Here is a 57,051-nt window from a genome sequence, read left to right as displayed (position 1 = left end):
CGGACGCTGCCGATGGTGATCGGGCTGCTCATCGCTTCGCTGTTCAGCGGCAACTTCGTCAGCAAGACCGGGCGCTACCGGATCTTCCCCATCGCCGGGTCCATCGTCATGGGCACAGGTCTCTTCCTGCTGTCCCGGCTGTCCGTCGGCAGCAGCGCGTGGGAGCAGTCGCTGTACATGTTCGTGCTCGGCGCCGGCATCGGCCTCTCCATGCAGGTGCTCACCATCGTCGTGCAGAACACCGCCGACTACGCCGACCTCGGCACCGCCACCTCCGGCGTGACCTTCTTCCGTACGCTCGGCAGCGCCTTCGGCACCGCGGTCTTCGGCACGATCTATGCCAACACCCTCGCGCCCAAACTGCGTTCAGGGGTAGGCGCCGCCGCGCAGGCCGGCGGCGACCCCGAGACGCTCGCCAAGGCGGCGCAGAGCCCGAAGTCGCTGCACGCGCTCCCCACGCAGCAGGCGGCGCCCCTCATCAAGGCATACGCGGACGCCCTGCACACCGTCTTCCTCTGGACGGTGCCGGTCGCCGCGATCGGCCTGCTGGTGGCGCTGTTCCTGAAGCAGGTGCAGCTGCGCGACTCCGCCCGCGCCGTCTCCACCGACATGGGGGAGGGCTTCGCCGCCCCCACCGACGGCGACCCGCAGAAGCTCCTGGAGCTGGCCGTGGGCAACATCCTCGGCCGTACCGGGACCGACACCAAGCGCGCCATCATCGCCGCCTCGGGCACCAGTCTGGACTTCGGCGGCGCCTGGGCGGTGATGCGCGTGAATCAGTTCACGCGCCTGGTCGGGCATGCGCGGCTCGGCCTGATCGCGGACAGCTGCCACCTGCCGCCCGAGGTCCTGGAGCCGGTCTTCGACCGGGCCGTGGCCGACGGCTATCTCAGCCGCGAGGGCAGCTTCTACGCGCTCACCGGCGCCGGCGAGCGAGAGGCCACGAAGATCATCCAGTCCTGGACCGGCTGGCTCAACGAGGAGCTGGACCGCGACAAGGGCGCCCCCCGCAGCCCCGACGTCCGCGCCGCCGCCGACGCCATCGCCAAACGCGCCCTCGCCGAGGACCTGGCCCACGTCCCGCCCGAGCCGCCGAAGCTCAGCTCAGCCAGCGCCAGTCGGTGACCTCCGGCATATCGACGCCGTGCTCCCGGATCCAGGAGTGGTGGCGTGTACGGACATCCTCCATCGCCTGCCGCACCCCGGCCGACCGCACCGCCAGACCCGGCACGCGATCGATGACGTCCATCACCAGGCGATAGCGGTCGAGGTCGTTGCGCAGCACCATGTCGAACGGCGTCGTCGTGGTCCCGATCTCCTTGTAGCCGCGGACGTGCAGATGCTGGTGGCCATTGCGGCGGTACGCGAGGCGGTGGATCAGCCAGGGATAGCCGTGGTACGCGAAGATCACCGGCTTGTCGCGGGTGAACAGCGCGTCGTACTCGGCCGCGGTCATGCCATGCGGATGCTCGTCGTTCGGCAGCAGCCGCGCGAGATCCACGACGTTGACGACGCGCACCGCCAGCTCCGGCAGGTACTCCCGCAGCAGCTGCGCGGCCGCGAGCGTCTCCAGCGTCGGTACGTCCCCGGCGCAGGCGAGGACCACATCCGGCTCGCGGCTGCCGTCCTCTGTGCCCGCCCAGGTCCACACGCCGGCGCCGCGGGCGCAGTGCGTACGGGCCTCGTCCAGGGTGAGCCAGCCGAAGGTGGGCTGCTTGCCGGCGACGATGACGTTGACGTAATCGCGGCTGGCCAGGCTGTGCTCGGCGGCGGAGAGGAGGGTGTTGGCGTCCGGCGGCAGGTAGACCCGTACCACCTCGGGGGCCTTGTTGAGGACGTGGTCGATGAAGCCGGGGTCCTGGTGCGAGAAGCCGTTGTGGTCCTGGCGCCAGACGTGCGAGGTGAGCAGGTAGTTGAGGGAAGCGATGGGGCGGCGCCAGTCGAGGGTGCGGGTGGTGCGCAGCCATTTGATGTGCTGGTTGACCATCGAGTCGACGATGTGCACGAAGGCCTCGTAGCAGGAGAAGAGGCCGTGCCGGCCGGTGAGGAGATAGCCCTCCAGCCACCCCTGGCAGGTGTGTTCGGAGAGGATCTCCAGCACCCGGCCGTGCGGGTCGAGGTGCTCGTCCACGTCGAGCGTCTCCGCCTGCCAGGCCTTGCCGCTGGCGCCGTAGACGGCGTCGAGGCGGTTGGAGGCGGTCTCGTCCGGGCCGACGAGGCGGAAGTCGCGGCGGTCCGCCGTCGCCGCCATCAGCTCCTCCAAGTAGCGGCCGAGGACCCGCGTCGGCTCGTTCTGCTCCGCGCCCGGCCGCTCCACGGCCACCGCGTGCCGCTCCAGCGCAGGCAGCGGCAGCTCGCGCAGCAGCAGCCCGCCGTTGGCGTACGGGGTGGCGCCCAGGCGCAGGTTGTCCGCCGGGATGAACTCCAGCACCTGCTCGACCGGGCCGCCGGAGGCGTCGAAGAGCTCCTCGGGGCGGTACGAGCGCAGCCACGCCTCCAGCTGCGCCAGATGGTCGGGGTTGGTGCGGACTTCGGGCAGCGGCACCTGATGGGCCCGCCACGTGTTCTCGACCGGCACCCCGTCGACCTCGGCCGGCCCGGTCCAGCCCTTGGGCGTACGGAGCACGATCACCGGCCAGCGCGGCCGTTCGGTGGCGCCGCCCTGGCGGGCCGCACGCTGGAAGGCGTGGATGCGGTCGAGGGCGGCGTCCAGGGTGGCGGCCATCTCGCGGTGGACCGCCATCGGTTCGTCGCCGCTGACGTGGACCGGGTCGTATCCGTAGCCGCGCAGCAGCTCGTCCAGCTCCGCATCACCCAAACGGGCGAGCACCGCCGGATTGGCGATCTTGTAGCCGTTGAGGTGCAGGATCGGCAGCACCGCGCCGTCGTGCACCGGGTCGAGGAACTTGTTCGCGTGCCACGACGTCGCCAGCGGCCCCGTCTCCGCCTCCCCGTCGCCGATCACGCAGGCGACGACCAGATCCGGATTGTCCAGCGCGGCCCCGTACGCATGCGACAGCGAATAGCCCAGCTCGCCGCCCTCGTGGATCGACCCCGGCGTCTCCGGCGCGACATGGCTGGGCACCCCGCCGGGGAAGGAGAACTGCTTGAACAGCCGCCCCATCCCGGCCGTGTCCCGGCCGACATCCGGATAGATCTCGCTGTACGTGCCCTCCAGCCACGAGTTCGCCAGCACCGCCGGGCCGCCGTGGCCGGGACCCCAGATGGCGAGTGTGTCCTGGCCGCGGTCCGCGATCACGCGGTTGAGGTGCGTATAGATGAGATTGAGGCCCGGGGACGTGCCCCAGTGCCCCAGCAGCCGTGGCTTGACGTGTTCGGGCTTCAGCGGCTCCGTCAGCAGCGGATTGGCCATCAGATAGATCTGCCCGGCGGCCAGAAAATTGGCGGCGCGCCAGTGGGCGTCGAGGGACGAGAGCACGGATTCCGGGACATCGGCCATGCCCTCTTCTCTACCGCTCGCGGCGGGGGAGCGCACCTGGACATGCACGCGGGTGGCGCCGGTGCTGTAGTGGACAGCGTGATCACTCGGGGGGAGCTGCCGTTGAAAGGACGAGGCCGTGGCCCTCCACCAGACCGACGAGGCGAGCCCGCGGCTCTCCGACGACCTCTACGCGATGCCGGTCAGCGAGCGCGAGCTGGCGAAGTACCGGATGCCGGAGACGCTCTCCGATCCGCGGGCGGTCAAGGCGCTCATCCGCGACGAGCTGGACCTCGACGGCAACGCCGCGCAGAACCTCGCCACCTTCTGCACCACTTGGTCGGAGCCCGAGGTGCACGTCCTGATGGACGAGTGCCTCGACAAGAACATGATCGACAAGGACGAGTACCCGCAGACCGCGGAGATCGAGTCCCGCTGCGTGCACATCCTCGCCGACCTGTGGAACTCGCCCGCCGACGAGACCACCATGGGCTGCTCCACCACCGGCTCCTCCGAGGCCGCGATGCTCGGCGGCCTGGCCCTCAAGTGGCGCTGGCGGCAGGCCAGGGAGGCGGCGGGCAAGCCGGCCGACAAGCCCAACATCGTCACCGGGCCGGTGCAGATCTGCTGGAAGAAGTTCGCTCGCTACTTCGACGTCGAGCTGCGCGAGGTGCCGCTGGAGCCGGACGCCACCGGGCTGCGCCCGCACCAGCTGCGCGAGTACGTCGATGAGAACACCATCGGCGTCGTCGCCATCCTCGGCGTCACCTTCACCTGCGACTACGAGCCGGTGAAGGAGATCGCCGCCGAGCTGGACGCGATCCAGGCCGACACCGGGCTCGACATCCCCGTGCACGTGGACGCGGCCAGCGGCGGCTTCATCGCCCCCTTCCTCCAGCCCGACCTGGAGTGGGACTTCCGGCTGCCCCGGGTGTCGTCCATCAACGCCTCCGGCCACAAATACGGCATGGCCCCCCTCGGCGTCGGCTGGGCGATCTGGCGCACCCCCGACCTGCTGCCCGAGGACCTGATCTTCCGGGTCAACTACCTCGGCGGCGACATGGCCACCTTCGCCCTCAACTTCTCCCGCCCGGGCGGCGAGATCGTCGCCCAGTACTACAACCTGCTGCGCCTCGGCCGCGAGGGATACCGCCGCATCTATCGGGCGGCCTCCGACACCGCCCAGGCGCTCGGTGACGAGATCTCGAAGATGGGCCCGTTCACGCTGCTGTACGACGGCCGCGGCGCACTGCCGGCCGTCTCGTACAAGCTCACCGACCCGGCCACCGCGGGCTTCACCCTCTACGACCTCACCGACCAGCTGCGCCGCCGCGGCTGGCAGGTGCCCGCGTACCCGCTGCCCGCGCACCGCGACGACACCATCATCCAGCGAGTGCTGATCCGGCACGGCATCAGCCGCGACAAGATCGCGCTGCTGGCCGACGACATCCGTACGGCGGTGGAACGGCTCACCGCGGGCGTCGGCACGGGCACGCCCGAGCAGCCCGGCTTCCACCACTGAAGGGCGCGCCATGGACTTCCAGGCAGTGGTGGACCAGGTCCACAAAGAGGTCACCCCGCACATCGGGGCCGGCAAGGTCGCCGACTACATCCCGGAGCTGGCCACCGTCGATCCGAAGCAGTTCGGCTTCGCGGTGGCCACGGTGGACGGCGATGTCCACAGCGCGGGCGACGCACACACCCCCTTTGCCATCGAGTCCATCTCGAAGGTGTTCGCGCTCGCCCTGGTGCTCGGCAAGAAGGACTCCGGCATCTGGACCCGGGTGCACCGGGAGCCCTCCGGCACCCCCTTCAACTCCCTTATCCAGCTGGAGCTGGAGCAGGGCATCCCGCGCAACCCGTACATCAACCCGGGCGCGATCGTGGTCACCGACCAGCTGCTGTCGGACAGCGGCGATGCCCTGGAGGCGATCCGCTCGCTGCTGCGGGCCGAGACCGGGGACGCGGAGCTGAGCGTCGACAGCGTCACCGCCGCCTCCGAGGCCCGCACCGGCGACCGCAACCGGGCGCTGGCGTATCTGATGGCGTCCTTCGGGAACATGAAGAACCGCGTCGACGACTCCCTCGACCACTACTTCCGGCAGTGCTCCCTGGACATCACCTGCGAGCAACTGGCGAAGGCCGGACTGCTGGTGGCCCGGCACGGCGAGCGCGCCGACGGCAGCCGGCTGATGGAGCGGGAGGACGCGCGGCACATCATCGCGCTGATGACCACCTGCGGTACGTACGACGCCGCCGGCGAGTTCGCGTATCGCATCGGCCTGCCCTGCAAGTCGGGCGTCGGCGGCGGCATTCTCGCCGTCATGCCCGGCCAGTGCGCGATCGCCGCCTGGGGGCCCGGCCTCGATCCGCACGGCAACTCCGTGACCGGCGCGATGGCGCTGGAAACCTTCGTCCGCGCCACCGGCGACTCCGTCTTCTGACGGCCGCACCCAGCAAGGGATCCCATCGTGTCCAGCACCGCCACCCGGCCGCCCCGGCCCGACGCCACCCCCGGCACCGCACCCAAGTATCTGAAGGCGTCCACGCTCGGCCTGACCACCGCCGCCTCCATCATCACCAGCCTGCGCGGCCTGCCGATGATGGCCAAGGAAGAGATGACGATGTTCGCGTACATCCTCTTCTCGGTCGTGCTCTTCCTCATCCCCGCCGGGCTGGTCGCCGCCGAGCTCGGCAGCGCGTTCGGCAAGAAGGCGGGCGGTCTGTACGCGTGGATCACCGCGGCCTTCGGGAAGAAGATCGGCTTCGGCGCCATCTTCCTGTCCTGGATCCAGGTGCTGGTCTTCTACCCGACCGGGCTGAGCTTCGCCGCCGTGGGCGCCGCCTTCGCGATCGGCAAGCCGGAACTGGCCACCAACCACGTCTACGTCGGCATCTTCGCCATCATCGCCTTCTGGCTGTGCACCCTCGCCGCGCTGGTCAGCAACCAGTTCGCGGCCAAGGTCACCCAGGCGGGCTTCATGCTCGGGACCGTCGTCCCCGGCCTGGTCCTGATCGTCGGCGCCATCTGGTGGGCCACCTCGGGCCACGACCTCGGCTGGAACCACGCCGACAACGACGCGGTGTCCTTCCTGTCGGACGGGCATGAGCAACCGCGCTGGTTCCCGCACATCGTCGGCCTGTCCGGCATCGCCTTCCTCGCCGGCATCCTGCTGAACTTCGCGGGCATCGAGTCGCAGGCGGTGCACGCCTCCGAGCTGAAGAACCCGGGCCGCGAGTACCCCATTGTGATCGCCATCGCCGCGGTGATGTCCTTCGCCATCTTCACCCTCGGCGCGCTGGCCGTGGCCGGGATCCTCCCGTACAAGGACATCGACCTGACGACGGGCGTCTTCGACGCCTTCAACCGGCTGTTCGACGCGATGATGGGCTCCACCTGGCCGGTGTACGTGCTGGGTGTGCTGATCACCTACGGCGCGCTGGCCGGCATCCTCGCCTGGATCACCGGGCCGAGCCGCGGCCTGCTGGCCACCGCGCACGACGGGCTGCTGCCGCCGTTCATGCAGAAGGTGAACGCGCGCGGTGTGCAGTCCAACATCCTCATCATCCAGGCTTGCCTGGTCACGCTGCTGTGCTGCATCTACTTCGTGGTGAAGGACGTCTCCACCGCCTTCTTCCTGATCTCGGCGATGGCGGTCAGCCTGTACCTGATCATCTACATGGTCATGTACGCGGCCGCCATCCACCTCCGCCGCACCCAGCCCGACCTGCCGCGCCCCTTCGAAATCCCCGGCGGCCGCGCAGGCATGGGCGCCTTCGCCGGCATCGGCTTCGCCGCCTGCCTCTTCGCCTTCGTGCTGGCTTTCGTCCCGCCCTCACAGCTCCCGATCGGCAGCCCAGCGATGTACGTCCTGATGGTCGCCGGCGGCGCCATCATCTTCTCGGCGATCCCCTTCATCGTGGAACGCTTCAAGAAGCCCTCCTGGCTCCCACCCGAGGACGTAAAGAAGGCCTCCCTCGGCCCGAGCGGCGAACACCTGCCGCACCCCAACCCGGAACCTCGGTGACCGGGCCGGAAATCAAGTGCGCGGGTGGGGCAGAGGAGTTGTACTGCCTTCATGGTCGACTTCCGGCAGCAGCACAGCACCGACTGGATCCGGCACTTCGCGCGGCGGGGCCACGGCGGCGCCCGCTTCCTGGCCGCGGGTGTCGAGGGCGCTGTCTACCGGCTGGAGGACGGCCTCGTCGCCAAGGTGTGGAGCGGCCGGCCACCGGGTGAACTCGATGTCATGCGGCAGGTGTACGCGGACATCGCCCGCCACCGCTTGTCATTCGCCACGCCGGAGATCCTCGAGGCCGAGGAGCAGGCGGGCGTCATCATCACCTACGAGCGCGAGCTGCGCGGCCGCCCGCTGGGCCCGGACTCCGGGGTGAAGCCGCCGACGCGCGCCGTGCCCTCAGGCCAGGCAGCCGCACTGCTGACCGTCCTCCGAGAGCTGGCGACCGTCCCCGGCACCGAGGCCATGCGGCGCCTGACGATCCAAGGCGACGACCGGCCGCTGTGGCAGGGCCACAGCCGATTCCCCGACGCGCTGGCCGCTCTCGTCGTACGGGCCACGCGGCGCCACGGCGGGCTGCTCGCCGCCCATGTGCCCGGGCTCGTAGGCGTCATCGAGGGGGTCATCGCGCGTCTGCGGGCGCTGCCCGACGTCCCCGCGACGGCCATCCACGGGGATCTGGTGCCGCCCAACATCCACGTCGACGACGACGGCCGTCCCGTCGCCGTCCTCGACTTCGGCTTCTTCACCACGGCCGGCGACCCCGCCTTCGAGGCCGCCGTCACCGCTGCCGTATGGGATATGTACGGTCCTTACGCCGAGGAACACACGGCGACGCTCACCCACCGATTCGCCGCGGAGCTCGACCACGCGCCGGAAACCCTGGCGGTCTATCAGGCGGCTTACGCGCTGACGACCTACGATCTCTTCGCTTCGGACGGCAGCGACGGCCATTTCCGCTGGTGTGCCGCGCTCCTCAACCGTGGTGCGACCTGACCCGCGGATCCGGTAAGCCCCTCAGGCGGGCGGCGGCACCGCCGGCGCGCTCAGGTCCTCCGCCCGTACGAGCCGCAGGAACGCCTTCACGCCGCTGATGATCTCCTCATTGGAGGTGAGGCGGTTGACCGTGGCCTCGAACTCGCGGCCCAGGGCGGCGATCTTGCGGTCGGCGGTGTCGGCGCGGTGGTACAAGGAGCTGGACAGCGCGTTGACGGTCTTGTGCAGCGCTTCGAGCGCGCGGTAGTGCTCCTCCGTCTTCTCATCCAGCACCTGTGCGCCCCGTACGACCCGGTCCACCTCTGCCTTGAGCTCGGCGACGTCGTCGCGCGGGTACTTCACGTCGCGCAGCAGCCTCCGCAGCCGCCCGCGCACCTCCGAGAACCAGGCGCCCGCGGGGCGGAAGGCGGTGCTGAGCAGGAAGAACCCGGCGAACCAATAGCCGAGCCGCAGCCCCGTCGAGGCCGCCACCGCCAGCACGACGCCGGCGGTGACGATATGGCCCGCCACCGCCGTACGCAGCATGATCCGCGCGATCCGCCCGGCCTCCGTGCCGCGTGCTTGCGGCACGACGAGGCCCTTCTCCTTGCTGACCGCCATCTCGGTCAGCACCGCATGCGCCCGGAAGTACAGATTCCACGGCACGGTCAGCAGCACCAGCAGCCAGAGCAGCGCGAGTACGGCCGCGGCCACCCCCAGCACGGCTTCCAGCGGCGCACCCACGGCGTACGCGAGCACCAGCGCCGCGACGGTGACGGCGACCGCGATCGCGCCACCCACGAATTTGCCCATGTCGACCCCCAGTCCTAGACCTCGCTAGACCTTCAGGTCCTTCATGCTCCGGCGGAATGGGAGGCTCGGCATGAGTACGCGTACTCAGGCTAGTTGCGGCCGTAGTAGAGCTTGCGGGTGCTCGTGCTGACCAGATACAGCACATCGTCGCCGCTCGCATTGCGGCGGACCGCGAGCCGGTCGACGGGGAGGCCGGGAGCGACCGTCCTGCTGGTCCACGCACCGCCCGACTCCGTCGCCGCGAAGGCGCGGTCGCTGCCCGCCTTGGTGGCGTAGTAGATCCGCTTGCCGTCCGTCTCGTCCCAGGTGATACCCAGCGCGGCGGTGGTCTCGGAAGCCGCGTAGGCGGTCTGCCGGGACCAGCCGGTGGCGCCGGGGTAGCCGTAGCGCACCTGGAAGGTGCCGCCCGCGGTGGGGCGGTAGCGGAAGGCGGTCTTCGGCGTGGTGCCGTCCAGGGTGAGCTTCGCGCTCTGCACCGCCGGTCCCGCGTCGCCGTCGGTGTCGTACGACTCGCCGGTGGCCAGTGGCTGGATGATGTCCGAGGTGGCGGGGGTGGCCGGCGCGGAGACGGCGGCGCCGCGGCTGTCGGTGAAGGTGCCGTCCGCCGGGCGGTACTTGAGGTAGCTGAGCTCGTGCCGGTACGCCGAGGACGGGAAGCGGCCCCATTCGTAGAGCAGGTGGACATTGCCGCTCGGGTCGACGCGGATGTCGTCCGGGTAGACGGCGTGGCCCTCGGCGCCGGCGAAGTCGGCCGCCTTGGACCACTTCGACGTGGCGTTGTCCCAGTGGTAGAGCCCGCCGGAGCGGCGGCTGCCGGAGGTGTCGACGCGGGCGATGAGCCAGAGGTCGCCGTCCGGGGCCGTGGTAACCGCCGGGTAGGTGATGCCCTTGCCCTGGTCGGGGAGGTCGGGGGAGTGGTTGACCGGGTTGCCGCCGGTGGTGTCGGAGCGGAAGTAGCGCCACGGGTTGTTGTGCATCGACGCGAAGACGTGCAGGCGGCCGCTGCCGTCGCGGGCGACCGAGGGCTGGTTGTGGCCGATGTCGTCGGTGTACTCGGCCTGCGTCGAGCCGTTGAGCACCGGCAGCTTCTTCCAGGCGCCCGCGGGGTCGCGGCGGGCGATGGCGACCTTGTGCGTGCTTTCCGATGAGCCTGGCTCGTTGTACGCGAAGTAGGTGTATTCGCCCGCGCCCTTGTACGTGTCCACCGGGGTCCACCAGGCCGCCTGGTTGGACGAGTCGATGGCGTACGGCACCGCGGATGGGGCGGCCGGGGTGGCGGCGGCGGGGGCAGTGAGGAGGACTGCCGCTACAAGAGTGAATGCTATTCCCATAATGTGGGAGCGTTGCGCGCATGTTGCATAGTCGTCAAGGGTGCGTGCCGCAGTCGTGCAGTTGGACTTACGGGTGCGGGGGATTGGACCTTTGGCGGCAGGCGTTGCCCCGGTGATCCCCGCTCGGCTAGTCATGGACACGCCCCCGTCCCACCGGAAGCAGGGAGCCGCATGTCCAGCCACCCCCGCCGCCGCAGGCTCCTCGGCAGCGCCGCCATCGCCTTCGCGCTCGCCCTCGGCCTGGCGCCCGCGCCCGCCGCCCATGCCGCGCCGGAACCCGCTCCCGCGTCCGGCACCGTGGACATCCGCTCCGCCGAGCTGTCGGTCACCGTCGCCGACGACTTTCCGCGCGTGCTCACCTACACCGACCGCTCAAGCGGCGCGACCATGGGCGGCAGCAGCGCCCCGGTCACGGCGGTCACCCTCAACGGCAAGGACCACGCCGTTACCGCCGACCTCAGGGCCGCCGACGCGCGGACCGCCCGCTACACCCTCACCTTCGCCGACCTCCCCGCCGTCGAGATCGACGCCAGCCTCTCCGTCACCGGCCGCGTCACCACCTTCAAGGTCGACGCGGTCCGCGACACCGACGCCTTCCGCGTCGGGACCATCGACATCCCCGGCCACGACCTGATCTCCGTCGGCAGCGACGACGAGGGCGCGGCCACCGCGTTCACCAAGCTCGACCCTGACTCCACCAGGACGGCGGACCAGTTCGCGAAGGTCACCGCGGACACCGCGGCCCAGGACAAGCCGGCCGGCGCCACGTACGCCATCGTCAATACGGGCAAGCTGGCCGCCGCGATCGAGTCCAACTCCTCGTACGACAAGCCCGCGGGTGCCACCGGCGGCGACGACGCCCGTTTCTGGCACCAGGCCCGCAAGAGCGGGGACGGCGTCCGCGTCGGCGTGTGGAGCGGGCAGTGGACCTACCGCGGTGACGGCGCGCCCGAGCCGGAGAAGGAGCTGCCCTGGGCGAAGGTCGTCGTCACCCCGGACGCCAACGCCGACAAGACGGTCGACTGGCAGGACGGCGCCGTCGCCTTCCGCGCCATCGGCACCAAGACCAAGGGCGGCGCCAAGACCCCGGACCGCGTGATCACCCACATCCCGTACAACTTCGCCAGCCAGGCCACCCACCCGTTCCTGCGCACCCTCGACGACGTCAAGCGGATCTCGCTCGCCACCGACGGGCTCGGGCAGATGGGCCTGCTCAAGGGCTTCGCCTCCGAGGGCCACGACTCCGCCCACCCCGACTACGGCGGGAACGTCAACAAGCGGGCCGGCGGTCTTACGGACCTCAACAAGCTGCTGAAAGGCGGCAAGAAATGGGGGGCCACCTTCGGCGTGCATGTGAACGCCACCGAGGCCTATCCGGTCGCGAACGCCTTCAACGAAGACCTCGCCGACAAGGCCAAGCCCGGCTGGAACTGGCTCGACCAGTCTTACTACATCAACCAGCGCCACGACGTGAACAGCGGCGTCCTCGCCAAGCGCTTCCAGCAGCTGCGCGCCGAGACCGATCCGAACCTCTCCCTCGTCTACCTCGACGTCTACTACACCCACGGCTGGATCGCCGACCGCACCCTGACCGAACTGCAGAAGCAGGGCTGGGACATGTCGTCCGAGTGGGCCGACAAGTTCGAGCGCGGCTCGCTGTGGTCGCACTGGGCGAACGACCTCGACTACGGCCCGAAGACCAACAAGGGCCTCAACTCGCGGATCATCCGCTTCATCCGCAACGGCGAGAAGGACGTCTGGAACGACGACCCGATCCTCGGCCAGACCGCCCTCGCCGACTTCGAGGGCTGGACCGGCGGCAACGACTACAAGGCCTTCACCGAGAACGTCTGGAAGCGCAACCTCCCGGCGAAATACCTCCAGCACTTCGCCATCACCGACTGGGAGAAGGACAAGATCACCTTCACCGGCGGCGTCCGCGGCAGCTCCGCGAACGGGAAGCGGGAGGTGTACGCGGGCGACGCCAAGGTGATCGACGGCGATGCGTACCTGCTGCCGTGGAAGTCGCAGGGCAGCAAGCGGCAGGACAAGCTCTACCACTGGTCGGAAAAGGGCGGCAGCAGCACCTGGCAGCTGACGGACGCCTTCGCGGACACCGGCAAGTTCACCGTATACAAGCTCACCGACAACGGGCGGGTGGCCGCCGCGACCGTACGGCCGAAGGACGGCAAGGTGACGCTGAAGGCCGCCGCGGGGCAGGCCTACGCGCTCTACCCCGACAAGGCGCCTGCGCAGGCGGACCCCGAGTGGGGCGAGGGGACGCCGGTCAAGGACCCCGGCTTCAACGACGCCTCGCTCGACGCCTGGGACACCACGGGCGCGGTCAGCAGCGACGCGAACGCGCAGGGACTGCGCGGCATCACCCTCGGCGGCACCAAGCAGGCCGCCGTAGAGCAGCGGATCAGCGGCCTCACCCCGGGCGCGCGCTACAGCGCCTCCGCGTACGTCCAGGTGGAGCCCGGCAAGACGCGCCGTACGACGATCGCGGCGGGTGGCGAGTCCGTGGCCGTGGAGCGCTCGACCGCGAAGAACTATGTGGCGGGCGACGAACGCCACGACAGCTACTACCAGCGCGCCAAGGTGCACTTCACCGCCCCGCCCGGCGGCCGCACCACGCTCCGTATCGCGGCGGCGGGCGGCAGCGCGGCGAAGGTCGGCGTCGATGACGTACGGGTGGTGAGGAACGACCCCGCCGCGAAGGGCGGCGCGCTCGTGCACGAGGACTTCGAGGCCGTCGACCAGGGCTGGGGGCCGTTCGTGAAGGGCGACGCGGGCGACGCCAACGACCCGCGCACGCACATCGCGCAGAAGCACGCCCCGTACACGCAGGCCGGCTGGAACGACAAGCTCATCGATGACGTGATCGGCGGCGGCGAGTCGCTGAAGGCGCACGAGGAGAACACCGGGCAGGTGTACCGGACGGCGCCGTGGACGGTGCCGTTCGAGAAGGGGCGGGCGTACAAGGTCGAGTTCGACTACCAGAACAGCCACTCCGGCGCGTACGAATGGACCACCGGATACGACACCGTGGCGGGCGGCGAGCCGTCCGGGGTGACCACCCGCAAGACGCCGCTGACGCAGCAGCGCGGCACCAACGGGCACTTCAGCGAGCGGGTCGTCGGCGGCTGCGGCGACGTCTGGACCGGGCTGCGGAAGCTCGGCGGCGCGCCGGAGGGGGCGGACTTCGTCCTGGACGACTTCACGGTCACCGACCTCGGGCCCACCGACGAGCGGATGGCCTGCGCCACCCTCGGCGTGAAGTCCGGGAACGGGGCGCTGGAGCCGGGCAAGGCGAACAAGGTCAGCGCCACCTTCGCCAACCACGAGGCGACGGTGGCGAAGGACGTCGCCACCACCCTCGATGTGCCGGCGGGCTGGAAGGCGGAGCCCACCGGGGACACATCCTTCGCGACCGTCGACCCCGGTGCCAAGGCGACGGCCACCTGGAACGTCACCCCGCCCGCGGACGCCGAGTACAAGGCGTACACGCTCACCGCCAAGGCCGGCTACCAGGTGGACGGCGAAGCCCGCGCGGTCGCCGACTCGCTCTCCATCCGCACCCTCGCCCCGCCACCCACCACCGACACCTGGGTCAGCGACACCGACTGGGTGACCGCGGAGAACGGCTGGGGACCGCCGGAGAAGGACACCTCCAACGGCGAGGACGGCAGCGGCGACGGCACCCCGATCAGCATCGGCGGCACCGCGTACGAGAAGGGCCTCGGCACGCACGCGCCCGCCGACATCACGTACTACCTCGGCGGCAACTGCGAGAAGCTCACCGCCCAGGTCGGCGTGGACGACGCGCAGAAGACGGCCGGGTCGGTGCAGTTCAGCGTGCTCGCCGACGGCAAGAAGGTGGCCGAGAGCCCGGTGCTGAAGGCCGCCGACGCCGCCTACCAGCTGGACGCCGACATCACCGGCGCCACGTACGTCCGGCTGGTCGTCGGCGACGGCGGTGACGGGAACGGCAACGACCACGCCAGCTGGGGCGCGGCGAAGTGGATGTGCGGCTGAAGGGGCGATGTCACAAGCCGGGCGGCGTCATCCGTCGTAGGGGTGGAAACAACAGCACCGCGGCAAACGGACGCCGCCCGCACCCCTGGGAGCCATCATGAAGGTCCTCGTCACCGGCGCCTCCGGAGCCATCGGCAGCCAGCTCGTGCCCCTTCTGGTCGCCGCCGGGCACACCGTAGTCGCCACCACGACATCCGAGGCCAAGACCGCCCGCCTGCGCGAGGCCGGCGCCGAGCCGGTGGTGCTCGACGTGCTGGACTCCGAGGCGGTACGGGCCGCGGTGGAGCGGACCAGACCCGAAGTGATCGTCCACCAGGCGACCGCGCTGGCCGGGAATCTGAAGCTGCGCCACGTCGACAAGGACTTCGCCGTCACCAACCGGCTGCGCATAGAGGGCACCGACAACCTCCTCGCCGCGGCGGCGGAGTTCGGGGTGCGCCGCTTTGTCGCGCAGAGCGCGATGCAGGTGCTGTACGCCCGTACCGGCGGCCCCGTGAAGACCGAAACCGATCCGACGGACACCCACCCGACGCCGGGCAGCGAGAAGACCGTCGCCGCCATCCGGCACCTGGAAACGGCCGTCACCTCGGCGGCCGGAATCGAGGGCGTCGTGCTGCGCTACGGCGGCTTCTACGGGCCCGGCACCTCGCTGGAGGCCGGCGGTGAGCAGCTGGAGATGGTCCGTAAACGGCAGTTCCCGATCGTCGGCGGGGGCGGCGGCGTCTGGTCCTTCACGCACGTCGCGGACGGCGCTCGCGCCACCGTCGCCGCCGTGGAGGGCGGCGAGCCCGGCATCTACAACGTCGTCGACGACGACCCCGCCCCGCTGTCCGAATGGCTGCCGGTGCTCGCCGAGGCCGCGGGCGCCAAGCGGCCGATGAGCGTGCCGCGGTGGGTGGGAAAGCTGCTGGCGGGCGGGTTCATCGCCATGGTGTCGACCGAGATCCGGGGCGCGTCCAACGCCAAGGCGAGGAAGGAGTTCGGCTGGGTGCCGCACTACGCGTCCTGGCGGGACGGCTTCAAGGCGGAGCTGGGACGGTGAAAACCCGACGCTGAGCGCGCACCGGTCGTGACAGACTCCGGCCCATGGCTACGGAGACGATCACCGCGGAGGCGGCGGGGACCTGGCAGCTCGGGGACCGCACCGTCAACCGCCTCGGATACGGCACGATGCGCCTGCCCGAGACCGGCGGCGCGCTCGGCACCGGCACCGGACCGGCCGACCGCGACCGCGCGATACGCGTGCTGCGCCGCGCCGTCGAGCTCGGCGTGAACCACCTCGACACGGCCTCCTTCTACTTCTCCTCTCTGCGCTCGGCCAACGAGCTGCTCAACAGCGCGCTGTCGCCGTATCCGGAGGACCTGGTCATCGCCACGAAGGTGGGGCCGGGACGGGACCCGTCGGGAGACTGGTGGACGGCCCGCCCTGAGCAGCTGCGCGGGCAGGTCGAGGAGAATCTGCGGCAGCTCGGCCGCGACCACCTCGACCTGGTCAACCTGCGGCTGATGCCCAGCGTGGCCAAGGGGCCGGTCGCGGAGCACTTCGGCGCGCTGGCGGAGCTGCGCGAGGCCGGGCTCATCCGGCACCTCGGCCTCTCCAACTGCAAGCCCGGGCACCTTGCCGAGGCGCAGGAGATCGCGCCCGTGGTGTGCGTGCAGAATTCCTTCGGCATCGGCTCCCCGGAGGAGGAGCGGGACTTCCTGCGCGCGTGCGGCGAGCAGGACATCGCGTACGTACCGTTCTTCGCCATCGCCCGCGACGGCGGCAGCCGCGGGGCGAGCGGCGCCTACGACGAGCGGGTCGAGGCCGTCGCCCGTAACCATGGCGCAAGTCCCGCCCAGATCCGCCTCGCCTGGACGCTCCACCAGGGGCCGCACGTGCTCGCCATCCCGGGCACCGGCAACCCCGACCACCTCGCCGAGAACGTGGCCGCCGGCGCCCTGCGGCTCACCGACGACGAAGTGGCGCTGCTCGCCGATGAGTGACCTGCCGCCGATCGAGATCGCCTGCGACGAGTCGGGCTCGGACGGCGAGAACCTCGTCGCGGGCAATACGGACGTCTTCACGCACGCGGGCGTACGACTGGCGGAGGCCGACGCCGCGGCCGCGCTCGCCGAGGTGCGGGCCCGGGTGCGCTCGCCCGCGACCCAGTACAAGGCGAATCATCTGCTGCGGGAGAAGCACCGGGCCGTGCTGGTCTGGGTGCTGAGCCCGGAGGGACCGCTGGCCGGACGCGGGCGGGTGCACCTGATGGAGAAGGCGTACTTCCTCGTCGGGCGGCTGGCGGAGGCGCTCGGCGGGGATGTGCGGGTCCTGTACGGAGCGGCGCGGGCGGCGTACGAGGCGGACGGCTGGCCGCGCTTTCTGCACGCGGCCAATGACCTGCTGCGGACCCGTAACCGGGACGAGGCCGCGCCGGAGCCGGTCGCCGCGTTCTACGCGACGCTGGACTCGCTCGGCCCCCTCGACGCGCTGGGCGGCTCGCGGCCCCTGGCGGAGGCGTACCGCGAGCGGCTGCGACTCACCCCGCCGGACCCGCCCGCCCTCGACCCGCTCTTCCCCGCCCTGGCCCGTACCGTCGCCGCCTGGGGCGAGGGAGGGCGCAAGGTCGACGTCGTGCACCACACGCAGAACGCGCTCACCGAGGAGCGCATCGCCCGGCTCAGGAAGGACCCGGGGGTGCCCCTGGGCGGGCTGCAGTTCGCGGACCCCGAGGCCGATCCGCGGATCCAGTTCGCCGACTTCCTCGCCGGGGTGGCGCGGAAGATCTCCTCCGACGAGCTCGGTGGGCGCGGCGACCCGGAGCTCACCGAGCTGCTGCGGCCCTACCTGGACCCGGCGTCCGTGTGGGGCGACGAGCGCAGCTGGGGGGCGCTGACGGGCGCCGCTACTTGTTCCGGAACCGGCCGAACGCCTTGATCGGGGCGAGCGCCGACGGCTTCGGCCCGCCGTCGTCGTCCGCCCCCGCCGGCAGCGCGGCCTGCGCCGACTCGGCGGCGGCCCGGTACTTGTCGCGGGACTGCGTCATCGCGTCCAGCTCCGCCGCGTACTTCTCGACCATGGCCTTGGCGTGCGCCAGCTCCTCCTCGGGGGTGAGGAGGTGCCAGCCAGTGCGGAGCCGGGCCAGCGCGGGCTCGGCGTCGGCGGCGAGCGGCTGGGGGAGGGCGGCGTAGTCCTGGATCCGGTTGATCAGCTCGACCGGCTCCGAGCCGTCCAGGAAGACGTTGCGTACGGTGAAGCGATCCGCCTCGTAGCCGCGCGGCTGCGGTGCCGGCGGCAGCACGACCGCGCCGCCGCGCGGGATGCGGACCTTGAGCTCCTTCTTCGCGGCGAAGTCCGCCGTGTTCGCCTGCTCGGGGCTGGCCCGGTGCTCGACCACCCGGTGCCGCAGGCTCGGCGGCAGGAAACGCGTGACCGGCTGCTGCCCCGCCGCCTCCGGCGTCATCGCCTCGTGCACCAGGACGTGGATGTGCCAGCCGTCCTTGGCGGTCTCCCGCAGCCGCTCGCGGACCTGGTCGTCGTCCTCGGGGAGGTGGTTCGCCGCCCGGATCCGCAGGCCGGGCGCCGTGTCGTGGTCCCAGGGCACCAGGTCGCTGTCGGGCCAGAACATCGTGGCGGGGGAGGGCCAGTGCGGCTGCCAGGTCCGCTCCGCCTCGGCCGCAAGCACCCAGCCGACGCCCTGGCTGTCCTTGCGGCGGTGGCCCTGGGCGTACGTGGTCAGCTGCGCACGCACCGTGACGTCCTCGTCCACCCGCCAGCGGGCCTCGAAGACGAGGCGGGCCGAGGGGCCGGGGTCCGCGGACTCGTCCCGGGGGTAGAGCGCGCTGGAGCGCGCCGCCTCGGCCGGGTCGAGCTCGGTGAAGTCGTCGAGCACCCCGGCCGCCTTGAGGGCGATCAGGTTGCGCCGCACGTCGAGCTCGGGCTCGGGCCCGGTGTGGCGCCCGCGCCCCAGCCAGACGGTGTCCGGGATGGGGTTCGATGAGGTGCTGTTCTTGGCCATGACTTCGTTCTGTGAGCGTTCGGGGGACCCGACCAGTATGGTCCGTCGACCTGCGGACACAAGCGCAGGGCGCGGCATCGGCGCGCTTGATTGCGTTACGGACACCTTCCTCCCACCGATTTCCCACCTTCCGTCACTACGGTCGGCGCCCATGCGACTCTTCAGCCTCGCCGCCGCCCGCGCCGCCCTCGGCGCGATGCTGGCCATCGGACTGCTGGCCTCCTGCTCGACGGTCCGGGGGAGCACCGGCGCCGATACGGGCGCGGCCGAATCCGCCGCGGACACAAAGAAGCCGAACATCATCTACGTGCTCACCGACGACCTCTCATCCAACCTGGTGCGCTATATGCCGCACGTAAAGGAGATGCAGAAGCAGGGCACGACCTTCACCAACTACTACGTAACCGACTCGCTCTGCTGCCCTTCCCGCACGTCGACCCTCACGGGCCAGTACCCGCACAACACCGGCGTCTTCACCAACAGCGGCGACGACGGCGGCTACGGCGCCTTCCTGAAGAACGGCAACGAACAGCGCTGCTTCGGCCCCGAGCTGCAGCAGGCCGGCTATCGCACCGGCTTCATGGGCAAGTACCTCAACGGCTATCAGCCGGCCGACAAGAACGGCACCGACAAGCCGTACGTCCCGAAGGGCTGGGACGAGTGGGATGTGGCCGGCGCCGGCTACCGCAACTTCAACTACGACCTCAATGAGAACGGCAAGGTGGTCCACTACGGCAAGGAGCCGAAGGACTATCTCACCGATGTGCTGTCCGGAAAGGCGAAGGAATTCATCGACGCCTCGGCGGACGAGGACAAGCCCTTCATGCTGGAACTCTCCACCTTCACCCCGCACGGCCCGTCCGTCCCGGCGCCGCGCGACAAGGACAAGTTTCGCGGGCTGAAGCTGCCGCGGACGGGCGCGTACGACAAGGCCACCGCCGACGCTCCCGAATGGCTGCGCAAGATGACGCCGCTGACGGACGACGAGAAGCAGCGGATGGACAAGGCGTACGCGAAGCGGGCCCGGTCGCTGCTGGCCGTGGACGCGATGATCGGCAGCCTGCAGGACCAGCTGAAGAAGAAGGGGCTGGCGGACGACACGTACATCGTCTTCGGCTCGGACAACGGGTTCCACATGGGGGAGCACCGCCTCCGCCAGGGCAAGCAGACCGCGTACGACCACGACATCCGGGTGCCGCTCATCGTCACCGGTCCCGGGGTGCCGGCGGGCAAGGAGGTCTCGGAGATCGCGGAGAACGTCGACCTCAGCCCCACCTTCCAGGAACTCGCGGGGGAGAAGCCCGCGTCGACGGTGGACGGCAGCAGCCTCGTCGGCCTCATGCACGGCGAAAAGCCGGACGACTGGCGCCAGGCCGCGCTGATCGAGCACCACAAGGCCGCGCCCAAGGAACGCAAGGGCGACCCGGACAAGCCGGCGAAGCTCTCCGGCGATCCGCCGACCTATGCGGCCATGCGTACGGCGGATTCCCTCTACGTCGAATACGCCACCGGCGAGCGGGAGTATTACGACACGGAATCCGATCCGCTGCAGCTGAAGAATGCGTGGGATTCGGTGCCGGAGTCGGAGCGCGTACTGCTGCACAAGAAGCTGGCGGCCATGCAGAAGTGCAAGGGCACGGAGGACTGCCGGAAGGCGTCGGGCTAACCGAGGAAGTCGCGCACCAGCGGGCTCGCGACCTCCCTGAACTCCTCGAAGTACGCGTGCCGGGCGCCCTGGACGATCTCCATCCGGGCGCCCGGAATGCGGTCCGCGAGCAGAGGCGCGTTGGCCGCCGGGTTGAAGCGGTCGTCCGCGCCGTGCACGACCAGCGTCGGCGCGGTGATCTGCGGCAGCAGGCCCCAGGCGTCGTGCCGGTTGCTCGCGGCCAGGTGGCGGCGGCGGGCGTACGCGGGCATGTGCGGGTCGCCGAGCGTCTGGTACGGGCCGGGGTGCGCGGCCGTGAAGGCAGGCGTGTACATCAGGTCGGCCAGGGCGCGCTGGACGGCCGCCGGGTCGGGCTGGGCGAGGGCGCGGCGGATGTCGGGGCCGCGTTCGGCGGCGTGCGGGCCGCCGGGGGAGGTGCAGCCGAGAACCAGGGCGCGGACCCGGTCCTGGTGGCGGGCGGCGAGGTGCTGGGCGACGCGGCCGCCCATTGAAGTGCCGTAGACGTCGGCGCGGTCGATGCCGAGGTGGTCGAGGACGGCGACGGCGTCGTCGGCGAACTGCTCGGTGCTGTACGGCTCGTCGGGCTTGTCGCTGGCGCCGGTGCCGCGCCAGTCGAGGGTGAGGGTGCGGCGGGTGGCGTGGAAGTCGTCGCGGACGCCGTCCCACCAGTGGTGGTTGTTGGACTGCCCGGCGAGCAGCAGGAGCGGCGGTCGCGTCTCGTCGCCCTCCTGCTGCCACTCGATGCGGATCCCGTCCCGCGCCTTCGCGTACGCCACGGCTTCTCGCTCCCTCTTCCGTCGGAGGCTCCATGGTGCCTGAATTTTTACGAACAAGACTGTTCACAAAGTCGTGATTCGCAGTAGCCTCTGCAAGCAGCCGGTCGAGAAATCGATTTCAGCTGCACCGCACCCCCTTCGTTACCCCATACAGCAAGGGAGAGCAGGCATGCGCAACAGACCCCGGCACGCCCTGGTGGCGGGCTTCGGCGCCGCCGTCGTGATCGCCGGATCGGTACTTCTCCCGACCGCCGCGGCCGAACGCCGCCCCGCCGCGGCCCAGATCGAGGCGCCGGTGCCCGAGCTCGACTGGGCCGCCTGCGGTGCGCAGCAGTGCGCCGAGGCCGAGGTGCCGCTGGACTACGACGAGCCGGACGGCGCGACCACCACCATCGCGATGACGAAGTTCCCGGCGACCGACGCCGCGGGCAAGGTGGGCACCCTCTTTCTCAACCTGGGCGGGCCCGGCGCCAAGGCCGTCGGGGATCCGACGTTCGCGCTGAGCGTCCGGTCGCTGGGGCCCGAGGTGCGCGCCAAGTTCGACATCGTCGGCATCGACCCGCGCGGGGTCGGCGGGTCGACGCCCGTCACCTGCGCTCCCGCGCCTGGGCAGGAGCCGGTCGCGAGGCCGGCGACGATGATCCCCGAGACGCCGGCGGAGGTGAAGGCGCAGCTCGCATTCGACGACTATCTGCGCGCGAGCTGCGACAAGACCGCGGGCCCGATCCTCGACCACATGTCGATCGCCGATGTGGCCCGGGACATGGACCTGGTCCGGCAGGCCGTAGGTGACGAGAAGCTGACCTACTACGGCCTCTCGTACGGCAGCCTCCTCGGCCAGACCTACGCCGGTCTCTTCCCCGACCGGGTACGCGCTCTGGCCCTCGACGGCGTCGTCGACCCGGTCGCGTCCACCACCGGACGCGAAGGCGACGACCGGCCTGTGGGCGTGCGCATGGGCCGTCCCGAGGCGATGGAGCGGGCGCTGGCCACCGTGCTCGCGCACTGCGACAAGGCCGGGATCCTGCGCTGCCCGCTCGCCGGGAAGGCGATGCAGCGGTGGCAGCGGGTGCACGACTCACTCGCCGAGAAGCCGCTGGCGCTCGGGCCGCTGACGATCGACGGCCGGTCCTTCCGCGGCCTGTACACCGTGAACGCCTTCCAGGTCGATCACATGGGCGGGTATCCGATCCCGACCATCGAGCTGCTCGCGGCGGCCACGAAGCTCATCGAGGTGCTGCGGTTCGGGATCAGCGACCCGGCGGCCGGACCCGGGCAGCTCAAGGTCCCCGGGCAGTCGGCCATCGACCTGAGCGCACCCCGTTCCGTACTCGAGGAGCGGCTCGCCGGGCTGCTGACGGAGATCCGCAAGGCCGCGTCCGACCGGGCGCCGCAGCCCGCGCCCGCACCGGCCGACGAGGACGTCGCCGCCGGGCAGGCGGGCATGTTCGGCGCGCTGTGCACCGACAGCGTCAACCCCGGCGACCCGGCCGCCTGGGCCCAGGCAGCCGAGGACACCAAGGCGAAGGCGCCCAGGTTCGGACCGCTGATGGTCTGGGTCTTCTCGCCCTGCGCGGGCTGGCCGGGATCCAGCGCCGACGCCTACCGCGGCCCCTTCGGCACCAGCCTCGACACCCCGCCGCTGATCATCGGCAACTCGCTCGACGCCGCCACCCCCATCGGCGGCGCCCACGCGGCCAAGGACCTCCTCCCCGGATCCCGGCTCGTCACCCTCGACGCCTGGGGGCACACCGCGATCGGGAAGAGCGGCTGCGTGACCAAGCACGTCGAGTCCTATCTGCTGCGGCAGCAGCTGCCCGGCGGCGACCAGAGGTGCGCAACGGACTACACGCTCTTCGGCCTCCGGAACTGAACCGGCGGAAAAGGCTTTGCGCAACGCCGCGCGTACGACGGAGAGTTGCCCCATGGGGACCGTCGTGCGCGCGGCCCTGCCGGAGGATGCACCGGCCGTCCACGCGCTTGTGAATGAGATCGACACGATAGAGATCGGCCACCCGGAGACGGACCTGCACACCGTCGAGGCCGACCTCAAGCATCCGGAAGCGGATCTGGAGCACAACTCCTGGCTGGCCTTCGACGGCGACCGGCTCGTCGCGTACGCGCTGCTGTGGGACGACTCGGGCGGTGAACGCATCGACGTCGATCACTATGTGCTGCCCGGGCACCAGGCGGCGGGGCTGCGCTTGGTGGAGCTGATGGAGGCCAGGGCCGCCGCCAAGGCCGCCGGCAACGGCGCCACGCGGGCCGTCGTGCACCTCGGCCTCACGCTGCGGCCGACCATCGACACGGACGTGCTGCGCGGCCGCGGCTGGGAGCCCGTACGCCGCTTTCACGTCCTGACCAGGCCCGTGGCGAAGGCCGCGGATCAGCCGCCGCCGCTGCCACCCGGCATCGAGCTGCGCGCCTGCGTGACGGAGGCGGACCAGCGGCGGGCGCACGAGCTGCTGCAGCTCGCCATGGCGGAGCACTTCGACTTCCAGCCCATTTCGTACGAGAAGTGGCTCGCGGATCCCGACAACCGGCACTTCGACGGCCCGCTCACCTGGATCGCGGCGGCGGACGGCGAAGGCGATGTGGCCGCGCTGCGGGCCCGCGACGACCGCGAGGCGATGGGTTGGGTCAGCACCCTCGGCGTGCTCGCCGCCGCCCGGGGCCGCGGGCTCGGCGGACTGCTGCTGCGGCAGGCCTTCGCCGCCTTCGCGGAGCGTGGCCGGGACGTGGTCGGGCTCGGCGTCGACACCGCTAACCCGACCGGCGCGCTGCGCCTGTACGAGCGGCACGGGATGAGCGTGCACTATGCGGTGGATACGTGGGAAGTGGTGGTTGACGTGGGAAGCGGTGGTTGACGCGCGCCCCGGCGCCATGATTGATTCCGTATAACGGATCAGTGATTCCGCAGTATGGAAACGAGGTAGTGGCGCATGGCGACGATCGGCTTCATCGGCCTGGGGATCATGGGTAGCCCGATGGCGGTGAACCTCGCCCGCGCCGGGCACACGGTGACCGGCTGGAACCGCAGCCCCGAGCGGACCGAAGCCCTCGTGGCCGCGGGCGGCCGCGCCGCGGGGAGCATCGCCGAGGCGGTCACGGACGCGGATGTCGTGATCACCATGCTGCCCGCCGCCCCGCAGGTCGAGGCGTGCGCGTACGGCGACGACGGGATCCTCGCGCACGCGAAGGCGGGCGCGCTCTTCATCGACATGTCGTCGATCACCCCGCAGGCCTCCGTCACGCTGGCCCGTAACGCCGCCGAGCGCGGCATCCGGGTCCTGGACGCTCCGGTCTCCGGCGGCGAGGCGGGCGCCGTCGAGGCGGTGCTGTCCATCATGGTCGGCGGTGAGCAGGAGGACTTCGAGGCGGCCCGTCCGGTCTTCGACGCGCTCGGCAAGACGTCCGTGCTCTGCGGGCCGCACGGCGCCGGCCAGACGGTCAAGGCCGCCAACCAGCTCATCGTCGCCGTGAATCTGCAGGCCTGCGCCGAGGCGGTCGCCTTCCTGGAGAAGGCGGGCGTCGACCTTCAGGCCGCGCTCGAGGTGCTGAACGGCGGCCTCGCCGGATCGACCGTGCTGACGCGCAAGCAGCAGAACCTCCTGCACCGCGACTACCGCCCGGGCTTCAAGCTCGCCCTCCACCACAAGGACATGGCGGTGGTGACCGACACCGCCCGCGACCTCGGCGTGATCCTCCCGGCCGGCTCCCTCGCCGCCCAGCTGATCGCCTCCGCCGTGGCCCGCGGCGAAGGCGAACTCGACCACTCCGCCCTGCTGCGCGGCGTCGAACTCCTCAGCGGAACGGCGGAGTAGCCCTCCCGGCACCGGGCGCGCCTGATGCGCGCCCGGGCTCACGACCTCCGCCCGGCCCAACGCGCGCCCGGCCCAACGTGCGCCCGGCCCAACGCGCGCCCGCGCTCAGGGCCCCGCGCCTATCGCCGCCTCCTCGCCCTCCGCCTCCGTCAACCCCGTCAAGGCGAAGAACTCCGCCTCATTGCCCGCGAGTCCTGCGGCGGCGAGAGCGGCGTCCGCCTCCGCCAGCGGCTCGGCGAGCAGCATCGCCGCCATCGGCGTATCGCCCCAGGCATCCAGCACCGCCCGAGCGGTCTGGAGCAGCCGGCGGTACGCCTGCGCGGCAGCGACAAGTTCCGTAGCGGTGCCCGGCATAACGTAATCCCCTCCACAATGACTGCAGTCGCCGAACAGTCTTGCGGATACCACTGACAATCGATCAGACCAGCGGTTTCTCACCCAAGAACCCCAGCAGCGCCCCGGCTACTTCCGCAGGCGCGTCCTCCGGCAGGAAGTGCCCGCCACCCGCGATGAGTTCACGGCGAGCACCCGGAATCGCCGCGGCGAGCCGGTCCGCCGTCGAGGGCACGAGCCAGCGGTCCTCCGCGCCCCACAGCACCAGCGCGGGCGCGCTCACCGACCCGAGCCGCGCCACCGCCTCCTCCGTATCGCGGAAACTCACGGCGGCCACCTGATCCACCCACCGCCGCTGTCCCTCGACACCAACCCACGGCCGCATATAGGCCGCGTGCACCTCGTCCGGCATCGGCCGGTGCACGGCAGTGCGCATCCGCGGCTCGACAAGGTCCGCGAACGCCTCCTGCGGCATGGTCCGATATGCCTCCGCGTACTGCTGCATGTGCTCGGTGAAGGGCGTGTTCCACGGCCCCAGCACCGCCGCGTCCACCAGCGCCAGCGCGCTCACCGGCACCTCCTCGACCAGATGCGCCCGCGTCACCACCCCGCCCCCGATGTCGTGCCCCACCAGCGCGGGCCGCTCAAGGCCCCAGTGCGCGACGAGTTCGGCGAGCGTACGCGCCTGCAAGGCGATGGACGGGTGCTCGCCGTCGGCGAGCCGTGAGTCGCCATAGCCGAGCAGGTCCCATACGTACACGGTGTGCCGCTGAGCAAGCAGCGGAACCACCTCGCGCCACAGAAACGACCACGCGGGCGTGCCGTGCGTGAGCACCACCGGCGGTCCGTCCCCGTACGAACCGACAGCCACCTCGCCGCCGGAGACACGCACGCGGTCAGGCAGCCGCCATGACTGCTTCCGAGCCGGCGGGCGCACCCCGAACCACTGCTCGGCGCCCCATGCCTCGAATCGCTCGCGCTCGGTGAAGCCGAGCTTCGCCGCGAGGCGCATCGAGGCGGCGTTGGCGCTCTGGGTGTAGAGCACCACCGGCTCGTCGGGCAGCTGGCCGGAGAACCAGTCCAGTGCCGCGGCGCACGCCTCGCTGGCGTACCCGCGCCCCCACGACTCCGGCAGGAAGAGGTACCCGAGCGCGGTCTCCCCGGCCTCCAGACGGTGACTCGGGGTCTCGGCCCGCTGCGGGTCGAGCTGAATCGTCCCGATCGCCGCCCCGTCGAGCTCCACTACGAAGAAGCCGGGGCGCTGCCCGGGCACCTCCGGTAGCGTGCGCTCCAGCTCGGCACGCGGCTGCCCGCCGCCGAGGTAGGTGTTCACCTCGGGCGAGGCGTTCAGCTCGATCACCACCGCCCGGTCCCGGGCCGCGGCCGCGCGGAGCACCAGCCGCTCGGTCTTGATCGGTGCAGGTGGCCAGGCGAGCGCTCGGTGATCGGTCATGCCCGCCAACCTACGCAGCGCGCCTTGAAACGATCAAGAGTCGCCCGCCGATCAGCACCGCCCTCGTGATACTCAGGACCCGTGACGTACGACATCGCCGCGATACGCGCCCAGTTCCCCGCTCTCAAGGACGGCCACGCCTACTTCGACGGCCCGGGAGGCACCCAGACCCCGCAGCCCGTCATCGACGCCATCGCCGACGCCCTGGCGAACCCCCTCGCCAACCGCGGCACCACCACCCCCGGCGAGCGCCACGCCGAAGCCCTCGTGTCGCAGGCCCGCCGCGCCATCGCCGACCTGCTGGCCGCCGACCCCGGCGGCATCGTCTTCGGCCGCAGCGCCACCCAGCTCACCTACGACATCTCCCGCACCCTCGCCAAGAAGTGGCGGCCAGGCGACGAGATCGTCGTCACCCGCCTCGACCACGACGCCAACATCCGCCCCTGGGTGCAGGCCGCCGAGCGCGCCGGAGCCACCGTACGCTGGGCCGAATTCGACCCGGGTACGGGCGAACTCACCGCCGCCCACTTCCGGGCCGTCCTCACCGACCGCACCCGCCTCGTCGCCGTCACCGCGGCCTCCAACCTCATCGGCACCCGCCCCCCGATCGAGGAGATCACCGAACTCGCCCACGCCGCAGGCGCGCTGGTCTACGTCGACGGCGTGCACGCCACCGCGCACGCCCCGATCGACGTACGCCGCCTCGGCGCGGACTTCTACGTCTGTTCCCCGTACAAATTCCTCGGCCCGCACCTGGGCGCCCTCGCCGCCGACCCCGGGCTGCTGCGCGAGCTCCGCCCCGACAAGCTGCTTCCCGCCACGGACGACGTCCCGGAGCGCTTCGAACTGGGGACGCTGCCGTACGAGTTCCTGGCGGGCACCGCCGCGGCCGTCGACTTCCTGGCGGCCCTCGACCCCGACGCACAGGGCACCCGCCGCGAGCGGCTGCTCGCCTCGTACGCCGCCCTCGAAGCACACGAGGACACCCTCCGCCACCGCCTCGAGGACGGCCTCGCCAAGCTCCCCGGCGTCACCCTCCGCTCCCGCGCCCCCGAGCGCACCCCCACGCTGCTCCTCACCCTCGACGGCGACCGGGAGCCGGCCGCGTACGCCCACCTCGCCGAGCGCGGCATCAGCGCCCCCGCCGGCTCCTTCTACGCCCTGGAGGCCTCCCGGCATCTCGGGCTCGGCGACACCGGCGGCCTGCGGATCGGGCTCGCGCCCTACACCTCCGCCGACGACGCCGACCGCCTCCTCACCGCCCTCGCCGACTTCCTGGAGGCACGATGACCGCACCGGTCAACTGGGCAGGCAATGTCACCTTCACCGCCCGCGAACTCATCCGCCCCACCTCCATCGCCGAACTCCAGGCCGCCGTCTCCCACGCCACCCGCGCCCGGGCCCTGGGCAGCGGCCACTCCTTCAACCGCATCGCCGACACCGACGGCACCCTCGTCTCCACGGCCGGACTGCCGCCCATGGCCGACACCGACAGCGCCGCCCGCACCGTCCGCGTCAGCGGCGGCATGACGTACGCGGAACTGGCCGACCGCCTGACGGGCACGGGCCTCGCCCTCGCCAACATGGCCTCGCTCCCGCACATCTCCATCGCCGGCTCCGTCGCCACCGGCACCCACGGCTCCGGCGACGGCCAGGGCTCCCTGGCCACGCACGTCCGCGCGCTGGAACTGGTCGGCGCCGACGGCGAGCTGCGCACCCTGCAGCGCGACAAGGACGGCGACGCCTTCGCGGGCGCCGTCGTGTCCTTGGGCGCGCTCGGCATCGTCACCTCGCTGACCCTCGACCTCGTGCCCGCGTACGAGATCAGCCAGCACGGCTTCACGCGGCTGCCGCTGGACGCCGCCGTGGAACACTTCGACGAGACCTCCGGCGCGGCCTACAGCGTCAGCCTTTTCACCGACTGGCGCGGCCCGCGCTTCAACTCCGCCATGCTCAAGCACCGCACCGGCGACCAGCCGCCCGCACTGCCCTGGGCGACGCCCGCCACCGGACCGCTGCACCCCATCCCGGGCCTGGCCGCCGACAACTGCACAGAACAACTCGGCGTGCCAGGCCCCTGGCACGAGCGGCTGCCGCACTTCCGCCCGGACTTCGTGCCCAGCAACGGCGCCGAGCTCCAGTCGGAGTGGCTCGTCGCGCGCACCGATGCGGCCGCCGCGCTCCGCGCCCTGGACGGGATGCGGGCCGAGCTCGCGCCCGTGGTGCAGGTCTGCGAGGTCCGTACGATCGCCGCCGACCAGCTGTGGCTGAGCCCGGCGTACGGGCGCGACACGGTCGGCCTGCACTTCACCTGGGCGCCGGACGCCGCGGCCGTCGGCCCGGTCATCGCGCGCGTGGAGGAGCGGCTCGCGGACCTCGCGCCGCGGCCGCACTGGGGCAAGCTGTACGCCCTCGGCCCGGCCGCGCTGCGCGCCCGCTATCCGCGGCTGGGGGACTTCGCGCTGCTGGCACGGGCCGCGGACCCGGCAGGGAAGTTCCGGAACCCGCTGGTCAGAGCCGTACTCGGCGATTGAAGGGGCGGAACGGAAAAATCTTCGAAAGAATTTCCCCGGGCCATGTCGAGAAGCCGCAACCGGCTCCGACGTCTCCTGCGAGAGGCGCCCGGCACACGGGGGCCGATGAGCTCAGCGAGGAGCTGATCACCATGAAGTACCTGGTCATGATCTACGGCACGCAGGCCGACTACGAGGCCATGAGCGGCAAGGCCTCCCCGGGCGTCCCCGCCTGGACGCCGGCCGACATGCAGGCGATGTTCGCGCATATGGAGTCGATCAACAACGACCTCGCCGAGACCGGCGAGATCGTCGACGGCAACGGCCTGGGCGCGCCGAAGCAGGCCATCGTCGTCACCGGCGGCCCAGGCGGCTCGACCGTCGTCACCGACGGCCCGTACGGCGAAACCAAGGAGGTGCTGGCCGGCTACTGGGTCCTGGACTGTGCCAGCGACGAGCGGGTCACCGAGATCGCCAAGCGGGTCAACGAGTGCCCGGTGCCCGAGGGCACCAAGCCGAGCCAGGTCGTCATCCGGCAGATCATGGAAGCGCCTCCCGAGGGTGCCTGAGCCCGCAGGCACCGAGCCCGTGGAGGACCTGCTGCGCCGCCTGGCGCCGCAGGTCCTCGGCGCGCTGGTGCGCCGGTACGGGCACTTCGACGCCGCCGAGGACGCCGTACAAGAGGCGCTGCTCGCCGCGGCCGGGCAGTGGCCGGAGAAGGGGCTGCCCGACAACCCGCGCGGCTGGCTGATCCGGGTCGCCTCCCGCCGCCTGATGGACGAGCTGCGCGCCGAGGACGCCCGGCGGCGGCGTGAGGAGAAGGCGGTGGCGCTCTCGCCCCGCGAGGAGTTCCAGGCCCCGCCGCCGGGCGAGGCCCGCTATCCGACCGAGGACGACACCCTCACCCTCCTCTTCCTGTGCTGCCACCCGGAGCTGAGCCAGACCTCGCAGATCGCCCTGACGCTGCGGGCGGTCGGCGGTCTGACCACGGCGGAGATCGCGCGCGCCCTGCTCGTACCCGAGGCGACGCTGGCGCAGCGGATCAGCCGGGCGAAGAAGACGCTCAAGGCGTCGGGTGCCCGTTTCATCCGCCCGGAGGGCGAGGAGTACGGGGAGCGGCTCGCGGCCGTCCTCAAGGTCCTCTACCTGATCTTCAACGAGGGCTACACCGCCACCTCGGGCGCCGCCCTGCACCGCGCCGACCTCGCCACCGAGGCGATCAGGCTCACCCGCGCCGCGCATGCGCTGCTCCCCGGCGACGGCGAGACGACGGGTCTGCTGGCGCTGATGCTCCTCACCGACGCGCGGCGTGCCGCCCGCACGGGGCCCGCCGGCGAACTGATCCCGCTGCCGGAGCAGGACCGCTCGCTGTGGGACCAGGACCGGATCCAGCAAGGCGTCGACCTGGTCACGCACGCCCTGACCACCGCCCCCGTCGGCCCGTACCAGGTGCAGGCGGCGATCGCGGCCGTGCACGATGAGGCGGAACGGGCCGAGGACACGGACTGGCTGCAGATCCTCGGCCTGTACAACCTGCTTCAGACGCTCGCCCCGAGCCCGGTGGTCACCCTCAACAGGGCGGTCTCCGTAGGCATGGTGGACGGCCCGCGCGCGGGCCTCGCGGAGCTGGAGCGGCTGGCCGGCGACGAGCGGATCGCGGGCCATCACCGGCTGGAGGCCGTACGGGCCCACCTGCTGGAGCTCGCGGGGGAGCGGGAGGCGGCGCGGGAGGCGTACCGGACGGCGGCGAGCCGCACGCTGAGCATGCCGGAACAGCGCTATCTGCGGTTGCGGGCGGCGCAGTTGGCGCTCTGAGGCCGATGACGCTGACGCTGACGCTCAGCGCGATCCGAGGACGCAGTCGACGGCCATGTACAGCGTCTCCGTCTCGGACCGCAGGATCGAGTCATCGGCGGGCAGCGCGCGCTCGGTCGCGAGCCCGTTCAGGATGGTCATCAGGAATCTCGCCCGCCGGGTGTTGTCGCCCGGGGGCAGCGCGCCTTCCCGGGTGAGGACCGCCAGCCAGGACTCGATGCGCCGCTGTCCCTCCCGGTCCATGGCGAGATAGCCGGCCCGCACCTCGTCGGTCGGCTCCGGGGCCACGAATGTCTCGTAGAGCTTGCCGAAGGCTTCGCGGGCCTGTTCGCCCACTCCGGCGGGGGCGAGCACCTGCCGGAGGCGGTCCACGAGCCGGTCCCGCGCCGGGAGTGAGCGGTCGTCGATGCGGTCGTCGGAGACCACGTGGTGGTAGATGCGGGCGAGCACCTCGTCCCGCAGCTCGCGCTGGGTCGGGAAGAAGTGCCGGAGCGACCCGGTGCTCACACCGGCCCGCGCGGCGACCGCGCGGACGCTCAGGCTCGCCGCCGGGTCCGCTCCGAGCATCGCCGCGGCGGCCGCGAGGATCTTCTCCCGCGTGCTGGGTTCCGTCTTGTCCTGTGTCACCGTCACCACCTCTCTCAGCACACTGTACTAGTACGCCGTGCTACTCTGGCGCAGAGATGACTAGCACAGTGTGCTAGTCGAGGGATGGCGAGGAGGCTCGGAGATGTTCGAGGACACGCGGCGCCGCAGGGCGGCGAAGCGCGTAAAGCCGGGGGACGGGCGCCCCCTGCAGCGTTTCCGCTGGTGGCAGCTGCCGGGGCGCGCGCTCTTCCACCTGCGGCTGCCGCAGGAGGACGGCCGTCAGGCGACGTACGCGATCGATGTCCGGCACTGGCAGAACCAGAGCTCGGGCAACGTCAAGGCGCACCTCTACCGCGACGGCCGGCTGGATGCCGAGTCGAAGATCCCCGCGTACTTCCCGGTGCCGGGCGGCACGATCGAGGTCGCGATGAGCGGCTTCGGGCTCAAGCGCTGCCATTACGTCGCCGCCGATGGCGCCGAGCGCCGGCTCGACCCGCACCCGGCCTCGGCCGAGGGCCGCCGGGCCCGCCTCGACCGCAACCACCCGGCGCTGAGCCGCCGGCTCGGCTTGTGCTCGCTGAGCATGCTCCTCATCGGCACCGGCCTGCTCGTACTGCAGATCGCCGAGCCGGTCTCGCGGATACCACCCCTCGCCGAACGCGGCTGGAGCTTCGACTCGCCCCTCGACCTGCCGCTCTGGCTCAACATCGCACTCGGGCTCGGCGCCGCCCTGGGCAGCATGGAGCGCGCTCTGCGGCTGCGCCACAGCTGGCTCGACGGCGCGGCGAACTGACGCCGTCCCAGGAGGAGATCGCATGCACCGGAAGACTCTTTCCCGCCGGAAGGCGCTGTCCCTCGCCCTCGCCGTGACGGCGGTCGCGGCGACCGCCGTCACCGGACTGCAGGCCGGGACACCGGACACGGCAGCGGCCGCGCCGGACTCCCTGCGGTGGGCCCCCTGCCCGCAGAAGGGCGACGGGCCCCGCCTTGAGTGCGCCACCCTCGACGTCCCGCTGGACTATCGCGAACCCGAGGGCCGGAAGCTGGAGATCGCCGTCTCCCGCCTGCCGAGCAAGGACCCCGCCAAGCGCCGCGGCGTGCTGTTCACCAACCCCGGTGGCCCCGGTATCCCGGGGCTCGGCTACCCGGCCGTCCTCGGCGGTGCGGGGCTGCCGAAGGACGTGCTGGACTCGTACGACGTGATCGGCTTCGACCAGCGCGGCGTCGGGCGCAGCGCGCCGGTCACCTGCGACATGACCCCGGCCCAGCAGAAGCGCGGCAACCTGCCGCCGTACGCGAAGAGCGCGGCCGACGTGGCCCGGGAGGCGAAGCACGCGCGGACGCTCGCCCGGCAGTGCGCCACCTCATCGACGGCGTGGATGCTGCCGCACCTCACCACCGCGAACACCGCCCGCGACATGGACCGGATCCGTGCCGCGCTGGGCGAGCCGAAGCTGTCCTACCTCGGTCATTCCTACGGCACGTACCTCGGCGCGGCGTACGCGACGATGTTCCCCGGGCGCGGCGACCGGATGGTGCTCGACAGCAGTCTCGGGCCCGGCGGCTATGACTTCGCGGCCTTCCGGCTGCTCGCCCGCGGCATGGCGGACCGATTCCCGGACTTCGCCGCGTATGTGGCCGCCCGCCCGCGGTACGGGCTGGGCACCACGCCGCAGCAGGTGACCGCCAAGTACTTCGACCTGGCGGAACGGCTCGACGCCAAGCCCGTCGGCGGCATCAACGGCACCATCTTCCGCGGCATGACCCTCGACAGCCTCTTCAGCGAGGACCTCATGCCGAAGCTGGCGAAGGACTGGCAGTCGCTCGACGAGGGCCGGCCGACCGCACCGCCGGCAACCCCCGCGGAAAACTTCCTGGCCGCTCGCTTCCACGTGCTCTGCGCCGATGCGCACTGGCCCACCAGGATCCGCGACTACCAGCGCACAGCAGCGGCCGACCGGCTGCGCTACCCGATGCTGGGCGGCTCCACCGGAAGCATCGGCCCGTGCGCGTACTGGCCGGACAAGGGCATCGAACCGCCGCTCCACATCAGCGACCGGGGACCGTCGAACGTCCTGATGCTCCAGAACGAACGCGACCCGGGCACCCCACTCTCGGGCGCCAAGCGCCTGCGCCAGGCCCTGGGCGACCGCGCCCGCCTGGTGACCGCCGACCAGGGCGGCCACGGCGTCTACCCCTTCGGCAAGAACACCTGCGCCAACAACGCGGCCACCACGTACCTGACCACCGGCCACCGCCCACCCGAGGACCGCGCCTGCTGAGCCTCAGCCGCGGCGGCCCTCGACGCAGAAGATGTTGCCCTCCGGGTCCGACAGCACCACATACGGATCCGCGCCCGGTGGCGGCGACTGCGGATAGTGCGGCCAGTCGACCCGGCGGGCGCCGAGGGACAGCAGGCGGTCCACCTCCTCGTCCAACGGGCGGTCGCCCGCGTGCAGGTCGAAGTGGATGCGGGGGAGGTCCGGCGGCGGACTGGTGCTGACGTCCAGGGCAATGGCGGAGCCGGGACCGCCCTGCGGGGGCTGGAGCACGATCCAGTCGTCGCCGTCGAAGCGGGGTGGACGGCGTACGTAACCGAGGGCCCGGCTCCAGAAAGCCGCGGCCCTCGCGTCGTCCTCGACGCCGAGCGAGATCTGCTTGAGCGCTGCCATGGAGACCACCGTAAGCGGCGGGTGTGACAGCCCCTCCCGCCCACCGCCCGGCACCAGCTCCCGCCCCCTGGCCTCCCGCTCCCAGGCCTGCGCCGCGCGCAGCGCCCGGCGCGTCGCCGGGCCGAAGCGGCCGTCGGGCGTGAGCGGTTGGTTGTAGCGGGAGGCGAGCAGGCGCTGCAGCCTGCGCACGCCGCGGCGGTCGTACACGCCCTCGCGCAACACCGCGCCTTCCGTGCCGCGGGCGCGCGGCCACCAGGGGGTCATCAGCCAGTACAGGGTCTGCAGCATGCCGGGCATTGTGTGCGGCCCGCCCGCCCCGAATCACCCCTGCCGCACCAGAACTGAGCTGCGGTGATGAAGATCCGTACCCGCCTTGGCAGCCCCCGACAGATTCCCCGCGCGACCGCGGCGCGACCGCCCGTACGCGGGCACAATCAGCCAAGCGCGCCGGGCGGCGCGCTCAGCGGAGAGGGGGAGTCGTTGACGACAGCGGCCGCCGTGCTCGCCGAGGGGCTGCGGAAGAGCTACGGCACCGAGCGCGCCCTCGACGGCTTCGACCTGCGGGTGCCGTACGGGACCGTGCACGGCCTGCTCGGCCCCAACGGCGCGGGCAAGACCACGGCGGTGCAGGTCCTCACCACACTGCTGCGGCCCGACGGCGGGCGGGCGCTGGTCGGCGGGCACGATGTGGCCACGGACCCGGAGCAGGTGCGCCGGCGGATCGGGCTGACCGGGCAGTACGCCGCCGTGGACGAGGTGTTGAGCGGGCGGCAGAACCTTGAGCTCTTCGGCCGCCTCTACCACCTGCGCTCGGGGCGGCACGCGCGCGGTGGCCGGCTGAACCGGCGGCGGGTGCGGCAGCGGGCGGCCGAGCTGCTGGAGCAGTTCGACCTCACCGGCGCCGCGGACCGCGGCGTGCGCACGTACAGCGGCGGGATGCGGCGGCGGCTCGACCTCGCCGCGAGCATGATCCTGGCGCCCGATGTGCTCTTCCTCGACGAGCCGACGACGGGCCTCGACCCGCGCAGCCGCGGCGAGGTGTGGGACGCGGTGCGGCGGCTGGTCGAGGGCGGGACCACGGTGCTGCTCACCACCCAATACCTGGAGGAGGCGGACCGGCTGGCGGACCGTATCGCCGTCATCCGCGACGGCCGCACCATCGCCGACGACACCCCGGCCGCGCTGAAGGACGCCGTCGGCGGGGACCGTATCGAGGTGGTCGTGGCCCAGCCCGCCGGGATCCCCGGCGCGGTGCGCGCGGTCGCCCGCGTCACCTGTACGGAACCGGGCGTCAGCCGCGCCGAGCTGCGCGTGCACGCGCCCGTAACGGACCGGGTGGCGGCGCTGACGGAGGTCGCGCGGACGCTGCAGGACGACGGCGTCGAGGTGGCCGACCTGACGCTGCGACGGCCGACGCTGGACGAGGTGTTCCTGCACCTGACCGGCGTGGAAGGGCCGTCCGCCGACGACTTCGCGCTGGCCGCGGACGGCGGCGGCCCGGCGCCGGGGGAGCGTGCCGGATGAGCGGCATCGACGCCAACCGCCTCTACTGGGCGCTGTCCGACTGCCGCGCCATGGTCGGCCGCGGCCTGCTGCGCCTGGTCCGGCAGCCGGTGAACATCATCTGGCAGCTCGCCTTCCCGGTCGTCTCCGTGCTGCTCTTCGTCTACGTCCTCGGCAGCGCCATGGACATCGGAGGCCTGGACTACAAGGCGTACGCGCTGCCCGGCATGTTCGCGATGACGATGGGCTTCGGCTTCATGAACACGGCGCTGCTCATCGCCATCGACAAGGAGCGCGGCGTCATGGACCGCTTCCGCTCCATGCCCATGGCCCCTTCGGCGGTCGTCAGCGGCCGCGGCGTCGCCGACCTGGTCGGCGCGGCCATCGACCTGGCGGTGCTGACGGGCATCGCGCTGGCCATCGGCTGGCGCCCGGAGGGCACCGCTCTGGCCACGGCGGCCGCCTTCTCGCTGTTGCTGCTCCTGCGCTTCGCGCTGATCTGGATGGGCGTCTGCCTCGGCCTCCTGGTCCCGGGCCAGGAGGCGGCGGGCAACCTCTTCGCGATCGCCTTCCCCTTCGGCATGGTCTCCAGCGTCTTCACGCCACCGTCGATGATGCCGGACTGGGTCGGCCCGATCGCCATGTGGAACCCGGTCTCGTCCACGGCGGGCGCGGTCCGCGACCTCTTCGGCGCGCCGGGACCCGCCGGGGACAGCTGGATCGAGGGGCACGCGACGCTGATGGCGGTGGTCTGGCCGGCGATCCTCACCGCGCTGTTCCTGCCGCTGGCGATACGGACGTACCAGCGGCTGTCCCATTAGACGCCGAAGGCGGCGCCGGCCAAGATGAGGCCGGCGCCGCCTTGTCAGCGCCTCAGGGACGGCCCGAGGGCTCGTACTCCTGCGACTGCTTCTCCTGCAGCGCCGCATCGTCCGCCCGGTCGCCGTGGCCCGGCCACCAGGCCGCATGGCCGATGAGGGCGGTCAGCGCCGGGGTGAAGAACATCGACATCACGAAGGCCGCGATGATGATGCCGAACGACACGGCGAAGCCCATCTCCGCCAGCAGCGAGTTGCCCGCCAGCAGCATCGTGGCGAACGTCGCCGCCAGGATGAAGCCCGCCGCGGCCACCGTCGGCCCCGCATGCCGCAGCGCCATCGACGCCGCCTCGCGCGGGTCGCGGCCCTCGCGGGCCTCCTCGCGGAGCCGGGCGATCATCAGGATGTTGTAGTCGGTGCCGATGGCCACGACGAACAAATACATGATCACGGGCAGCATGAACATCAGGCCCGAATGCCCCTGCGCCTGCTGGAAGATCAGCACCGTGGAGCCGAGCGTCGCCCCGAAGCCGAGCACCACCGACGCCATCAGATACAGCGGCGCGACCACGCTGCGCAGCAGCAGTCCGAGGATCACCATGATCAGCGCGGCGGCCACCGGGAAGACGGTCTTGTAGTCCTGCATGACCGCCTTGTCGATGTCCTTGAAGATCGCCGTCATGCCGCCGACCTTCGCCTCCGCGCCGTCCGGCGCATTGGCGTGGGCGGTGTCGCGGACCTCGTCGATCAGGTCGAGGGCCTTGTCGCTGGCGGAGCCGTACTTGAGCGTGACGGTGACGTGCGCCGTCTCGCCGTTCTTGCTGACGCCGACCAGCTTCGCCGAGTCGACGCCGTCGATGGCCTGCAGCTTCTTCGCGTAGGCGGGCAGCGCGGACTTCTGCAGCGGCTGCCCGGAGTCGAGGAAGACCTCGGTCGGCTCGGCGGCGCCGGCCGCGTAGGCCTCCTTCATCTCGTCCTGTACGACCATCGACTCCTTGTCCTTCGGCATCGAACCGGAGGCCAGGTCGAAGGTGGCATTGAAGCCGAGGGTGCCGAGGGCGAGCGCGACCATCACGAGGCCGGAGGCCGCCGCGGCGAAGCCGGGACGGCGCTGGACGCCGCGGCCGAGCGCCGCGAACCGGGCGTTCTTCGGTTCCTTCTGCCAGGACTTGGACGGCCAGAACACCTTCGGGCCGATCAGTGAGACCACGGCCGGCATCAGCGTCAGTGCCGCCAGCAGCGTGACGCCGACGGCGATCGCCAGCGCCGGGCCCATCTGCTTCAGGAAGCCCAGCGAGGAAAGGCTCAGCGCCAGGAAGGCGATGATGACGACGCCCGCGGCGGAGGCGATGGCCTCGCCGACCCGGGCGACGGCGTTGATCATCGCCTCCTTCTTCTCGTCCCCGGCCCGCAGCCGTTCCCGGTAGCGGAAGATCAGGAACAGGAAGTAGTCGGTGCCGACGCCGAAGAGGACGACGATCAGCATCGACGAGATCGAGCTGTTCGCCTCCAGGCCGAAGAGCTTGGTGGCGAAGGCGATCAGCCCGTTGGCCATCGCGGAGACGATGCCGATGGTGACCAGCGGCAGGATCGCCAGGATCGGCGCCCGGAAGATGATCAGCAGGGTGATGAGGATGATGGCGAAGGTGCCGACGCCGATCAGCATCTCGCCCCGCTTGGAGGCCTCCTGCTGGTCCAGTGTCTGCGCGGCCGAGCCGCCGAGCTGGACCTTGAGGTCGCTGCCCTTGGCGAGGCTCTTCGCCTCATCCCGCAGCTCTTCGGCGGCGTCCGCCTGCTCGGGGGTGCCGGCCTGCTCCTCGTCCATCTGGACGAGGCTCATGCTGTACTTCCCGTCCTTGGACGGGGCGCCGGGGACGACCTTCTGCACCTGGTCGATCTTCTTTGCGCCCAGCTCGGTGGTGATCCGCTGGATGTCCTTCTTGTCCTGCGCGGTCAGCTCACCGCCGTCGGTGCGCTGGTAGAACGCGATCGCCGAGGGGGTGAAGGCGTTGGGGAACGCCTCTTCCTGCAGTTCGGCGGCCTCGATCGACTCGTAGCTCTTGGGGAGAAAGCTGGACTGGTCGCTGTTCGAGGGGAGGGAGGGCGCAGTGGCGCCGATCGCGACCGCGGCTATCAGCCAGGCCACGATCGTCCAGACGGGATGCCGGACGACGGCGCGCGCAATGCTGTGAAACATGACGGTATGGGCCTCCTGGCAGGAAGGGACACACCGCCCTTCGGAGCGGTACCCGGGCAGGGGTGTGCTGGTCGGTTGCCGTATTCGTTGATGTGTTCGTTGCTTTCGGCAACGAACACCATAGGCTATGCGGCTTGCCAGTGATCAGGTCTGGTCAGAATCCCCGGGATCCTTGTCGTCAAATCTCCTTTCGCCGAGTCCAGTTGCGACTGGGTGAGGAAGAGACAGCCCGTCAGGTCGGCGCCGTCCAGGCGGGTATCCCGGAAGTCGGCCCCGATCACATCGGCCCGGTGCAGATCGGCCCCGCGCAGGTCGGCGGCGATGAGCCGGGCGCCGCGCAGGCTCGCACCGCGCAGATCGGCGCCGCGCAGCCGGGCGCCGATCAGATCCGCGCCGCGGTGGTCGGCCCGGCGGCCCGGGACGGCCCCGGCCCGTACGGCCTCGGAGACCCGCAGCAGCAGCCCGGCGGTCTCGGCGTGCACCACGGGCAGGTCGAGGGCGGCGAGCGCGTCGGGGTCGAGCCGGGTACGGGCGGACAGCGCGTCGCGGGCCGCGTGCAGCTCGGCGCGCAGCGGCTCGGCGCCGGGGAGGTCCAGCGCGACGGTGACGTAGAAGAGCAGCTCGTGCAGCTGCCGCATGACGGGCAGGGTGCGGAACATCCGTCCGGCCGTGCCCGGGTCGGCCCGCCAGTCGGCGCCGCCGAAGGTCACCTGCGTGACCTGCTGCCCGGCTCCGAAGCAGTCGAAGACGGTGCAGCCCGGATAGCCCTTCTCGCGCAGCCGGTCGTGGATTCCGCAGCGGAAGTCGGGCCGCAGATGGCCGCAGGGCTCGCCGGCGTCCTTGTCCACGGCGAAGTCCGCGGAGGCGGAGAAGGGCAGCGCCACGCAGCAGAGCCCGGCGCAGCGGGAGCAGTCGGCACGCAGCTCGGGGACGGTCTCGGACACGGGTGGGGCTCATCTCGCACGGTGGTGGTACGCCCCCGATTGTCGCGCACCACCGGAGGCGCGGGAACCGGGTGCCTCAGCCATCACAGCGTCACAGCGGAGCAGCGTTACAGCAGCACAGCGTCACAGCACCTTGCGCCGGATCAGGGCGTAGAGCACGAGCGCGCCCGGCAGGAGCGGGAGCCAGACCGTGATCAGCCGGAAGCCGATGACGGTCGCGGTGGCCGTCGCCGCCGTGGCCCCCGCGGTGACGAGGGCGACGGCGAGGGCCGCCTCCACGGAACCGATCCCGCCGGGCGCGGGGACCAGCCCTGCCGCGATGCTCGCCGCCACGTACGCGAGCATGACGTGCAGCACCGGCAGCTGCGCGTGCAGCGCCAGCGCGACCGCGACCAGCACCGCCGCCTGGAACGCCGGGAAGGCGAACGCCCCGCCCCACAGTGCCAGCACCCGCGCCGGGCGGCGGTGCAGGGCGCGGGCGTCGGTGAGGGCCGTACGCAGAAAGCGGAGCAGCAGGCGCCGTATCGGCGGCACCGCCAGCAGCCCGGCCGCGGCCAGCGCGACGGCCCCGGCGGCGAGTGCCAGCAGCCCGGCGTCCGGGGCGACCTCGCCGAGCCGCAGCGCGTCGGGCGCGGCCACGATCAGCAGAACCAGCAGGCAGAGCCGCGCCATCGGCTCGGCCAGCGAGTACAGCGCGAGCGCCGCCGCCGACCGCTCCAGGGGGATCCCGCAGCCGCGCAGAAAGCGGAGCGTCACCACATGCGCCCCGAGCCCGGCAGGCAGCAGATGGTTCGCGGCGCCCGCCGCCACCTGCGACGCCAGCAGCCGCCCCGCGGGCAGCCGCTCCAGCACCACCCCCTGCCGTACGAGACAGACCGGCAGCCAGCACGCACACATGACGGCGACCGCGGCCAGCAGCCAGCCGGGGTGCGCCGTACGCAGCTGTGCGACGCCGTCCGCGAACAGCGGCCAGTTGTACGCCACCCACGCCGCGACCAGCGCGGGCGGCAGCAGGCAGGCGATCCGGCGCAGCGGCAGCCGGCGGAGGGCAGGGAGTACCCGCGGGAAAAGGGGAAGAGGCAGAGCCACCAGTCGGCCGTCTTTCCGCGTACGCACGCGTGGCAGGAGCGGTCGGTCCTGCAGTGGAGATGCCCGCTCCGCGGGTCATCCAAGTGTCCGGCGGCCGTCGGGTCGGCGAACACACCAGGCGGACGCCGGGCCGGTACGCCATCACCCGAGACAGCCGTCCGCCATCACCCGAGACATCCGTCCGGGATGTGTTGAACCAGGACACTGCCGGCGGTGCCGCGTGGATGTAGTGATCGCATGCCTGCCTCCGGCCGACCGTGCCCTTCTCAAGGACGTTCCCTATGGGCTGTCCCGTAACTGCTAATCGCGGTGCCGCAGTGACGTGACAGGAAGCCTTCCGGGGTGTCGTCGCCGGGCTTGGCTACCGGGCTGTCTCGGCGTGGTTCCGTCGTCCGAGCCGGTCGGTGACGAACGCGGCGAGTTCCTCTTGGGACGGGTGTCCCCAGCCGATACAGAACGGGTGTCCGGCTGGGTCCGCGTACACCTGATGGCCTTCGTCGCTGTCGAGGTCAGGAGTTGGCTGGAGCAGCCGGGCGCCGAGGGAGACTGCCTGTTCGTGTGCAGCTCGTGGGTCTTCGACATGGAGGTCGAGATGCACTTGTTGAGGGACTCCGTGTGGCCACTCGGGAGGAACGTGGTTCGGTGCCAGCTGCACGCCGATCCGCCACTCCCCATCGGCGTCGACAACACTGTGCCATGCCTCATCCTCAAAGACATGGCCGCCGAAGATCCCGGCCCAGAAGGTGCTTTCGGCCGTCAGATCGGCTGCGTCGAACACGATCACGTTACGCACCATCTTCATGAGCCGAGGCTACGAAATGCTGCCGAGGCGTGCCTGGACATCGGCCAAGTCTAGAAGTCGGGGGCCGACCGGGCCATCGACCATCTCGGCCCGAAGCTCGCCCTCCAGCCGCGCAAGCGGTTCGCGAAGGACGCAGTGCTGATCGTGGACGGCACCCTGGCGCCCACCCGCGACCACAACATCGCCGAGCAGTCGAAAAGCTACCGGTACTCCACCAACCACCAGGTGGTCATCGACGCCGACACCCGCCTGGTGGTCGTGGTCGGCCGACCGCTGCCCGGCAACCGCAACGACTGCCGGGCCTGGAGCGAATCCGGCGCCGAGGCCGCGGTCGGCACGACCACGACGATCGCCGACGGCGGCTATCCGGGCACCGGGCTCGACTACCCGTGACAGATCGGAAGGTCTCGCAGGAAGCGGGACGAGGCTCCGGCCTGGCCGGTGTATCCGCGTCGCTCGTAGAACCGGTGCGCGTCCGGTCGTCGATCATTGCTGGTGACCTCCATCCGGACGCATCCCTGGCCGGCGGCGAAATGCTCGGCTGCCTCGACGAGCCGCGACCCGACGCCGTGTCCGCGTGCTCGGTCGGAGACGACCAGTGCGGTGATTCGGCCCCAGGCGCCTTGGCGTTCAAAGAACGGGCAGACATGGACGGCGATGACACCGAGTGACTCGTCGTCGGTTTCGGCGATGTAAGCCGCACTCACCGGGTCGTCGAACCAGGCTTGGATCCGAGCGGCCAAGGCAGCCCGATCATGCTGGGGGTAACCCAGCTGGCCGAGTAACTCGTTGACGACTTCGGCGTCGGCGCTTCGCGCTGGCCGTACTCGCATGTTCACCCCAAATCGCATGGGTTGACACCTCGCTACGCCGCGACTGCGGTGAGCACGGGTGTGGTTATGTGCATACTGGCAGGCGCCGCATGTCGGCGAAGTTCATTGCGGTCTCCATGTGACTGGCCGAATGGCCGACAGCAACAACAACGTGCCGAGCTGGTTCGACCGCCATCACGATGTACGGCTGATCAGGATGCCGCGGTTTGCGTGAAATCGCTCGAATGTGTGCATGGGTAGCGAGGTTGAATCCGAGTTGTGGGAATAGCCCGAGGGATTGTGAAATTGCACGACTCCGTTGTGAACTGCATGAATCAGCACGAGGTGGCCGCCGCGGCGTGGATCGGGAGTGTCAGGGTCGCGGATCTCGGGCGATACGGAAGCGATCATGGCCTGTCCGGGCTGTATTTTCCGGGTGGCTACCTGGATAGGGGTGCGTTCTACTATCCGGCAGTCAAATCCGAATTGTGAGCTGGTCCATGCCATGAATGGCCTGTAGATCAGCCCCTGGACCTTGCCCGAGGGCTCGACCACGTAGCAGCCCCAGTCGAGAGCTTGCTCAAGAAGTTCACCCATCGAGAGCCGGACGTCGGTCCAGCCGTGGAGCAGCGACTGCAGGCATGCCAATCCGCAGATCCTGCGGGACCAGAACAGATATTCCTCGCTTGATCGGTATCCGTCCAGAGCCCAGTCGGGCATCCGCGATGTATCGGTGCGCGGCAGGAAGACCTCCAGACCCGATTGGCCTGTGCGCCGTACCACGATGTCGTCATTGTGTTCTAGGCGCCCCCACTGCGAGATGCAGGGGAGATTCCCGTTAGGTGATGGGGAAGCCGAAGTGAACATGAACCCGAAGTACTCCATCATGTAATGGGGCTTGGGCGGGCGGACGCCTATCGCGTCCCGCGTGCCGGTGAAGTTCTCGCAGGTGGTGCACTTGGCGTCCCAGCGGATCCTGGGTCGCATCCATGGGTGGCTGTTCCTCTCATGCGTCCAGTCAAGGAAATGCCGTGTTGCCACCGCGTATGCGAATTTCGATATCCCGACGATACGTCCCGGGCAGCGAAGCCACCACCGGCCTTCGACCGGACTCGCCGTCAAAGTCGGACGTCACCCGTCGCCCGTTCACCGCGCACCGCTCGCGGGGGAGCGCCGAGGGTGCGGCGGCAGGTCTTGTTGAAGGCCTGGAGGTCGGGAATGCCGACGGCCGACGCGACGGCGGTGATGGGGAGGGTGGACTCCTGCAGCAGGTGGCGTGCGCGTTTCATGCGCCGGCTGCGGATGTAGGCGACCGGTGTCAAGCCGGTCTCCTCCCGCAGCAGCCGGGTCAGGTGGTTGTGCGAGACGCCGGCGGCCGCCGCGACCTGCTGGACCGTCAGCGGACCCGCCAGGTGGGACTCGACGTGCGCGATCGCCGCCTCGACGGCTGGGTGCGGGCGCACGGTTCCGCTGCTGCTTCGTCGTCCCAGCCCGGCGACCCGCCACAGCGCCGTCCAGACCTCGGCGGCGGCGCGCGCCGGGGCGGCTGCCCAGGAGGTGACGGCTGCCTGCAGCAGATCCGTGAGGACGGGCGTCTGTGCACCGGCGTCCTGCATGACGGGGATCGTCGTGGGCGCACCGCCGGCCGCGGGGTCGGGCTCGCGCAGGTGCGCGTAGAGGTGCTCGCTGCGGCCCTGGTAGCGGTAGCGCACCGGGGTGCCGGGCGGGATGAGGGAGACGCGGCCGGGGCGGATCGTATGCCGCGCGCCGTCGACCTCCAGCACGGCCTCGTACCGGTACAGATGAAGCTGCCACAGGTCGGGCAGCAAGAAGTCATCGACCCGGTGCACCGTGCCGTGCACGCCGACGCCAAGGTTCGCCACCTGCGGCGGCGCCTGCAGCCGGAAGCCGGTGGTCTCCACGTCCAAGCCCCTCTCGCCACTCCGGTGAAAAATTACCAGCAGTGGGTGAAGCTGTCCCACGCCAATCCACTGCCCCAGCAATACCGTTGAACCATCCGAACCACCGGTGGGCACGGTCGTCCACCGGAACTGCTGCGAGCGGGAGCCGGGATGGCCAACACCCTTGAACGGAAGCACCTGCTGACATCCGCCCAGGTCGCACACTTCGTCGCCCACGGCTCGCTGCGTCTGGACGCGGTGGTGCCGGAGTCCATGAACGGGGAGGCGCTGCGCGTTCTGGAGGCAGGGGTGCCCGGCGTGCCGTACGGGACACCGCTGTCACAGGCGTACGCGCCGGACTCGTTCCCGCGGCGGCTCCTGGACCTGCCGGCCGTGGCCGGCGCCGTACGCAGCCTGGTCGGCCCCGAGCCGACCGTGGACCACCACTTCGTGCACGTCCGCGAGCCGCACGACGGCACGGCACAGAACATGCACGGCGATGCCATCATCGACGGACGCACGGACGCCTTCGACATCCAGCTGATGTACTACCCGCAGGACGTCACCCTGGAGATGGGCGGCACGCTCAGCGTGCCCGGCAGTCATCTGCGGCGCATCAACGAGACGGACGTCGGCCGGTACCAGAACCTGCGCGGCCAGACCCGGCTGACCTGCCCGGCAGGCACCGTCGTGCTGTTGCACCACGGCATCTGGCACGCCGGCCGCCGCAACGACAGCGCCATCCGCCGCTACATGTACAAGATCCGCCTCAACCCGACGGTGCGGCAGTACCGGCTGTGGAACACCGATGACCTCCACGACCCGGCCGTCGCCCAGGAGCTGACCACCCGCTTCCCCTGGTACGAGAACGCCACCGCACGCCTCGAGATGTACAACCGGGTACTGCTGTGGCAGGCGCTGGCCGGCGACGCGTCCTTCGACCCCGAATTCTGGGTGACCCGGGTGACCAATCGCCCGCGCCGCATGGACCGCTCAATCCTCTGACCGCCACGCACTGACCACGACGCCCGCTTCCCTCTCCGAGAAAGGCGGCACGGCCGTGACCACCGCACTGCAGACCACCCCGGCTGAGACGCTCGTGGAGCGCGAGACCCGCCAGCGGATTCTCGTGCTCTACCTGGCCACCTCGGCGCTGGACGCCCAGGTGGTCGGATGGTCCGCGTATGATGGCACCGGCGCAAGTTCCCCGACTACCGGCGACGGCGACGAGCCGCCGTACGAGACCGGCCTCGAGGCACTCCGGGACGGCTGGCGCCTGCTCCACCTCTCCCAGCTCAACCCGCCGCTCCCGGACCACGAGTACGACGTTTCCTTCCTCAAGCACGAGTTCGTCTTCGAGAAGGTCTACGACGTCGTGCGCGGCTGATCGGGGGTGTACCTGGCGAGCATCGTCTGGACGGCCTCTTCGACGGCACTGTGTACGTCGCCACAAGATCGAAATCGGCCGCACATACAAGGTCCACCGGCAGTGGTTCCGGGAAGTCGTTGCCGCCGACGGGGTGCTGCGTGCACGGCAGGAGCCCGGCGGCCCGGCGGCCGGCAAGCACTGAACCGGATCGGACTCGGCACACAGGGCCTCGGTCTTTCTGGTCGCTGCACCCGGGAGCGCCGACGAACTGCAGCCACCGGCCCGGCTCCCGTGGACCACATCGGCGCGGATCGTCGCCTTCGACCGCGGCTCCCGTTCATAGGTATGGCGCCCGTTGACGCGGGCCTCGGCGCACCGCTTGACCGGCTTCTGGCCATGTCTCGTCAAGGTCGCCCCGCTGTCGGAGTATCTAGGACAGGAATTGACCTATTGGGGATCTGGCGTCATCACCACGTTGAGACGCTCGCACTCCAGGAGGCAGCCAGATGCCCGTCAAGCCGGTTCCGCAGGGCTACCACACCGTGACGCCGTGGATCATTTCTCGTGACACGGTGCAGCTCATCGACTTCATGAAGAGGGCGTTCGACGTGGAGGAGCTCGCGTGCCTGGCCGGCCGGGACGGAGGCATCGCGCGTGCGGAGGTACGGATCGGTGACTCGGTGGTGATGATGTTCGACGCGCGGCCGGAGTGGCCGCCGACTCCAGGCTTCCTCCGCCTGTACGTCGAGGACGCCGACGCCGTGCACCGGCAGGCGGTTGCAGCCGGCGGCACCTCGGTCACCGAGGTCACTCACCTGTTCTTCGGCGACCGCGTGGGGCGGGTGCGCGATCCGCTCGGCAACCTGTACTGGATCCAGACCCGTGTGGAGGACCTGAGCCCGCAGGAGATGGAACATCGCTTGGGCGACCCGGAGTTCACCGAGGCGATGGAGTACGTCCAAAGCGCCGACTTCTTCCCAGGCCGCGCCACCGGCCTCGGTTGACGACGCACCGCCGGGATGGTTGTTGGTCCGTGCGGTGGCGGGTTGGTGTGTCCGGTTGGGTGCTATTGCGTGGTGATCTCGGCTGCGGAGCAGAAGGAGCCGCCGCTGGCGGTGGTTGCTTCCAGGCGTACGTATCTGGCTTGCACCGGGTCGAAGGAAGCGGTTTTCAGGCGCGCGTCCGCTGACCAGGTACCGCTCGCCGCCTTGGTGAAGGCCTGGCCGTCGGTGCTGGTGTACACGTTGTAGCCGGTGATTGTCCCGTTGAGGTTGCCGTCGAACCGCGGCTGGTAGGTGAGTCTGGAGACCTGCTTGGTTTCCTTGAGGTTCAGCGTGATGGACTGGGGCAGCGGGTTCGGCGGCGAGTATTCGGAGTGCCAGAAGGTGTTGATGTCCCCGTCGACGGCGGCCTCGGGCTGCGTGCCGGGGTGGTAGCTGGTGGCGACCACCGCTGCCTCGGTGCACTCCTTGGGCAGCGAGATCTTAAGTCGGGCGGTGACCGGGCCGATATCCACGGTGACGGTGGCCGATCCGGGCCCGACGTCCTGCGGGGCCGTCACCCGCAGCGGCACCGTACGGGCCTGGCCGGCCGGGACGGTCACCGATCCGCTGCCCGCGGTGACTTTGAGCGGCGCATCGGCCTCGGCGCTCACCTCGTCGGTGATGTCCTTGCCGGTGTTGTTCACCACCCGGGCGAGCGCGGCGGACTTGCGGGTGCCGAGTTCGCAGTGGTCGAGGGTGATCTGCGCCGGCGCCACGGACCGCTGGACGTCCTTTCCGGCTCCCACGGTTGCCCAGCCAAACGGCGCGTCGGCGTAGTACTCGCGGCGGCAGGCGTCGTCGGCGGAAGCCGACTCGCCCGTGTCGAACGCTTTCTTGCACGCGGCGCGGTCCGGAAGGTCGGTGTCGTAGGCGGTGTCCAGGCGGGCCCGGGAGACGCTGCCGCGGGCGAAGACGTGGGCGCTGCCGCGGCGGGTGGCGGCACCGGAATGTCCGAAGACGGCGTCGTCGTAGCCGTAGGTCTCGGTCGCGGTCTTCCAGAACGGCTGCGGCGTGCAGTCCACCGGCTGGTAGTCGGCGGTGTCGATGCAGCGTCCGGCCCGGTAGTCGCCGCCGAGCACCGGCACGGCCTGGGCGGTGTCCTGGCCGGCCTTCTCGAGGAGCGAGTGCAGGGCCCGTACGGCGGTCTGCGGATCGCCCGCGGCGTGCGCGCTGACCACCGGTATCCGCAGCCCGGTCCTCTTCTGGGCGAGGAGGGCGTACGCCTGGTCCTCCTCCTGGACGCGGGCGAAGCGGCCCTTGTCCAGCACCCGCATGCTGGTGGAGTCGATGAGGATCGCCGACTGGCGTACGGCGGCGTCCGGGCCGAAGGCGGAGCGGCCGGGGGCGGCGACCACGCGGTAGCGGTGGCCGGTCGCTGCGGTCATCCGGTCCGCGACCCGGTCTGCGCCGGGGCCGAGGATTTCGGTGAGGAGCAGCACGTCGGGGGCGTGCGGGGTGGCGGCGGTGATCCGGCGGACGAAGTTGTCCAGGTCGCGCGGGTCGCGCGCGTCGGCGGGACGGATGGCGTCCTGGAGGTTCGCGGAGACCACAAGGGCCTTGCCGGATGGTGTGTCCTGCGGGCCGGAAGCGTGTCGGAAGGCCGAGGCCAGTGCGGCCGAGGAGGCAATCAGTGCAGTGACGGCGACGGCGGCGATGGTGGCGGGCCAACGACGGCCGCGATGCTCACGCTTCATGGAAGTCCGCCTTGCCCGACTCGACGACGAAGGATGCGCGCCGTGACACCTTGCCGCCGGGCTTTGTCACCTGATCGAGGACCTGATAGTCGCAGGTCCACTCGTCCCGGGTGGCCCGGCAGCTCAGGTAGCCCCGCTGGTTGTTGAAGAACTTGAGGTGCGGATTGGCGTCGAGCCACTCGCGGCCGCCCGGGGTCATGTCCGAGCCGTTCTGCCCGGTGGTCAGGGAGGTGCCCAGGAACTCCGGGGCGATGGTGGGGGAGTCCGGGTCGTTGAAGTCGGCCTTCAGCTCGGCGGCGCAGTTCACGTGGGCGTCGCCGGACATCACGACCGGGTTGGCCACCCGGCGTTCGGCGATGCCGTCGAGCAGCCGCTTGCGCCCGGCGGCGTATCCGTCCCACGTATCGGGGTTGAGCTGCTGGAGTCCGGGGTCGGTGAGCCGGTCGAGCTGGAACATCATCACCTGGTTGACCAGCACATTCCAGGTCGCTTGTGAGGAAGCGAGCGAATCCAGCAGCCAGCGCTCCTGCCGCGCGCCGAGCATCGTACGCGTGGGGTCTTCGCGGGCTGCGATGTCCTCACTGCTGCGGAACTGGCGCTGGTCCAGTACGTACAGCGTGGCCATGGAGCCCAGGCGGAGCCGGCGGTAGAGGGACATGTCGTAGGCGCGCGGCAGCGAGGAGCGGCGCATCGGCAGGTTCTCGTAGAACGCCCGCATCGCCGCGGCGCGGCGGCGCAGGACGTTCTCCGGGGTGGCACCGGTCGGCTCGGTGTCGCCGGCCCAGTTGTCCTGCACGTCATGGTCGTCGATGAGCGCGACGAACGGAGCCGCCTGGCGTGCGGCGATCAGGTCGGGGTCGGAGCCCACCAGCGCGTGCCGCAGCCGGTACTGGTCCAGGGACACGGTCTCGAGCGCGTGGGCGGCGGACAGCGGGACGCCGCGCACGCCGCCGGTGGCGTTGATTCCGTACTCGTAGATGAAGTCCCCGAGGTGGACGATGGCGTCGAAGTCCTGCTCCGCCATGTGCCGGTAGCCGGTGTAGAAGCCGCTCTCCCACTGCTGGCACGAGACGAAGGCCAGGGAGAGCGCGGCGACGGCGCCGGGCGCGGGCGCGGTTCTGGTCCGCCCGATATCGCTGATCTCGCCCGCGGCGGCGAACCGGTACCAGTACTCGCGGCCCGCCCGCAGCCCGTCGACCTCGACGTGCACCGAGTGCGCCAGGTCCGGGCTCGCGGTGGCCGTGCCCCGGCGCACCACCTTGCGCATCCTGCTGTCCTCGGAGATCTCCCAGCGCACGTGTACGGGTTTCGCGGGCATCCCGCCGCGGCCGTCGTCGGCCAGCGGGTCGGGCGCCAGCCGAGTCCACAACACCACGCCGGACGACGTGGGTTCACCCGAGGCGACGCCGAGCTTGAACGGGTACCCGGGCAGCCTGCCACCGCCACGGCCGCCACGGCCGCCGCGACCGCTGCGAGCGTCGGCCGCGGCATGCAACGCCCCGAGGGCGAGGACGCCGCCGCCCGCACCCCCGACCGCGAGCAGCTGACGCCGCGTCAGCGACATCTGTGACCTGTGCACCTGCATGGAAGATTCCGATCGATCAGGATCGTGCTGCCGTCCCACAGGTTCACCTGAACACCACTGTGCAGCAAGGGCCTTGACGAATAATTCCTAATTCTTGCCAGCTTGCTCACGCGTTGTGACTGTCCGAATATGTGGCACACATGGGAGCCGGTGCCGAGTTGCCAGACGGGTAAGTGCTTGCGTCGGAACGGGAAACCACGTGATGCGGGTCGTGGGGCGACCCGGTTCTGTGGAACGCTGGGCCGGTGATCACTGACGGCTGCACGGGACGTCGACGCCGATTTGGCCTGGCCGAACACTCTCGTCGACGACCAGGTCACGCCGGATCTCCACTCCGGAACTTCGGGGGCGCTGCCGGCCCTCGTGGACGCGTGGCGATACTTCACGTCGGAGATCCTCCTCAATGTTGTTGCGGAGCGTGTTCTGGGTCTGCCGGCTGAGCCCCGTGCTGACAAGGACGCCGCCTGGAAGGACCTCCCGCGATGACCGCGGCGGCTGCGGCGGCTGCGGTGGCTGCGGTGGTTGGTGCCGGTTTTGTTCTGTGCTCGGAGGCGGAGGAGGGTCTGCGTGCCGCGGTGCGTGCGCTGCTGGCCGCCGGGTGCGATCCCGTCGTCGTGATCACCCGTACGGAGGCTGCCGGCGGCCCGTGTGATCCGGCGCTGTGGATGGTGCTGGCCCGCGGTATCGGGGCTGCGGGGCTGCTGGTCCCGGAGGGCCTGGACGGCGCCGGGGCCACCCATCGGGCGCGGCGGTGGTGCTGGTGGGGCTGCCTGTCTGAGTGGGTGGTCGTCTCTGCCTGCCTGGGGTGAAGCGGCTGGCTGTGCTGGTGGGGACGGCCGTCGGGTAGGCCGGTGATTGCCCGTGCGCCGGGCGGGCGGCGCGGCGTTCTTTGTGCTGGGGCCGGGTGTGAGGTGGTGGCTGGTCGGGGCCGCCGCTGCGGGCACCATCCGGATGCGGGTGGGGACGGCTGCCGTCGTCGGGCTCGCCGCCCGGGCTCGCCGCCCTGGTCCGCTTGTTCGGCCGCCGGCCGCCGGCCGACCCGGTCTCCCTGTCGGCCGGGTCGGCCGGGTTGGCCGGGTCGGCCGGGTTGGCGGGGTTGGCGGGGTCGGCGGGGGTGGGGGTGGATCTGGGTGGCTGGTGGGTGGTCGTGGCGGGCGGGCCGTGCAGGTCGGTGCCGGGTCGGGCGGGCGCGGGCCTGCGGTGGGCGCGGATGCGCCTGATGGCCGTCCATGGCCATCCGTGGCGTTCCGGTCGGCCGGGGGTTTGGTGTGGTTGTTGCGGGGGCTTGCCGGTGTTCAGTCTCGTTGGGCTTTGGCCACGGTGGGCCGGCCCTTGGCGTCGGCGGCTTCTCTGCTGAGTGCGTGTCTGTCCACGAGTTCGCCTGGTTCGATGTCCTGCTGTCCGATGAAGACTGTGTCCACCACGTTGCCGTGTGCGGCGACGAAGTTCACCTGGATTGAGTAGAAGGCCTTCTCGTCGGAGCTGTTGTTGATCCGGACCAGGCCGGCGCGCAGGTCGTCGCCGGTGTGCTTGACACTGATCCCTCTGACCGAGACATCGGACATCGCGTTGCCCCTGTCCTTGATCTCACTCAGCCGTTCCTCGGCTCTTTCACGGTTGCGCAGCAGGCGGGTGGAGCGGGTCTCTTCGGCGTACGGCTCGTCTTGTGCCGACGGCGATGCGGACTCATCTGCCGGTAGGGCTCGGGTGGCGGAGGGCTGCTTGAGTGTGGTGGCGGACGACGCGCAGGCACCGGCACCCATGACCGCGAGCGTGACCAGTGCCAGGTGGATGCCGTGCTTCGTCAAAGGGCGGCTCATGACTTTCCGGTCTGCGGGACGGGTGCGGCCGGACTCCAGGAGTGTTGTCGGATGTCTCCCGTATGAACTCAAGTAGCCGCTTTATGCATCCGTAGGGCCGGGAGGGACGTCCGGGCCGGACGCACCTGCACGTCACGCCGAAGGCCGCAGCGCACCGTTCGCGTCCCGCAAGAACCTGGAGGACGCCGGCTCGGACCGCCGGCGCATCGGCCGGCTGGGGCCGGCGGCGGCTGGTGGCGGTTGGTGTTTATGGGGTGGTGGGTTGGGTGGGGCTGCCTTCGCAGCCGAAGCGGGTGCCGGCCGTGGTGCGGGTGTCTTGTTCCAGGGCGTTGGTGCCGCGGCGGGTTTCGGCGGTGTGGAGGGGTTTGTCGTTTTGCATGGTGTGGAACATGCGTTGTGCGTGCTGCCGGTGGAGGGCCACTGTCGAGCCGGCTCCGGGGACGGTGGCGCCGAGGTCGGCGATGGGCGGGGTGGCGAATTCGACGTTCTCCAGCTTCAGGTTGCGTGCTTTCCAGCCCAGTTCGAGGAGGTCCTTCGTGCTGTTGCCGGGCGTGGTGTGCAGTGATTTCGCCAGTTGTGCGGCGAGTTTTTCCAGGCGTCGGCGGTCGTGGAGGTCGCCGGTGTCGATGATGCGGCCGGCGAGGTCGGAGGTGAGGCGTTGCTGGCGGCGGATGCGGGTGATGTCGCCGTTGGTGGTGTTGTGGCGGGAGCGGGCGTAGGCGATGGCTTGTTGTCCGTCGAGGCGGTGGGTGCCGGCGGGCAGGTTCAGGCCGGTGTACTGCAGGTCGCGCAGGGGCCGGCGGGTGCAGACCTGTGCGCCGCCGAGGTCGTCGACGATCTTCTCGAAGCCGGCGAATTTGACGGTCAGGACGGTGTCGATGTCGACGCCGGTGAGGTCCTCGACGGTGCGCTCGGCCAGTCGGCGGCCGCCGATCGAATGCGCGGCGTTGATTTTTCTGCCGAGGCGGGGTGCGTAGACGTCGCGGGGGATGGACAGGACGCCGGCCCGGCGGCCGTTGCCGGACAGGTGCATCAGCATGATGACGTCGGAGCAGTCGCAGCCCTGTCCGCCGGCGTGCAGGCGCCTTTGCTCGGCCGCCGACAGCCCGGCCCGGGTGTCGCGCCCGAGCAGCAGCACGGTGGTGCCGCCCGGGTCGCTGGTCAGTTCCTGTCCTTGGGCCGCGCCGTAGCCGGTGGTGGTCAGGGCGGCGGCGGCCAGGCCGGCGGCGAGCAGGCGTGTTCTGGTGCGGTGCGGCGGGTGCGGCATGGCGGGCCTCCGGTCCGGGCGGCGACGGGTGATCGCCCCGGAATCTAGACCCTCGATGTCCGATTTGCCCGCCCTTTGGCGGCGTGTCCGGTGGGGTCATCCGGCAGCAGGAGGCCAGGCATTGTTTCCGTGACTGTTTCCTGTTGCCAAGCAACCGCTTGGTATGCGCGGCTGCACCAGGGTGGCCGACGCGGCGGCGGATGTGCTGCTGGTGCCGGCCGCCGGCGGCCTGTTTGCGGTCGGGGGTGCCCGGCTGGAGCCGCAGACCCCTCTTGATCTGACCCGCCCGCTGGCCGGGGTGGTCCTTCGGGGCACGCCGGGCACGCGTCTGGCCGGTGCGGACGCCGCCCGGGCGGTGGTGGAGCGGGCGCTGCTGGCGGGTGCCGGGCTGCTGGCTTCGGAGCAGGTGGGCGTCGTGGGGTGGTGTCTGGCGGAGACGGTGGCGTATGTGAAGGTCCGGCGGCAGTTCGCGCGCCGGGCCGGCGGTTTCCAGGCGCTCAAGCACCGGATGGCGCAGTTGTGGCTGGAGCTGGTCTCGGCCAGGGCCTGTGCCGGGACGCGGCGGGCGCGCTGGCCGAGGGTGCGGACGATGCGGCGGTGGCGGTGGCGGTGGCCTACTGTGCGCAGGCGGCGGTGCATGCGGCCGAGGAGGTGCTGCAGTTGCACGGCGGTATCGGCATGACCTGGGAACATCCCGTCCACCTGTATCTCAAGCGGGCCAAGAGTGACCAGCTCGCCCTGGGCACCCCCGGCCACCACCGCGCCCGCCTGGTCGACCTGCCCGCCTGAACGCGCAACACCTGGGGCGGGGGCGCGGCGCACCCGTCGTGCCCCTGCGCCCGGGTGTTGCGCGGCACGGCTGTGCCCGGGGTCCGTGCTGCGGCCCCGGGCCCTTTCGCATACGTCCCTGTTCCTCGGGTCCCTGTCCCTCGGGGGGCAGGGCTGTGCCGTCGGGCTCGGGCTGCTGTACCCGGCCCGGCCGCCCCGTCCCCTCTCCCGGCGCAACCGGGTTCAGCTCCCCGGCCGAGCCGTCCCCTTCACCCACCGGGGTCCGGCCCCGGCCTGGCCCGGGCCCGTGGCACGGCCGCCGTACCCAGGTGGTGCCACGGCTCCGTGGTTCTGTGTGCGGGGTGTGGGTTGGGGGGTATGGCGGCGCCGGGCCTGCCGCAGTCCGGGGCACGGCCTCAACCTCAACCTCAACGTCAACGTCAGCTTTCGCTTTCGGCCTCAGTCTCAGCTTCAGCTCCAGCCCCGGCTCTGGCCCTGGCCCGGGCTCCGGGCTCCGGGCTTGAGGTGGGGGTTTCAGGTGGTGTGGTGGCGGAGGGCGAGGACGGCGTTGTGGCCGCCGAATCCGAAGGAGTTGGACAGGGCGAGACCTCGGCCGGGGGGCAGGGGGCGGGGGTGGGTGGTGACGATGTCGAGGCCGAGGTGGGGGTCGGGGTGGGTGTGTCCGGCGGTCGGGGGGATGAGTTGGTGGTGGAGGGTCAGGGCGGTGGCGACGGCTTCGACGCCGCCGGCTGCGCCCTGGAGGTGTCCGAGTGCGCCTTTGGGTGCGGTGACGGGGATGGTGTGGGGGGTGAAGAGGGTGTTCAGGGCTGCTGCTTCGGCGGCGTCGCCGGCCGGGGTGGCGGTGGCGTGGGCGTTGATGTGGAGGACGTCGGCTTCGGTGGCGCCGGCGTCGGTGAGGGCTTTGCGGATGGCGGTGGTGATGCCGGTGCCTTCCGGGTCGGGGGCGGTCATGTGGTGGGCGTCGGCGCTGATGCCCCAGCCGGCTGCTTCGCAGTAGATGCGGGCGCCGCGGGCGAGGGCGTGTTGTTCTTCTTCGAGGATGAGGAGAGCCGGCGCCTTCGCCGAGGACGAAGCCGTCGCGGTGGCGGTCGAAGGGGCGGGCGGCGTGCTGCGGTCCGTCGGGGGCGGGGGACAGGGCGCGCATGCTGGCGAAGCCGGCCATGATTTCGGGGGTGATGACGGCTTCGGTGCCGCCGGCGGCCATCACGTCCACGTGTCCGTCGCGGATGCGGTCGATGGCCTGGCCGATGGCTTCGGTGCCCGAGGCGCAGGCGGCGACGACGGTGCGGGCCTCGCCGCGGGCGCCGAGGTCGATGGCGATGTGGGCGGCCGACGCGCTGGGGACGAGCATGGGGGTGGTGTGGGGGGAGACCCGCCGGGCGCCCTTGTCGGCCAGTGAGCGGTGGGCGTCGACCATGACGGGGGCGCCGCCGATGATGGTGCCCACACTGACCCCGGCCCGGCCGGGGTCGGCGTGGGCGCACGTAAGCCCTGCGTCGTTCCAGGCCTCGCGTGCGGCGAGGACGGCGAACTGCGTCGAGCGGTTCATCGTCCGGGCCTGGCTGCGCGGCAGCATCTCGCCGGGCTCCACCGCGGCCGGGGCGGCCACCTTCACCGGCAGTTCCCGGAATTCCTCGCCGGTCATCTCCTGCGCTGCGCACCTGCCGGCGAGCAGCGCCTCCCAGGTGCTGGCGGCGTCGCCGCCGAGCGGGCTGATGGCCCCCACCCCGGTGACGACGACGCGCCGCCCCCGCCCCCGGGCCCGGCCGCCTCCGGCGGCGGCTGCGGCTGCGGCTGCGGGGGATGCGGGGGGTGCGGGGGGTGCGGGGGGTGCGGGGGGTGCAGAGGGTGCGGGGGAGACGGTGCCGGCGGGCTGCGGATGTCCGGCGGGCTGCGGGTGTCCGGTCCCGGCCCGTTCCATCAGCACGTCCACGGTGGCGAACCGCCGCATCCGGCGGTGGAAGGGGGTGCGGCCGGCCAGCGGCCGCAGGGTCAGTTCGATGTGTTCGGGGCCGTCCGGGATGCTGCCGGTGACCACGTTTCGTTGTCCGTCTGCGTCCAGCAGTACGTCGCCGGGCACGAGTTCACCGCCGGTGCAGGTGTGGACGGTGCGGGAGCGGTCGTTGCTGTCGTTCACGGCAGATCCTCGGGGCAGAAAACAAGGACAAACCGGACAAATGTCTCGGTCTGGTGGGCCCAGTCTTGCCCCGCCGCCCCGCTCGCCGGGGTGGCCCGGATCACTCACCCGCCCCGCCCGCCGGGGTTGAGGCCCAAGGTCCCGCCCGCTGCCCGCCCTTTCGGCAGCCTGGCCGGGGGCCGAAAGTCCCGCCCCCGGCCAGTTCCGCAGCCGGCTGCGGAACTACCTGTGCGGAACTACCTGTGCGGCCACGTGCCCGGCCGGCGCCGCAGCGGGACAGCATCGCCGCGCGGGCAGCACCCTTTGCCGACTCGGCCGCCGGCACGGGTGGCCCGGAGCGCAGCCGGCCGGGTACAGGCGCTGCAAAGCCTGGGCCTCCGCAAAGCCTGGGCGCCGCCGGGGGATGAGGGGAAGACTGCGCCATGCCCGCGTGTCCCGCTTCTCATCTGGGCGCGGGAACGCCCGGCCAGGTCGAGCCGCCCCCACCCCACCCCGGCGCCCCGCCACACCCACCCCACCCCGCCACACCCACCCCACCCCGGCGCCCCGCCACACCCGCCACACCCGCCACACCCGGCGCCTCGCAGCGCCCGCCCTGTCGGCCGGCGCCTGCCCGGGCCGGTCAGCCGGTCAGCCGGTCAGCCGACCCGCCGACCCGCCGACCCGCCGACCCGCCGACCCGCCGACCCGCCGACCCGCCGACCCGCCGGTCCGCCGGTCCGCCGGTCCGCCGGTCCGCCGGTCAGTCCGGCCCGCCGACCACCCGCAGCCGCTGCGGCGCCCACCGGTCCGGCGGCGGCAGTACGAGCGGCTGGGCACCGGGGGTGAAGGACCCGAGCACCACCGGCCCCGACGCCCCGGTCGCCGACGGCACGTTCCCTGCCAGCCCGGCATAGGACAGGTAACCGAGCAACGCGAACAGATAGGCCTCCTTGCCCTGCGCGGGCAGCCCGAACTCCTCGCTGCCCCGCACCCGCACCCCCGCCCCGCACAGCGAGGCGATCCGCTCCATCAGCACCGGGTTA

At 71.1% G+C, this 57,051-nt stretch carries 46 protein-coding genes and 5 pseudogenes (1 of these 51 only partly in view); 27 read left to right on the top strand and 24 right to left on the bottom strand.

Annotated features, from left to right (window positions below; genetic code table 11):
• On the top strand, positions 1-1,125 hold the 3' portion of the coding sequence (locus ACNNMR_RS00255) for an MDR family MFS transporter (protein ID WP_419992399.1). The gene continues 963 nt to the left of window position 1, outside the view; only the last 1,125 of its 2,088 coding nucleotides appear in the window; the start codon falls outside the window, past its left edge; it ends in the stop codon at positions 1,123-1,125.
• Here the strand turns inward: ACNNMR_RS00255 and ACNNMR_RS00250 are convergent.
• Positions 1,100-3,460 carry a phosphoketolase gene (locus tag ACNNMR_RS00250; RefSeq protein WP_419992398.1) on the bottom strand — a complete coding sequence of 787 codons (2,361 nt, stop codon included), beginning with the start codon at positions 3,458-3,460 and terminating at the stop codon, positions 1,100-1,102. The two genes, ACNNMR_RS00255 and ACNNMR_RS00250, sit on opposite strands and share 26 nt — an antisense overlap.
• Before the next feature lie 118 nt (positions 3,461-3,578).
• Between ACNNMR_RS00250 and ACNNMR_RS00245 the strand changes: the two genes are divergently transcribed.
• The 4 genes from ACNNMR_RS00245 to ACNNMR_RS00230 are packed head-to-tail and all read left to right on the top strand — an operon-like array spanning position 3,579 to position 8,454.
• A complete protein-coding gene (locus ACNNMR_RS00245; RefSeq protein WP_419992397.1) occupies positions 3,579-4,961 on the top strand; it encodes a glutamate decarboxylase in 1,383 nt (460 codons plus the stop codon).
• Positions 4,962-4,971: 10 nt separating this feature from the next.
• Positions 4,972-5,883 (top strand): glutaminase, encoded by a 912-nt coding sequence (locus ACNNMR_RS00240; protein WP_419992396.1) that lies wholly within the window; start codon positions 4,972-4,974, stop codon positions 5,881-5,883.
• A gap of 27 nt (positions 5,884-5,910) precedes the next feature.
• Entirely contained in the window at positions 5,911-7,467 is a 1,557-nt protein-coding gene (locus ACNNMR_RS00235) for an amino acid permease (protein ID WP_419992395.1), read from the top strand.
• Between the two features lie 51 nt (positions 7,468-7,518).
• Positions 7,519-8,454, top strand: a complete 936-nt coding sequence (locus ACNNMR_RS00230; RefSeq protein WP_419992394.1) for a phosphotransferase family protein — start codon at positions 7,519-7,521, stop codon at positions 8,452-8,454.
• A 21-nt stretch (positions 8,455-8,475) separates the two neighbouring features.
• On the opposite strand, the gene ACNNMR_RS00225 is transcribed toward ACNNMR_RS00230, so the two are convergent.
• Complete coding sequence (locus ACNNMR_RS00225) at positions 8,476-9,246, bottom strand: hypothetical protein (RefSeq protein ID WP_419992393.1); 771 nt, start codon at positions 9,244-9,246, stop codon at positions 8,476-8,478.
• 89 nt (positions 9,247-9,335) lie between these two features.
• Positions 9,336-10,577, bottom strand: coding sequence for a BNR-4 repeat-containing protein (locus ACNNMR_RS00220; RefSeq protein ID WP_419992392.1), 1,242 nt, complete (start codon positions 10,575-10,577; stop codon positions 9,336-9,338).
• A 171-nt stretch (positions 10,578-10,748) separates the two neighbouring features.
• Between ACNNMR_RS00220 and ACNNMR_RS00215 the strand changes: the two genes are divergently transcribed.
• The 4 genes from ACNNMR_RS00215 to ACNNMR_RS00200 all read left to right on the top strand — a co-directional run bounded on the left by ACNNMR_RS00215 (position 10,749) and on the right by ACNNMR_RS00200 (position 17,535).
• Positions 10,749-14,615 carry an endo-alpha-N-acetylgalactosaminidase family protein gene (locus ACNNMR_RS00215; protein ID WP_419992391.1) on the top strand — a complete coding sequence of 1,289 codons (3,867 nt, stop codon included), beginning with the start codon at positions 10,749-10,751 and terminating at the stop codon, positions 14,613-14,615.
• A 97-nt stretch (positions 14,616-14,712) separates the two neighbouring features.
• Entirely contained in the window at positions 14,713-15,657 is a 945-nt protein-coding gene (locus ACNNMR_RS00210; RefSeq protein WP_419992390.1) for an NAD-dependent epimerase/dehydratase family protein, read from the top strand.
• 44 nt (positions 15,658-15,701) lie between these two features.
• Positions 15,702-16,601, top strand: a complete 900-nt coding sequence (locus ACNNMR_RS00205) for an aldo/keto reductase (protein WP_419992389.1) — start codon at positions 15,702-15,704, stop codon at positions 16,599-16,601.
• Positions 16,594-17,535 (top strand): hypothetical protein, encoded by a 942-nt coding sequence (locus tag ACNNMR_RS00200; RefSeq protein ID WP_419992388.1) that lies wholly within the window; start codon positions 16,594-16,596, stop codon positions 17,533-17,535. The genes ACNNMR_RS00205 and ACNNMR_RS00200 overlap by 8 nt, the downstream gene beginning before the upstream one ends.
• Here ACNNMR_RS00200 and ACNNMR_RS00195 read toward each other — a convergent pair.
• Positions 17,504-18,616, bottom strand: a complete 1,113-nt coding sequence (locus tag ACNNMR_RS00195) for a hypothetical protein (RefSeq protein WP_419992387.1) — start codon at positions 18,614-18,616, stop codon at positions 17,504-17,506. The genes ACNNMR_RS00200 and ACNNMR_RS00195 overlap by 32 nt on opposite strands.
• A gap of 151 nt (positions 18,617-18,767) precedes the next feature.
• On the opposite strand from ACNNMR_RS00195, the gene ACNNMR_RS00190 reads away from it, so the two are divergent.
• Positions 18,768-20,282, top strand: coding sequence for a sulfatase (locus ACNNMR_RS00190; protein ID WP_419992386.1), 1,515 nt, complete (start codon positions 18,768-18,770; stop codon positions 20,280-20,282).
• On the opposite strand, the gene ACNNMR_RS00185 is transcribed toward ACNNMR_RS00190, so the two are convergent.
• A complete protein-coding gene (locus ACNNMR_RS00185) occupies positions 20,279-21,058 on the bottom strand; it encodes an alpha/beta fold hydrolase (protein WP_419992385.1) in 780 nt (259 codons plus the stop codon). The genes ACNNMR_RS00190 and ACNNMR_RS00185 overlap by 4 nt on opposite strands.
• 169 nt (positions 21,059-21,227) lie before the next feature.
• Here ACNNMR_RS00185 and ACNNMR_RS00180 point away from each other — a divergent pair, with 169 nt between their 5' ends.
• From ACNNMR_RS00180 to ACNNMR_RS00170, 3 genes are all read left to right on the top strand, one after another.
• Positions 21,228-22,931, top strand: a complete 1,704-nt coding sequence (locus tag ACNNMR_RS00180; protein ID WP_419992384.1) for an alpha/beta hydrolase — start codon at positions 21,228-21,230, stop codon at positions 22,929-22,931.
• A 52-nt stretch (positions 22,932-22,983) separates the two neighbouring features.
• Positions 22,984-23,925 (top strand): GNAT family N-acetyltransferase, encoded by a 942-nt coding sequence (locus tag ACNNMR_RS00175; RefSeq protein WP_419992383.1) that lies wholly within the window; start codon positions 22,984-22,986, stop codon positions 23,923-23,925.
• A gap of 75 nt (positions 23,926-24,000) precedes the next feature.
• Complete coding sequence (locus ACNNMR_RS00170; RefSeq protein ID WP_419992382.1) at positions 24,001-24,882, top strand: 2-hydroxy-3-oxopropionate reductase; 882 nt, start codon at positions 24,001-24,003, stop codon at positions 24,880-24,882.
• A 105-nt stretch (positions 24,883-24,987) separates the two neighbouring features.
• Here ACNNMR_RS00170 and ACNNMR_RS00165 read toward each other — a convergent pair whose 3' ends face one another.
• From ACNNMR_RS00165 to ACNNMR_RS00155, 3 genes and pseudogenes are all read right to left on the bottom strand, one after another.
• On the bottom strand, positions 24,988-25,236 hold the full coding sequence (locus ACNNMR_RS00165) for a hypothetical protein (RefSeq protein ID WP_419992381.1): 249 nt from the start codon (positions 25,234-25,236) through the stop codon (positions 24,988-24,990).
• 64 nt (positions 25,237-25,300) lie between these two features.
• Positions 25,301-26,047: pseudogene (locus ACNNMR_RS00160) on the bottom strand (alpha/beta fold hydrolase); the annotation flags it as partial.
• A gap of 90 nt (positions 26,048-26,137) precedes the next feature.
• A pseudogene (locus ACNNMR_RS00155) lies at positions 26,138-26,668 on the bottom strand (GNAT family N-acetyltransferase); the annotation flags it as partial.
• 81 nt (positions 26,669-26,749) lie between these two features.
• Here ACNNMR_RS00155 and ACNNMR_RS00150 point away from each other — a divergent pair.
• From ACNNMR_RS00150 to ACNNMR_RS00135, 4 genes are all read left to right on the top strand, one after another.
• Complete coding sequence (locus ACNNMR_RS00150) at positions 26,750-27,958, top strand: cysteine desulfurase-like protein (protein WP_419992380.1); 1,209 nt, start codon at positions 26,750-26,752, stop codon at positions 27,956-27,958.
• Positions 27,955-29,202: an FAD-binding protein gene (locus ACNNMR_RS00145; RefSeq protein WP_419992379.1), complete on the top strand. Its 1,248-nt coding sequence runs from the start codon at positions 27,955-27,957 to the stop codon at positions 29,200-29,202. The genes ACNNMR_RS00150 and ACNNMR_RS00145 overlap by 4 nt, the downstream gene beginning before the upstream one ends.
• A gap of 131 nt (positions 29,203-29,333) precedes the next feature.
• The gene (locus ACNNMR_RS00140; protein WP_419992378.1) at positions 29,334-29,750 is read left to right on the top strand and encodes a YciI family protein; all 417 of its coding nucleotides are present in this window, start codon (positions 29,334-29,336) and stop codon (positions 29,748-29,750) included.
• Complete coding sequence (locus ACNNMR_RS00135) at positions 29,743-30,996, top strand: RNA polymerase sigma factor (protein ID WP_419992377.1); 1,254 nt, start codon at positions 29,743-29,745, stop codon at positions 30,994-30,996. Before ACNNMR_RS00140 ends, ACNNMR_RS00135 begins: the two co-directional genes overlap by 8 nt.
• Before the next feature lie 24 nt (positions 30,997-31,020).
• Here ACNNMR_RS00135 and ACNNMR_RS00130 read toward each other — a convergent pair whose 3' ends face one another.
• Complete coding sequence (locus tag ACNNMR_RS00130) at positions 31,021-31,623, bottom strand: TetR/AcrR family transcriptional regulator (RefSeq protein ID WP_419992376.1); 603 nt, start codon at positions 31,621-31,623, stop codon at positions 31,021-31,023.
• A gap of 103 nt (positions 31,624-31,726) precedes the next feature.
• Between ACNNMR_RS00130 and ACNNMR_RS00125 the strand changes: the two genes are divergently transcribed.
• On the top strand, positions 31,727-32,377 hold the full coding sequence (locus ACNNMR_RS00125; protein ID WP_419992375.1) for a hypothetical protein: 651 nt from the start codon (positions 31,727-31,729) through the stop codon (positions 32,375-32,377).
• Between the two features lie 22 nt (positions 32,378-32,399).
• Positions 32,400-33,866, top strand: a complete 1,467-nt coding sequence (locus ACNNMR_RS00120; protein WP_419992374.1) for an alpha/beta hydrolase — start codon at positions 32,400-32,402, stop codon at positions 33,864-33,866.
• Positions 33,867-33,869: 3 nt separating this feature from the next.
• Here ACNNMR_RS00120 and ACNNMR_RS00115 read toward each other — a convergent pair whose 3' ends face one another.
• Positions 33,870-34,544, bottom strand: a complete 675-nt coding sequence (locus ACNNMR_RS00115; protein ID WP_419992373.1) for a VOC family protein — start codon at positions 34,542-34,544, stop codon at positions 33,870-33,872.
• Positions 34,545-34,736: 192 nt separating this feature from the next.
• Here ACNNMR_RS00115 and ACNNMR_RS00110 point away from each other — a divergent pair, with 192 nt between their 5' ends.
• Complete coding sequence (locus ACNNMR_RS00110) at positions 34,737-35,780, top strand: ATP-binding cassette domain-containing protein (protein WP_419992372.1); 1,044 nt, start codon at positions 34,737-34,739, stop codon at positions 35,778-35,780.
• Positions 35,777-36,580 carry an ABC transporter permease gene (locus ACNNMR_RS00105; protein ID WP_419992371.1) on the top strand — a complete coding sequence of 268 codons (804 nt, stop codon included), beginning with the start codon at positions 35,777-35,779 and terminating at the stop codon, positions 36,578-36,580. Before ACNNMR_RS00110 ends, ACNNMR_RS00105 begins: the two co-directional genes overlap by 4 nt.
• Before the next feature lie 52 nt (positions 36,581-36,632).
• Here ACNNMR_RS00105 and ACNNMR_RS00100 read toward each other — a convergent pair whose 3' ends face one another.
• The 4 genes from ACNNMR_RS00100 to ACNNMR_RS00085 all read right to left on the bottom strand — a co-directional run bounded on the left by ACNNMR_RS00100 (position 36,633) and on the right by ACNNMR_RS00085 (position 41,609).
• Positions 36,633-38,774, bottom strand: coding sequence for an MMPL family transporter (locus tag ACNNMR_RS00100; RefSeq protein ID WP_419992370.1), 2,142 nt, complete (start codon positions 38,772-38,774; stop codon positions 36,633-36,635).
• 125 nt (positions 38,775-38,899) lie between these two features.
• Positions 38,900-39,718 carry a pentapeptide repeat-containing protein gene (locus ACNNMR_RS00095; protein WP_419992369.1) on the bottom strand — a complete coding sequence of 273 codons (819 nt, stop codon included), beginning with the start codon at positions 39,716-39,718 and terminating at the stop codon, positions 38,900-38,902.
• A 123-nt stretch (positions 39,719-39,841) separates the two neighbouring features.
• The gene (locus tag ACNNMR_RS00090; protein WP_419992368.1) at positions 39,842-40,807 is read right to left on the bottom strand and encodes a lysylphosphatidylglycerol synthase domain-containing protein; all 966 of its coding nucleotides are present in this window, start codon (positions 40,805-40,807) and stop codon (positions 39,842-39,844) included.
• A gap of 361 nt (positions 40,808-41,168) precedes the next feature.
• Positions 41,169-41,609, bottom strand: a complete 441-nt coding sequence (locus tag ACNNMR_RS00085) for a VOC family protein (RefSeq protein WP_419992367.1) — start codon at positions 41,607-41,609, stop codon at positions 41,169-41,171.
• Positions 41,610-41,663: 54 nt separating this feature from the next.
• On the opposite strand from ACNNMR_RS00085, the pseudogene ACNNMR_RS00080 reads away from it, so the two are divergent.
• A pseudogene (locus ACNNMR_RS00080) lies at positions 41,664-41,999 on the top strand (transposase); the annotation flags it as partial.
• Here the strand turns inward: ACNNMR_RS00080 and ACNNMR_RS00075 are convergent.
• From ACNNMR_RS00075 to ACNNMR_RS00065, 3 genes are all read right to left on the bottom strand, one after another.
• Positions 41,993-42,442, bottom strand: a complete 450-nt coding sequence (locus ACNNMR_RS00075) for a GNAT family N-acetyltransferase (RefSeq protein WP_420000222.1) — start codon at positions 42,440-42,442, stop codon at positions 41,993-41,995. The pseudogene ACNNMR_RS00080 and the gene ACNNMR_RS00075 sit on opposite strands and share 7 nt — an antisense overlap.
• A 174-nt stretch (positions 42,443-42,616) precedes the next feature.
• Complete coding sequence (locus tag ACNNMR_RS00070; protein ID WP_419992366.1) at positions 42,617-43,309, bottom strand: hypothetical protein; 693 nt, start codon at positions 43,307-43,309, stop codon at positions 42,617-42,619.
• Positions 43,310-43,539: 230 nt separating this feature from the next.
• The gene (locus tag ACNNMR_RS00065) at positions 43,540-44,343 is read right to left on the bottom strand and encodes an AraC family transcriptional regulator (RefSeq protein ID WP_419992365.1); all 804 of its coding nucleotides are present in this window, start codon (positions 44,341-44,343) and stop codon (positions 43,540-43,542) included.
• Positions 44,344-44,493: 150 nt separating this feature from the next.
• Between ACNNMR_RS00065 and ACNNMR_RS00060 the strand changes: the two genes are divergently transcribed.
• From ACNNMR_RS00060 to ACNNMR_RS00050, 3 genes are all read left to right on the top strand, one after another.
• Positions 44,494-45,327, top strand: a complete 834-nt coding sequence (locus tag ACNNMR_RS00060) for a phytanoyl-CoA dioxygenase family protein (RefSeq protein ID WP_419992364.1) — start codon at positions 44,494-44,496, stop codon at positions 45,325-45,327.
• A 55-nt stretch (positions 45,328-45,382) separates the two neighbouring features.
• Entirely contained in the window at positions 45,383-45,709 is a 327-nt protein-coding gene (locus ACNNMR_RS00055) for a hypothetical protein (RefSeq protein ID WP_419992363.1), read from the top strand.
• A 488-nt stretch (positions 45,710-46,197) separates the two neighbouring features.
• Positions 46,198-46,695: a VOC family protein gene (locus ACNNMR_RS00050; protein ID WP_419992362.1), complete on the top strand. Its 498-nt coding sequence runs from the start codon at positions 46,198-46,200 to the stop codon at positions 46,693-46,695.
• 62 nt (positions 46,696-46,757) lie between these two features.
• Here the strand turns inward: ACNNMR_RS00050 and ACNNMR_RS00045 are convergent, their stop codons facing one another.
• Together ACNNMR_RS00045 and ACNNMR_RS00040 are read right to left on the bottom strand one after the other, a co-directional pair.
• Entirely contained in the window at positions 46,758-48,428 is a 1,671-nt protein-coding gene (locus ACNNMR_RS00045) for a discoidin domain-containing protein (protein WP_419992361.1), read from the bottom strand.
• On the bottom strand, positions 48,418-49,992 hold the full coding sequence (locus ACNNMR_RS00040; protein ID WP_419992360.1) for an alkaline phosphatase D family protein: 1,575 nt from the start codon (positions 49,990-49,992) through the stop codon (positions 48,418-48,420). Before ACNNMR_RS00040 ends, ACNNMR_RS00045 begins: the two co-directional genes overlap by 11 nt.
• A 503-nt stretch (positions 49,993-50,495) precedes the next feature.
• Here ACNNMR_RS00040 and ACNNMR_RS00035 point away from each other — a divergent pair.
• On the top strand, positions 50,496-50,822 hold the full coding sequence (locus ACNNMR_RS00035; protein WP_419992359.1) for a hypothetical protein: 327 nt from the start codon (positions 50,496-50,498) through the stop codon (positions 50,820-50,822).
• A gap of 486 nt (positions 50,823-51,308) precedes the next feature.
• Here the strand turns inward: ACNNMR_RS00035 and ACNNMR_RS00030 are convergent, their stop codons facing one another.
• Together ACNNMR_RS00030 and ACNNMR_RS00025 are read right to left on the bottom strand one after the other, a co-directional pair.
• Complete coding sequence (locus ACNNMR_RS00030) at positions 51,309-51,821, bottom strand: hypothetical protein (RefSeq protein ID WP_419992358.1); 513 nt, start codon at positions 51,819-51,821, stop codon at positions 51,309-51,311.
• Between the two features lie 259 nt (positions 51,822-52,080).
• A complete protein-coding gene (locus tag ACNNMR_RS00025) occupies positions 52,081-53,100 on the bottom strand; it encodes an LCP family protein (protein ID WP_419992357.1) in 1,020 nt (339 codons plus the stop codon).
• A gap of 175 nt (positions 53,101-53,275) precedes the next feature.
• On the opposite strand from ACNNMR_RS00025, the pseudogene ACNNMR_RS00020 reads away from it, so the two are divergent.
• Positions 53,276-53,889, top strand: a pseudogene (locus tag ACNNMR_RS00020) (acyl-CoA dehydrogenase family protein); the annotation flags it as partial.
• A gap of 513 nt (positions 53,890-54,402) precedes the next feature.
• Here ACNNMR_RS00020 and ACNNMR_RS00015 read toward each other — a convergent pair.
• From ACNNMR_RS00015 to ACNNMR_RS00005, 3 genes and pseudogenes are all read right to left on the bottom strand, one after another.
• On the bottom strand, positions 54,403-54,840 hold the full coding sequence (locus tag ACNNMR_RS00015; RefSeq protein WP_419992356.1) for a hypothetical protein: 438 nt from the start codon (positions 54,838-54,840) through the stop codon (positions 54,403-54,405).
• A gap of 157 nt (positions 54,841-54,997) precedes the next feature.
• Positions 54,998-55,810: pseudogene (locus tag ACNNMR_RS00010) on the bottom strand (beta-ketoacyl-[acyl-carrier-protein] synthase family protein); the annotation flags it as partial.
• A 958-nt stretch (positions 55,811-56,768) separates the two neighbouring features.
• On the bottom strand, positions 56,769-57,051 hold a 283-nt coding region (locus tag ACNNMR_RS00005), incomplete at its 5' end, for an anhydro-N-acetylmuramic acid kinase (protein WP_419992355.1).

This window comes from Streptomyces boninensis (assembly GCF_048572725.1).
Lineage (GTDB): Bacteria > Actinomycetota > Actinomycetes > Streptomycetales > Streptomycetaceae > Streptomyces > Streptomyces boninensis.
Note: the sequence above shows the minus strand (reverse complement) of the source record. Positions and strands in the feature narration are given on the sequence as shown.

What these genes read in the sequence shown, in the direction of transcription:
- ACNNMR_RS00250 (WP_419992398.1), bottom strand. Translation starts at nt 3,460, where the DNA reads ATGGCCGATGTCCCGGAATCCGTGCTCTCGTCCCTCGACGCCCACTGG.
- ACNNMR_RS00240 (WP_419992396.1), top strand. Translation starts at nt 4,972, where the DNA reads ATGGACTTCCAGGCAGTGGTGGACCAGGTCCACAAAGAGGTCACCCCG.
- ACNNMR_RS00230 (WP_419992394.1), top strand. Translation starts at nt 7,519, where the DNA reads ATGGTCGACTTCCGGCAGCAGCACAGCACCGACTGGATCCGGCACTTC.
- ACNNMR_RS00225 (WP_419992393.1), bottom strand. Translation starts at nt 9,246, where the DNA reads ATGGGCAAATTCGTGGGTGGCGCGATCGCGGTCGCCGTCACCGTCGCG.
- ACNNMR_RS00220 (WP_419992392.1), bottom strand. Translation starts at nt 10,577, where the DNA reads ATGGGAATAGCATTCACTCTTGTAGCGGCAGTCCTCCTCACTGCCCCC.
- ACNNMR_RS00215 (WP_419992391.1), top strand. Translation starts at nt 10,749, where the DNA reads ATGTCCAGCCACCCCCGCCGCCGCAGGCTCCTCGGCAGCGCCGCCATC.
- ACNNMR_RS00210 (WP_419992390.1), top strand. Translation starts at nt 14,713, where the DNA reads ATGAAGGTCCTCGTCACCGGCGCCTCCGGAGCCATCGGCAGCCAGCTC.
- ACNNMR_RS00205 (WP_419992389.1), top strand. Translation starts at nt 15,702, where the DNA reads ATGGCTACGGAGACGATCACCGCGGAGGCGGCGGGGACCTGGCAGCTC.
- ACNNMR_RS00200 (WP_419992388.1), top strand. Translation starts at nt 16,594, where the DNA reads ATGAGTGACCTGCCGCCGATCGAGATCGCCTGCGACGAGTCGGGCTCG.
- ACNNMR_RS00195 (WP_419992387.1), bottom strand. Translation starts at nt 18,616, where the DNA reads ATGGCCAAGAACAGCACCTCATCGAACCCCATCCCGGACACCGTCTGG.
- ACNNMR_RS00190 (WP_419992386.1), top strand. Translation starts at nt 18,768, where the DNA reads ATGCGACTCTTCAGCCTCGCCGCCGCCCGCGCCGCCCTCGGCGCGATG.
- ACNNMR_RS00180 (WP_419992384.1), top strand. Translation starts at nt 21,228, where the DNA reads ATGCGCAACAGACCCCGGCACGCCCTGGTGGCGGGCTTCGGCGCCGCC.
- ACNNMR_RS00175 (WP_419992383.1), top strand. Translation starts at nt 22,984, where the DNA reads ATGGGGACCGTCGTGCGCGCGGCCCTGCCGGAGGATGCACCGGCCGTC.
- ACNNMR_RS00170 (WP_419992382.1), top strand. Translation starts at nt 24,001, where the DNA reads ATGGCGACGATCGGCTTCATCGGCCTGGGGATCATGGGTAGCCCGATG.
- ACNNMR_RS00165 (WP_419992381.1), bottom strand. Translation starts at nt 25,236, where the DNA reads ATGCCGGGCACCGCTACGGAACTTGTCGCTGCCGCGCAGGCGTACCGC.
- ACNNMR_RS00145 (WP_419992379.1), top strand. Translation starts at nt 27,955, where the DNA reads ATGACCGCACCGGTCAACTGGGCAGGCAATGTCACCTTCACCGCCCGC.
- ACNNMR_RS00140 (WP_419992378.1), top strand. Translation starts at nt 29,334, where the DNA reads ATGAAGTACCTGGTCATGATCTACGGCACGCAGGCCGACTACGAGGCC.
- ACNNMR_RS00125 (WP_419992375.1), top strand. Translation starts at nt 31,727, where the DNA reads ATGTTCGAGGACACGCGGCGCCGCAGGGCGGCGAAGCGCGTAAAGCCG.
- ACNNMR_RS00120 (WP_419992374.1), top strand. Translation starts at nt 32,400, where the DNA reads ATGCACCGGAAGACTCTTTCCCGCCGGAAGGCGCTGTCCCTCGCCCTC.
- ACNNMR_RS00115 (WP_419992373.1), bottom strand. Translation starts at nt 34,544, where the DNA reads ATGCTGCAGACCCTGTACTGGCTGATGACCCCCTGGTGGCCGCGCGCC.
- ACNNMR_RS00105 (WP_419992371.1), top strand. Translation starts at nt 35,777, where the DNA reads ATGAGCGGCATCGACGCCAACCGCCTCTACTGGGCGCTGTCCGACTGC.
- ACNNMR_RS00100 (WP_419992370.1), bottom strand. Translation starts at nt 38,774, where the DNA reads ATGTTTCACAGCATTGCGCGCGCCGTCGTCCGGCATCCCGTCTGGACG.
- ACNNMR_RS00085 (WP_419992367.1), bottom strand. Translation starts at nt 41,609, where the DNA reads ATGAAGATGGTGCGTAACGTGATCGTGTTCGACGCAGCCGATCTGACG.
- ACNNMR_RS00075 (WP_420000222.1), bottom strand. Translation starts at nt 42,442, where the DNA reads ATGCGAGTACGGCCAGCGCGAAGCGCCGACGCCGAAGTCGTCAACGAG.
- ACNNMR_RS00070 (WP_419992366.1), bottom strand. Translation starts at nt 43,309, where the DNA reads ATGATGGAGTACTTCGGGTTCATGTTCACTTCGGCTTCCCCATCACCT.
- ACNNMR_RS00060 (WP_419992364.1), top strand. Translation starts at nt 44,494, where the DNA reads ATGGCCAACACCCTTGAACGGAAGCACCTGCTGACATCCGCCCAGGTC.
- ACNNMR_RS00050 (WP_419992362.1), top strand. Translation starts at nt 46,198, where the DNA reads ATGCCCGTCAAGCCGGTTCCGCAGGGCTACCACACCGTGACGCCGTGG.
- ACNNMR_RS00045 (WP_419992361.1), bottom strand. Translation starts at nt 48,428, where the DNA reads ATGAAGCGTGAGCATCGCGGCCGTCGTTGGCCCGCCACCATCGCCGCC.
- ACNNMR_RS00040 (WP_419992360.1), bottom strand. Translation starts at nt 49,992, where the DNA reads ATGTCGCTGACGCGGCGTCAGCTGCTCGCGGTCGGGGGTGCGGGCGGC.
- ACNNMR_RS00035 (WP_419992359.1), top strand. Translation starts at nt 50,496, where the DNA reads ATGACCGCGGCGGCTGCGGCGGCTGCGGTGGCTGCGGTGGTTGGTGCC.
- ACNNMR_RS00025 (WP_419992357.1), bottom strand. Translation starts at nt 53,100, where the DNA reads ATGCCGCACCCGCCGCACCGCACCAGAACACGCCTGCTCGCCGCCGGC.
- ACNNMR_RS00015 (WP_419992356.1), bottom strand. Translation starts at nt 54,840, where the DNA reads ATGACCGCCCCCGACCCGGAAGGCACCGGCATCACCACCGCCATCCGC.